Origin of the sequence: Nocardiopsis xinjiangensis YIM 90004 (genome assembly GCF_000341145.1) — a bacterium.
GTDB lineage: Bacteria > Actinomycetota > Actinomycetes > Streptosporangiales > Streptosporangiaceae > Nocardiopsis > Nocardiopsis xinjiangensis.
In genome coordinates, this window is record NZ_ANBE01000006.1 from 1 (window position 1) to 55,553 (window position 55,553).

51 protein-coding genes and 7 pseudogenes (1 of these 58 running past the window's edge) are annotated in these 55,553 nt (G+C 69.2%); 24 read left to right on the plus strand and 34 right to left on the minus strand.

Going from position 1 to position 55,553, the window contains the following annotated elements; genetic code table 11:
* The first annotated feature begins 358 nt into the window (after positions 1-358).
* From D473_RS0103105 to rnhA, 3 genes are all read left to right on the plus strand, one after another.
* Positions 359-802: an SMI1/KNR4 family protein gene (locus D473_RS0103105; protein ID WP_017607636.1), complete on the plus strand. Its 444-nt coding sequence runs from the start codon at positions 359-361 to the stop codon at positions 800-802.
* Between the two features lie 84 nt (positions 803-886).
* A complete protein-coding gene (gene def / locus D473_RS0103110) occupies positions 887-1,558 on the plus strand; it encodes a peptide deformylase (RefSeq protein WP_017607637.1) in 672 nt (223 codons plus the stop codon).
* A gap of 214 nt (positions 1,559-1,772) precedes the next feature.
* Positions 1,773-2,246 (plus strand): ribonuclease HI, encoded by a 474-nt coding sequence (gene rnhA, locus D473_RS0103115; RefSeq protein ID WP_017607638.1) that lies wholly within the window; start codon positions 1,773-1,775, stop codon positions 2,244-2,246.
* Positions 2,247-2,313: 67 nt separating this feature from the next.
* Here rnhA and soxR read toward each other — a convergent pair.
* Together soxR and D473_RS0103125 are read right to left on the minus strand one after the other, a co-directional pair.
* Positions 2,314-2,772 (minus strand): annotated as a pseudogene (gene soxR, locus D473_RS26260) (redox-sensitive transcriptional activator SoxR); the annotation flags it as partial.
* A 10-nt stretch (positions 2,773-2,782) separates the two neighbouring features.
* On the minus strand, positions 2,783-3,241 hold the full coding sequence (locus D473_RS0103125) for a hypothetical protein (RefSeq protein WP_017607640.1): 459 nt from the start codon (positions 3,239-3,241) through the stop codon (positions 2,783-2,785).
* Positions 3,242-3,994: 753 nt separating this feature from the next.
* Between D473_RS0103125 and D473_RS0103130 the strand changes: the two genes are divergently transcribed.
* Complete coding sequence (locus D473_RS0103130; protein WP_241474697.1) at positions 3,995-5,182, plus strand: aminotransferase class V-fold PLP-dependent enzyme; 1,188 nt, start codon at positions 3,995-3,997, stop codon at positions 5,180-5,182.
* Between the two features lie 58 nt (positions 5,183-5,240).
* Here the strand turns inward: D473_RS0103130 and pip are convergent, their stop codons facing one another.
* Entirely contained in the window at positions 5,241-6,176 is a 936-nt protein-coding gene (pip, locus tag D473_RS0103135) for a prolyl aminopeptidase (RefSeq protein ID WP_017607642.1), read from the minus strand.
* A gap of 437 nt (positions 6,177-6,613) precedes the next feature.
* A pseudogene (locus D473_RS27950) lies at positions 6,614-6,986 on the minus strand (MarR family winged helix-turn-helix transcriptional regulator); the annotation flags it as partial.
* Between the two features lie 2 nt (positions 6,987-6,988).
* Between D473_RS27950 and D473_RS0103150 the strand changes: the two are divergent.
* Entirely contained in the window at positions 6,989-7,306 is a 318-nt protein-coding gene (locus tag D473_RS0103150) for a hypothetical protein (protein ID WP_017607645.1), read from the plus strand.
* 15 nt (positions 7,307-7,321) lie between these two features.
* Here the strand turns inward: D473_RS0103150 and D473_RS0103155 are convergent, their stop codons facing one another.
* Together D473_RS0103155 and D473_RS27415 are read right to left on the minus strand one after the other, a co-directional pair.
* Entirely contained in the window at positions 7,322-8,614 is a 1,293-nt protein-coding gene (locus D473_RS0103155; RefSeq protein WP_017607646.1) for a purple acid phosphatase family protein, read from the minus strand.
* 93 nt (positions 8,615-8,707) lie between these two features.
* Entirely contained in the window at positions 8,708-9,874 is a 1,167-nt protein-coding gene (locus tag D473_RS27415; protein WP_017607647.1) for a YoaK family protein, read from the minus strand.
* 197 nt (positions 9,875-10,071) lie between these two features.
* Here D473_RS27415 and D473_RS27820 point away from each other — a divergent pair, with 197 nt between their 5' ends.
* Positions 10,072-10,251: a hypothetical protein gene (locus D473_RS27820; protein WP_206539010.1), complete on the plus strand. Its 180-nt coding sequence runs from the start codon at positions 10,072-10,074 to the stop codon at positions 10,249-10,251.
* 134 nt (positions 10,252-10,385) lie between these two features.
* On the opposite strand, the gene D473_RS0103175 is transcribed toward D473_RS27820, so the two are convergent.
* A complete protein-coding gene (locus D473_RS0103175) occupies positions 10,386-11,015 on the minus strand; it encodes a TetR/AcrR family transcriptional regulator (protein ID WP_017607649.1) in 630 nt (209 codons plus the stop codon).
* A 70-nt stretch (positions 11,016-11,085) separates the two neighbouring features.
* Between D473_RS0103175 and D473_RS0103180 the strand changes: the two genes are divergently transcribed.
* Positions 11,086-11,958, plus strand: coding sequence for a ketopantoate reductase family protein (locus D473_RS0103180; RefSeq protein ID WP_017607650.1), 873 nt, complete (start codon positions 11,086-11,088; stop codon positions 11,956-11,958).
* Positions 11,959-11,994: 36 nt separating this feature from the next.
* Positions 11,995-12,369, plus strand: coding sequence for a hypothetical protein (locus D473_RS27045; protein WP_152436748.1), 375 nt, complete (start codon positions 11,995-11,997; stop codon positions 12,367-12,369).
* Between the two features lie 85 nt (positions 12,370-12,454).
* Here D473_RS27045 and D473_RS0103195 read toward each other — a convergent pair whose 3' ends face one another.
* Positions 12,455-13,096, minus strand: coding sequence for a class I SAM-dependent methyltransferase (locus D473_RS0103195; RefSeq protein WP_017607652.1), 642 nt, complete (start codon positions 13,094-13,096; stop codon positions 12,455-12,457).
* Between the two features lie 119 nt (positions 13,097-13,215).
* On the opposite strand from D473_RS0103195, the gene D473_RS0103200 reads away from it, so the two are divergent.
* On the plus strand, positions 13,216-13,608 hold the full coding sequence (locus D473_RS0103200) for a DUF2267 domain-containing protein (protein WP_017607653.1): 393 nt from the start codon (positions 13,216-13,218) through the stop codon (positions 13,606-13,608).
* Positions 13,609-13,851: 243 nt separating this feature from the next.
* Here the strand turns inward: D473_RS0103200 and D473_RS0103205 are convergent, their stop codons facing one another.
* Genes D473_RS0103205 through D473_RS28330 form a run of 3 tightly spaced genes read right to left on the minus strand, consistent with a single transcriptional unit; the run spans position 13,852 to position 15,862 of the window.
* A complete protein-coding gene (locus D473_RS0103205) occupies positions 13,852-15,054 on the minus strand; it encodes an FAD-dependent oxidoreductase (RefSeq protein WP_017607654.1) in 1,203 nt (400 codons plus the stop codon).
* Positions 15,051-15,623 carry a TetR/AcrR family transcriptional regulator gene (locus D473_RS0103210; protein ID WP_017607655.1) on the minus strand — a complete coding sequence of 191 codons (573 nt, stop codon included), beginning with the start codon at positions 15,621-15,623 and terminating at the stop codon, positions 15,051-15,053. The genes D473_RS0103205 and D473_RS0103210 overlap by 4 nt, the downstream gene beginning before the upstream one ends.
* The gene (locus D473_RS28330; RefSeq protein WP_152436749.1) at positions 15,620-15,862 is read right to left on the minus strand and encodes a MerR family transcriptional regulator; all 243 of its coding nucleotides are present in this window, start codon (positions 15,860-15,862) and stop codon (positions 15,620-15,622) included. Before D473_RS28330 ends, D473_RS0103210 begins: the two co-directional genes overlap by 4 nt.
* Positions 15,863-16,352: 490 nt before the next feature.
* Here D473_RS28330 and D473_RS0103215 point away from each other — a divergent pair, with 490 nt between their 5' ends.
* Positions 16,353-16,607, plus strand: coding sequence for a hypothetical protein (locus D473_RS0103215; protein ID WP_161626403.1), 255 nt, complete (start codon positions 16,353-16,355; stop codon positions 16,605-16,607).
* 549 nt (positions 16,608-17,156) lie between these two features.
* Here D473_RS0103215 and cynS read toward each other — a convergent pair.
* The 3 genes and pseudogenes from cynS to D473_RS28335 form a co-directional block, all read right to left on the minus strand.
* Positions 17,157-17,597, minus strand: coding sequence for a cyanase (gene cynS / locus D473_RS0103220; protein ID WP_017607657.1), 441 nt, complete (start codon positions 17,595-17,597; stop codon positions 17,157-17,159).
* Positions 17,598-18,485: 888 nt separating this feature from the next.
* Positions 18,486-18,860, minus strand: a pseudogene (locus D473_RS28620) (phenolic acid decarboxylase); the annotation flags it as partial.
* A gap of 15 nt (positions 18,861-18,875) precedes the next feature.
* The gene (locus D473_RS28335; protein WP_017607659.1) at positions 18,876-18,980 is read right to left on the minus strand and encodes a phenolic acid decarboxylase; all 105 of its coding nucleotides are present in this window, start codon (positions 18,978-18,980) and stop codon (positions 18,876-18,878) included.
* Between the two features lie 109 nt (positions 18,981-19,089).
* On the opposite strand from D473_RS28335, the gene D473_RS0103235 reads away from it, so the two are divergent.
* A complete protein-coding gene (locus tag D473_RS0103235) occupies positions 19,090-20,643 on the plus strand; it encodes an amidohydrolase (protein WP_449406439.1) in 1,554 nt (517 codons plus the stop codon).
* 93 nt (positions 20,644-20,736) lie between these two features.
* Positions 20,737-20,913, plus strand: coding sequence for a hypothetical protein (locus D473_RS27960; protein ID WP_017607661.1), 177 nt, complete (start codon positions 20,737-20,739; stop codon positions 20,911-20,913).
* A gap of 19 nt (positions 20,914-20,932) precedes the next feature.
* On the opposite strand, the pseudogene D473_RS28625 reads toward D473_RS27960, so the two are convergent.
* From D473_RS28625 to D473_RS24085, 3 genes and pseudogenes are all read right to left on the minus strand, one after another.
* Positions 20,933-21,076, minus strand: a pseudogene (locus D473_RS28625) (Tn3 family transposase); the annotation flags it as partial.
* Positions 21,077-21,264: 188 nt separating this feature from the next.
* Complete coding sequence (locus D473_RS0103245; protein ID WP_017607662.1) at positions 21,265-21,501, minus strand: DUF4158 domain-containing protein; 237 nt, start codon at positions 21,499-21,501, stop codon at positions 21,265-21,267.
* Positions 21,502-22,028: 527 nt separating this feature from the next.
* Positions 22,029-22,787 (minus strand): TetR/AcrR family transcriptional regulator, encoded by a 759-nt coding sequence (locus tag D473_RS24085; protein WP_241474698.1) that lies wholly within the window; start codon positions 22,785-22,787, stop codon positions 22,029-22,031.
* A 394-nt stretch (positions 22,788-23,181) separates the two neighbouring features.
* Here D473_RS24085 and D473_RS0103265 point away from each other — a divergent pair, with 394 nt between their 5' ends.
* On the plus strand, positions 23,182-26,145 hold the full coding sequence (locus D473_RS0103265) for a Tn3 family transposase (protein WP_275040635.1): 2,964 nt from the start codon (positions 23,182-23,184) through the stop codon (positions 26,143-26,145).
* A 974-nt stretch (positions 26,146-27,119) separates the two neighbouring features.
* Here the strand turns inward: D473_RS0103265 and D473_RS26285 are convergent.
* The 7 genes and pseudogenes from D473_RS26285 to D473_RS0103300 form a co-directional block, all read right to left on the minus strand.
* Positions 27,120-27,428: a putative quinol monooxygenase gene (locus D473_RS26285; protein ID WP_083917893.1), complete on the minus strand. Its 309-nt coding sequence runs from the start codon at positions 27,426-27,428 to the stop codon at positions 27,120-27,122.
* Positions 27,429-27,478: 50 nt separating this feature from the next.
* Positions 27,479-27,673 (minus strand): hypothetical protein, encoded by a 195-nt coding sequence (locus tag D473_RS27825; RefSeq protein WP_017607668.1) that lies wholly within the window; start codon positions 27,671-27,673, stop codon positions 27,479-27,481.
* A 125-nt stretch (positions 27,674-27,798) separates the two neighbouring features.
* Positions 27,799-28,005, minus strand: a pseudogene (locus tag D473_RS27965) (DJ-1/PfpI family protein); the annotation flags it as partial.
* Positions 28,006-28,412: 407 nt separating this feature from the next.
* Positions 28,413-29,561 carry a glutathione-independent formaldehyde dehydrogenase gene (locus D473_RS0103285; protein WP_017607669.1) on the minus strand — a complete coding sequence of 383 codons (1,149 nt, stop codon included), beginning with the start codon at positions 29,559-29,561 and terminating at the stop codon, positions 28,413-28,415.
* 212 nt (positions 29,562-29,773) lie between these two features.
* A pseudogene (locus tag D473_RS24090) lies at positions 29,774-30,202 on the minus strand (ISAs1 family transposase); the annotation flags it as partial.
* 132 nt (positions 30,203-30,334) lie between these two features.
* Positions 30,335-31,276 (minus strand): tyrosine-type recombinase/integrase, encoded by a 942-nt coding sequence (locus D473_RS0103295; RefSeq protein ID WP_017607671.1) that lies wholly within the window; start codon positions 31,274-31,276, stop codon positions 30,335-30,337.
* A 149-nt stretch (positions 31,277-31,425) separates the two neighbouring features.
* Positions 31,426-32,772 (minus strand): amidase, encoded by a 1,347-nt coding sequence (locus D473_RS0103300; protein ID WP_017607672.1) that lies wholly within the window; start codon positions 32,770-32,772, stop codon positions 31,426-31,428.
* Positions 32,773-33,110: 338 nt separating this feature from the next.
* Between D473_RS0103300 and D473_RS0103310 the strand changes: the two genes are divergently transcribed.
* A complete protein-coding gene (locus tag D473_RS0103310) occupies positions 33,111-34,391 on the plus strand; it encodes an MFS transporter (RefSeq protein ID WP_152436752.1) in 1,281 nt (426 codons plus the stop codon).
* A gap of 22 nt (positions 34,392-34,413) precedes the next feature.
* On the plus strand, positions 34,414-35,316 hold the full coding sequence (locus tag D473_RS0103315; protein WP_017607674.1) for an MBL fold metallo-hydrolase: 903 nt from the start codon (positions 34,414-34,416) through the stop codon (positions 35,314-35,316).
* Positions 35,317-35,598: 282 nt separating this feature from the next.
* Here D473_RS0103315 and D473_RS0103320 read toward each other — a convergent pair whose 3' ends face one another.
* Complete coding sequence (locus tag D473_RS0103320; protein ID WP_017607675.1) at positions 35,599-36,270, minus strand: enoyl-CoA hydratase-related protein; 672 nt, start codon at positions 36,268-36,270, stop codon at positions 35,599-35,601.
* A 635-nt stretch (positions 36,271-36,905) separates the two neighbouring features.
* Between D473_RS0103320 and D473_RS28630 the strand changes: the two are divergent.
* The 4 genes and pseudogenes from D473_RS28630 to D473_RS0103345 all read left to right on the plus strand — a co-directional run bounded on the left by D473_RS28630 (position 36,906) and on the right by D473_RS0103345 (position 40,698).
* Positions 36,906-37,489 (plus strand): annotated as a pseudogene (locus D473_RS28630) (recombinase family protein).
* Entirely contained in the window at positions 37,486-38,181 is a 696-nt protein-coding gene (locus D473_RS24105) for a TetR/AcrR family transcriptional regulator (protein WP_017607678.1), read from the plus strand. Before D473_RS28630 ends, D473_RS24105 begins: the two are co-directional and overlap by 4 nt.
* Positions 38,174-39,100 (plus strand): ABC transporter ATP-binding protein, encoded by a 927-nt coding sequence (locus D473_RS0103340; RefSeq protein ID WP_026126553.1) that lies wholly within the window; start codon positions 38,174-38,176, stop codon positions 39,098-39,100. The genes D473_RS24105 and D473_RS0103340 overlap by 8 nt, the downstream gene beginning before the upstream one ends.
* A 35-nt stretch (positions 39,101-39,135) precedes the next feature.
* On the plus strand, positions 39,136-40,698 hold the full coding sequence (locus D473_RS0103345) for an ABC transporter permease (protein ID WP_017607680.1): 1,563 nt from the start codon (positions 39,136-39,138) through the stop codon (positions 40,696-40,698).
* Here D473_RS0103345 and D473_RS0103350 read toward each other — a convergent pair.
* Complete coding sequence (locus D473_RS0103350) at positions 40,631-41,002, minus strand: hypothetical protein (protein ID WP_017607681.1); 372 nt, start codon at positions 41,000-41,002, stop codon at positions 40,631-40,633. The two genes, D473_RS0103345 and D473_RS0103350, sit on opposite strands and share 68 nt — an antisense overlap.
* A complete protein-coding gene (locus tag D473_RS0103355; RefSeq protein ID WP_017607682.1) occupies positions 40,999-41,880 on the minus strand; it encodes an alpha/beta fold hydrolase in 882 nt (293 codons plus the stop codon). Before D473_RS0103355 ends, D473_RS0103350 begins: the two co-directional genes overlap by 4 nt.
* 100 nt (positions 41,881-41,980) lie before the next feature.
* Between D473_RS0103355 and D473_RS0103360 the strand changes: the two genes are divergently transcribed.
* The 3 genes from D473_RS0103360 to D473_RS0103370 all read left to right on the plus strand — a co-directional run bounded on the left by D473_RS0103360 (position 41,981) and on the right by D473_RS0103370 (position 47,110).
* Positions 41,981-42,490, plus strand: coding sequence for a CGNR zinc finger domain-containing protein (locus D473_RS0103360; RefSeq protein ID WP_017607683.1), 510 nt, complete (start codon positions 41,981-41,983; stop codon positions 42,488-42,490).
* A 179-nt stretch (positions 42,491-42,669) separates the two neighbouring features.
* The gene (locus D473_RS0103365; protein WP_017607684.1) at positions 42,670-44,499 is read left to right on the plus strand and encodes a C69 family dipeptidase; all 1,830 of its coding nucleotides are present in this window, start codon (positions 42,670-42,672) and stop codon (positions 44,497-44,499) included.
* A gap of 217 nt (positions 44,500-44,716) precedes the next feature.
* Positions 44,717-47,110, plus strand: a complete 2,394-nt coding sequence (locus D473_RS0103370; RefSeq protein WP_017607685.1) for an ATP-binding cassette domain-containing protein — start codon at positions 44,717-44,719, stop codon at positions 47,108-47,110.
* Positions 47,111-47,190: 80 nt separating this feature from the next.
* Here the strand turns inward: D473_RS0103370 and D473_RS0103375 are convergent, their stop codons facing one another.
* From D473_RS0103375 to D473_RS25475, 3 genes are all read right to left on the minus strand, one after another.
* On the minus strand, positions 47,191-48,306 hold the full coding sequence (locus D473_RS0103375) for an NADH:flavin oxidoreductase (protein WP_017607686.1): 1,116 nt from the start codon (positions 48,304-48,306) through the stop codon (positions 47,191-47,193).
* Between the two features lie 147 nt (positions 48,307-48,453).
* The gene (locus D473_RS0103380; RefSeq protein WP_017607687.1) at positions 48,454-49,404 is read right to left on the minus strand and encodes an aminoglycoside phosphotransferase family protein; all 951 of its coding nucleotides are present in this window, start codon (positions 49,402-49,404) and stop codon (positions 48,454-48,456) included.
* Positions 49,405-49,585: 181 nt separating this feature from the next.
* Positions 49,586-50,164, minus strand: coding sequence for a TetR/AcrR family transcriptional regulator (locus tag D473_RS25475; protein ID WP_083917895.1), 579 nt, complete (start codon positions 50,162-50,164; stop codon positions 49,586-49,588).
* 133 nt (positions 50,165-50,297) lie between these two features.
* Between D473_RS25475 and D473_RS0103390 the strand changes: the two genes are divergently transcribed.
* Positions 50,298-51,191, plus strand: coding sequence for an NAD(P)H-binding protein (locus tag D473_RS0103390; RefSeq protein WP_017607689.1), 894 nt, complete (start codon positions 50,298-50,300; stop codon positions 51,189-51,191).
* Positions 51,192-51,609: 418 nt separating this feature from the next.
* Here D473_RS0103390 and D473_RS27420 read toward each other — a convergent pair whose 3' ends face one another.
* Positions 51,610-52,239, minus strand: a complete 630-nt coding sequence (locus D473_RS27420) for a hypothetical protein (protein WP_026126556.1) — start codon at positions 52,237-52,239, stop codon at positions 51,610-51,612.
* The gene (locus D473_RS25960) at positions 52,139-52,867 is read right to left on the minus strand and encodes a glycoside hydrolase family 3 N-terminal domain-containing protein (protein WP_083917896.1); all 729 of its coding nucleotides are present in this window, start codon (positions 52,865-52,867) and stop codon (positions 52,139-52,141) included. Before D473_RS25960 ends, D473_RS27420 begins: the two co-directional genes overlap by 101 nt.
* 8 nt (positions 52,868-52,875) lie before the next feature.
* On the opposite strand from D473_RS25960, the gene D473_RS27425 reads away from it, so the two are divergent.
* Positions 52,876-53,028, plus strand: coding sequence for a hypothetical protein (locus tag D473_RS27425; RefSeq protein ID WP_017607690.1), 153 nt, complete (start codon positions 52,876-52,878; stop codon positions 53,026-53,028).
* Positions 53,029-53,993: 965 nt separating this feature from the next.
* On the opposite strand, the gene D473_RS0103410 is transcribed toward D473_RS27425, so the two are convergent.
* Positions 53,994-55,067 carry a BUD32 family EKC/KEOPS complex subunit gene (locus D473_RS0103410; protein ID WP_017607691.1) on the minus strand — a complete coding sequence of 358 codons (1,074 nt, stop codon included), beginning with the start codon at positions 55,065-55,067 and terminating at the stop codon, positions 53,994-53,996.
* 401 nt (positions 55,068-55,468) lie between these two features.
* On the minus strand, positions 55,469-55,553 hold the 3' end of the coding sequence (locus tag D473_RS0103415; RefSeq protein WP_017607692.1) for a Mut7-C RNAse domain-containing protein. 677 nt of this gene lie beyond the right edge of the window; the window shows 85 of its 762 coding nt (coding positions 678-762); the start codon falls outside the window, past its right edge; its stop codon occupies positions 55,469-55,471.

Genomic DNA, 55,553 nt, shown 5'->3' on the forward strand with positions numbered 1-55,553 from the left:
TGTTGGAGCGGGCTCCTGTGTCGTTGGTGGGGCAGCCGTCGGCTGGGTTGGTGGTGTACGGGGGCGTGTGGGTGGTGTCGGTGTAGGCGTTGAGCCAGTTGTGGGCCCAGGTGGTTGCGGTGGGGCTGCGTCGTTTTCTTGGGTGCAGCCGTTGGTGTGGGCGTGGTCGTTTGTTTGTGGGAGGGGGATGTAGTGGCTGGTGGTGTGGCCGGGGGTAGGTGGCGGTGGGTGTGTGGTGCGTGGGTTCTAGTTGAGCGTGGGGTGGGGCAGGCGTGTGGGGCGTTCGGGGTGGTGGTTTGTTGGGGGTTTCTGGGGCGACTCGCCGTCGTCGATTTCCCGTGTCTTGGTCCGAGCTGTGATGATCGGGGGTGTGTGGCGTGAACTGATCTTGGAGATGTATCCGGAGGCCGTGTTGGCCGATCCGGTCGATGAGGTGACCTTGTCGGAGGTGGAGAAGCGTTTGCAGCTGCCTCTGCCTTTTGAGTTGGCGTCGTTGTTGTGCGAGGTCGATGGGGTGGCCAATGAGTACGGGGACGCGGTGGTGTGGAGTGCGCGTCGTTTGGTGGAGGACAACTTGGGGATGCGGCGGGAGCCGGATTACCAGGAGTTGTATGCACCGTTCGATGAGATGATTTTTTTCGGTGATTCGGACATGGGGCCGCAGTTCGCGTATGTGCATACCGACTATGGGCCGGGGATCGTGGTGTGGGATCATGAGTCGGATCGGCGCCGGTTGGTGGTGGTGTCGTTGCGTGACTACTTGGTGCGGTGTCTGATCCAGGGCAATTCGTGGTTTCGGTGAGGTGGGGGTTGACCTGCCGGTTCGTGCTACTTTTTCGGTGTTGACCGGTGTTGGCCGGCGTTGAGCACGTTTGAGAGTAGGACCATGTCGGAGCAGTCCACGGCCTCGCAGGTGGCCGCTGTGGTGCAGGGCCATGAGGTGTCGGAGTTCGGTGAGTTCGCCCCGGAGGCGCGGCGGGGCCGGGTTCTGGCGGTGACGCAGGTGGGTGAGGAGGTCCTGCACCGTCGTTGTGCGGATGTGGGGCCGGAGTTGGTGGGTTCGGCGGAGTTGGCCGGCTTGGTCGATGACATGTTCCGGACGATGTATGCGGCCGAGGGTGTGGGGTTGGCGGCCAATCAGGTGGGGGTGGATCTGCGCCTGTTCGTCTATGACTGCCCTGATGATGAGGGTGTGCGGCATGTGGGTCATGTAGTCAATCCGGTGCTGGATGAGCGTGATCTGGATGTTGCGGTGGAGGTGGAGTCGGAGGGGTGTTTGTCGGTTCCGGGGCCGCATGCGGATCTGGGGCGGGCCGAGCACGCCACGGTCAGGGGTGTGGACCGTGACGGGCAGCCGGTGGTGGTGGCCGGCAGCGGCTTCTTCGCGCGGTGTCTGCAGCATGAGAGTGACCACACGGTGGGCAAGGTGTATGTGGACCGGTTGTCCAAGCGTGAGCGTAAGCGGGTGCTCAAGCGTATGGAGGAGATGCGCGAGCAGGTGCTGGAGCGGCGTGTGGAGCGTACTGAGGAGCTGGTGCAGGAGCTGGAGGGTTCCTGAGCAGGTCCTGTAGGGCTGTGTGGGGCTTCGACCTGGGGGTCGGGGCCCTTTTTTGTGTTCGGTCCGGATGGGGATGCCTGGGTGCCTTTGTCGGTGTGCTCGGTCCGCTGGCGGGCTCGTGGGGGTGCCGGTGGGGGTGATTGGCCCTTGCATTGGACCGGATGTGGGAGGTTGTGATCCTGCCGTGATGTGTGGGGGCGGTAGATTGCCCCGCATGCACAACGGGGACACAGGCGGCGCTGAGCCGGCACAGCAGGTGGTCATCTACACCGACGGGGCGTGCAGCGGCAATCCCGGCCCGGGCGGGTGGGGTGTGTGGTTGCGCTACGGCGAGCACGAGAGGGAGTTGTTCGGAGGGGAGAGGGAGACCACCAACAACCGGATGGAGCTGATGGCGGCGATCCAGGCGCTGGAGGCGCTGCAGCGGCCGATGCCGGTGGTGGTGCACACCGACTCCTCCTACGTGCGCAACGGCATCACCAGCTGGGTGGCCGGGTGGAAGAAGCGCGGGTGGCAGACCTCGGCCAAGAAGCCGGTCAAGAACGTGGACTTGTGGCAGCGCCTGGATGCTGCCAGGCAGCGCCACGAGGTGGAGTGGCGGTGGGTGCGCGGCCACAGCGGGGACGAGGGCAACGAGCACGCCGATGAGTTGGCGCGGCGGGGCCGGGACGAGGCCGCCGCGGATTGAGCCGGGGTGGCCCCCGCGCTGGTGATTGTGGCCCGTGCNTGTGGTCGGCGGGGTGGGTGTGGTCCTGTTCGTGGCGGAAGCGTTCGACCAGCAGGCGGCGGGGGCCGGTGCCGGTCCGGGAGAGCTCGTCGTCGGGGTTGGACAGGGTGCAGGTGCTCAGGGACAGGCAGCCGCAGCCGATGCAGTCGCTGAGGTCATCGCGTAGTCGGGTGAGTTGGTCGATGCGGGCGTCGAGTTCGGCGTGCCATTGCTGGGACAGGTCGGCCCAGTCGGTGCGGGTGGGGGTGCGGTTGTCGGGCAGTTGGTCCAGGGCCTGGCGGATGCGGGCCAGGGGCATGCCCACGCGTTGGGAGATGCGGATGAAGGAGACCCGGCGCAGGGTGTCGCGGCGGTAGCGGCGTTGGTTTCCGCTGGTGCGGCGGCTGTGGATGAGGCCCTTGCGTTCGTAGAAGTGTAGGGCCGAGATGGCCACTCCGGAGCGTTCGGCGACCTGGCCGACGGTGAGTTCCTTGGTGATGGGTGCCACGGGGCCGATTTTATGTGGCGGTTCGGTGGGGTCCGGTGAGGGCGTAGGCGCGGGCGTAGTTTCCTCCGCGCAGGAGGAGTTGGCGGTGGGTTCCGGTTTCGCTGAGGTGTCCGTGTTCGAAGTAGAGGATGCGGTCGGCGTGGTGGGAGCGGGTGGGGTGGGCTGTGGTGTGGATGTGGGCGTGGTGGTGGGTGGTGGTGATTTGGATGGTGGTGGGGTCCAGGGGGTGGATGTGGGCGTGGTGGGTGTGGAGGTGGCCTGTGGTGGGGCGGGTGTGGCCGGTCAGCAGGCGGGTGAGGACGGTGGGGTCGCTCAGGCCGACCAGGGCCAGGTGTTCGCCGGGGTGCAGGGTCAGGTCCAGGTGGTGCAGGTGCGGGGTCAGGGTGAGGTCGACCAGTTCCACCAGGGGTGGGTTGGTGGACGGGGTGGTGGGGTGGGTGTGGAGCGTGTGTCGGTAGGTCAGCCTCACGGGTGTTCCGTTCTGGTGGTGGTGCTCTTGGGCGCTTGGATCACCGTCGGCTGGTGAGAGTTCTTGTTGTGTGTTCGTGTTGGTGGGGTGGTGGGCCTCACATCGGTGCTGGTCGGTTGATGTGGGTGGGTCTTCTCGCTCTCGGTTGCGGGGTGCGGCGGCGGCCGAGCCGGCCGGTGTGGTGGCCGGTGATCTGGTGCAGGCGTTGCCGGAGTTGGCGGTGCGGGCTCCTCCGTCCAGGCACCCCTGTTTATGGGGGTGGCGGGGTCGTGGGAGGTGTTCCGGTCGGTGGGCAAGGAGCCCGCATCCCTTGGCAGGGGAAAGCTCCTGGTTCACACGGTCGCGGGTGTCGAGGTGATCGCATGGCCAAGAGCAGGGGCACGTCCGCCCGCTTGGCCTTGTAGGGGCCCTTCCGGAATCCGCAGGGCCCGCACGTTCGCCTGCGCCCTGCATGCGCACTCGGTTCTCACTCCCGCCTACCGGCGCGGGGCCTGGGCGAGGGTGGGGCCGGGCACGCCTGTCTGTTCGTGCACGATCCGCTCGGGGCCGCCTTCTCCCGGCTCGCCGGCGGCGCCGAGGGCGAGGGCGTTTGTCCCATGCAGGCCGGGCCAGGAGCTGCCGGGCCGCACTTGCCCGTACCTGTGGGGCGAGACCTCTGGCCCCCGTCCTATTTTTTGGTGTTTCTTTGGGTCTGGGCGGGCCGGGGTAGGTGGGGGCTGGATCTGTGTTGACCGTGTGGATGCGGGGTGTGCTGTGGGTTTTGACGTGGCGGGTGTGCGTGCGGAGACGGCGGGTGTGGGTGAGCGGGTGCACCTGAACAGTGCGGGTGCGGCGTTGATGCCCGATCAGGTGGTGCAGGAGGTGCTCTGGCACGTGCGATCGGAGGCGCGCCTGGGGGGTTATGAGGCCGCGGAGATGGCCGCTGACCGGGTGGAGGGGTTTTATGCCTCGGTGGCCCGGTTGTTGGGGGCGCGTCCGCAGGAGGTGGCCTTTGCCGAGAGTGCCACGCGGGCGTGGGAGTTGGCGTTGGGGTCGGTGCCGCTGGGGGCGGGTGATCGGGTCCTGACCACGGTCAGTGAGTACTCCAGCAACGGCCTGGGGCTGGTCAAGGCGGCCGGGGCGGTGGGGGCGCGGGTGGAAGTGGTGGCCGATGATGCCGATGGTGTGGTGGATGTAGGGGCGTTGGAGCGGGCTTTGGACCAGGGCGGGGTGGTGTTGGTGGCGATCAACCACATGCCCACGCACAACGGGTTGGTGAACCCGGTGGAGCGGGTGGGGCGGGCCTGCCGGGCGCGTGGGGTGTTGTTCTTGGTGGATGCGTGCCAGTCGGTGGGGCAGGTGCAGGTCGATGTGGATCGGGTGGGGTGTGATTTTTTGACGGCCACGGGGCGTAAGTTCTTGCGGGGCCCGCGGGGGACGGGGTTGTTGTATGCGCGTGCGCAGACAGCGGGTTTGGGTGAGCCGGCGGTGGTGGATGTGTCCTCGGCCGAGTGGTTGGGGGAGCGGTCCTATCGGGTGCGTGGGGATGCGCGCCGGTTCGAGTCTTTTGAGCGCAGTGTGGCGGGGCAGTTGGGGTTGGCGGTGGCGGCCGATTATGCCTATGCGTTGGGGATGGATGCGGTGGCTGAGCGTGTGGGGTGGTTGGGGGAGGTGTTGCGTGAGCGTCTGTCGGTGTTGGCGGGGGTGCGTGTGTGGGATCGGGGGCGTGTGGGTGAGAGGTCGGGGATCGTGACGTTCTCGGTTGAGGGTGTGGGGGCGGAGTGGGTGCGGGCGTATTTGGCGCGTGCAGGGGTGAATGTGAGTGTGTCGCGGGTGCACAACCAGGTGTGGGAGGACGCGCGGATGCCTGAGGAGGTGGTGCGTGCGTCGGTGCATTACTACAACACCGAGGAGGAGTTGGCGGTGTTGGTGGCTTTGGTGGCCGAGCGTGTGGGGGCCTGAAGGGGGCACAAACACGGGGGCGGCGCACAGCGCCGCCCCCGTGTTTGTGTTCGAGGGGTCAGGCGAAGTGGTCGGTGGCGGCGCGGGTGGCCTGGAGCATGGAGTCCTGGGGCCCTATGTGGCCGGCATCGCCGCAGATGCTCAGTTGTGCGCGGGGCCAGGCGCGGGCCAGGGTGTGGGCGGTGGAGGCGGGTGAGGAGATGTCCAGGCGTCCGTGGATGAGGGCGCCGGGGACCTGGTGCAGGCGGTGGGCGTTGTCGATGAGTTGGTCGGGGGCCAGGAAGGCGTGGTGGGCCCAGTAGTGGGTGACCAGGCGGGCGAAGGTCATGCGGTAGTGGGGGTCGGTGTAGCGGGGGTTGGGCCGGTGGTGGGGGTGGGTGGCCACGTGGGTGTCTTCCCAGGCGCACCAGGCGCGGGCGGCGCTATCGCGCACGGCGGGGTCGGGGTCGGCGAGCAGGCGGGCGTAGGCGTGGGCCAGGTGGTGGGGGTCGGCGTCGGGGCCGGCGGCGTCGCGGAAGTGTTGCCAGGCTTCGGGGAAGATGTGGCGCATCTGGTGGGTGACCCAGTGCACTTCGTGGGGTGAGGTGGTGGTGACCGAGACCAGGGTCAGGGCGTGTACGCGTTCGGGGTGGGCCTGGGCGTAGGCCAGGGCCAGGGTGGAGCCCCAGGAGGCGCCCAGTACCAGCCAGGTGTCGATGCCCAGGTGGGTGCGTAGGGCTTCGATGTCTTCGATGAGGTGGGCGGTGGTGTTGGTGTGCAGGTCGGTGTGGGGGTGGGCGGCGTCGGGGGTGGAGTTGCCGCAGCCGCGTTGGTCGAACTGGATGAGGTGGTAGCGGGTGGGGTCGAAGAAGGCGGTGTAGCCGGGGGCGGCGCCGGATCCGGGGCCGCCGTGCAGGGCCAGGGCGGGGCGTTGGTGGGGGTTTCCGCTGGTGTAGTAGGCCATGGTGTGGCCGTGGGTCAGGGGCAGGTGTCCGGTGGGGGCGGGCATGGGCATGGGGGGCTCCTGGGTGGTGGTCCTTCTGTGGCGGGGGTGAGGCTAGCAGCGGGTGTGTCGGGTTGCAGGCGCAGCTGCGCGCGGTCATCACCGAGGCGGTGGCCGGTTCCACGGGCGCGACCACCTCCTTCGAGCAGCACCTGTTCGATTCCTTGGGGGAGTTGGAGGCGGATGTGTGCGAGCGGGTCCGGCAGGCCTGTGCTGCTGCGTTTCTGGGGCCGAGGAGTGGGCGTTTGGCCCGTGCGGTGGAGTCGGGCGAGGGGCCGGGCGCGATGCGTGGGTGCTGTGCAATGCCTTCTTCCATCTGGTCCGGGCCGTGGACATGATCGGCCCGTGCCCCGCATCGGGGGGCGCAAGTACAAGAGGGGATCGCGTGCTGTGGGCCCCTCCGTGGTCTCCAAGGCCGGTTCTGGGTGCTGTTGCTGATCAGGGGTCCAGGCGCGGTCGATGGGGGTCAGGACGCGGTGCAGCGGGTGGGCGAGTTGGGCGCGGTCGTCTTGGTTCCATGGGGTGAGGAGGTCGGCTTCGCGGTGGAGTTGGCCGGTGAAGGGTTCCTCGGCCAGTTCGCGGCGGTCGCGGTGGTGGGGTGTGTTCGATGAGGCCGGTTTGTTCCAGGCGGGCCAGGTGTTTGGTGGTGGCTGCGCCGGAGGAGATGGTTTTGCGGGTGGGTTGGCGCGGGCGCAGGCCGTTTCGGGAGCGTCGTAGGGCGGCTAGGTGTAGGACGCGGCCCAGGGCTTTCATTCTGGTCAGGTCCAGGTCGGGGCGCAGGTGGGTCCAGCTGTCGCGGTAGCGGGAGACGGCGTCGCTCATGGGTGGTCCTGGTGGGTGGGTTGTTGGTGGTGGGCCTCAACTGCTTTTACGCGATCGTGTTCGTGACCCCGCTGATGCTGGCTCTGTTCAGCCTGGCCCAGGCGGGCGGGGTGCCCAGGACCTGGCCGGTGAGTGGTTGTGGGCGACCGTGCTGGGGCTCCTGGTGGGGCTGGCGGTGTGTGTTGGTGCTCAACCGCAGCCTGGCCCAGCACTTGGAGCGGGCGCGCGTCGAATGCGAGGGAGCCTTGGAGGCGGTGGCCGGTGCGCGGCGGGTTCTGGAGCGGGCCCGGTGCCCGGCCGGGGCGGGTGCGGCGGTCTGAGTCCGGGCGGTGGGGTCAGCGGGTCCGGACCTGGTCGGTGACTTGTTTGTCTGTGCCTTGGGGGTTCTTGGTGATGGTGAAGGCGTCCACGACCTCGCCGGAGGCGGTGCGGGCGGTGTAGTCCATCCGGCCGCCGTGGACCTGCACGCTCTGGAAGGTCTGGGTGTTTGCTTGCTGCACGCGTGCTTCGGCGTCGTTGTCGGTCCAGTTGTCGGCTTCGGCCTCATACATCTTGGGGCCGCTCACGCTCACGGCGTAGACGGGGCCGGTGTGCACTTGCTGTTCATCGGTGCGGTGTTCGGTGAGGTTGCCGCGGCTGTAGGAGTGGTCGTGGCCTTGCAGGATGAGGTCCACGTCGTGTTTTTCCAGGATGTCCAGCCAGGCTCGGCGCAGGGGGGCCTTGTCGCGGCCGGGGTTGTTGGAAAAGAGCGGGTGGTGGAAGGTGACCACCGTCCAGGGGTGGGGGTTGTCGGACAGGGTCTGTTCCAGCCACTGGGCCTGTTCCTGCAGCCACTGGTCCGGGTTCAGGGGCGCGGCCTCGCGCTGGTTGGAGTTGAGGGTGATGAAGCGTACCCCCTGGTGGTCGGTGTAGCCGAGGGTGGAGGCCAGGTCGGTGCCGCCGGTGCGGGGGCCGTTGGCGGGGCCGGGGAACTGCAGTGTCCAGTACTGGGACAGCTCCAACAGGAGGTATTCGTGGTTGCCGGGGGTGGCCAGGTGGTTCATGGACGTGGTGGAGCCGGCGAAGGCCTCGTGCCACTGCCTCCACTGCTCCTCGTCGTTGGCGTCGTCGACCAGGTCGCCGGCGTGCACGGCCAGGTCCGCGTCGGGTTCGGCCTGCAGGGCGGCGTCGATGACGGGGCCGGCGCCTTCGGTGATGTCGGTCTGTACGTCACCGAAGGCCAGGAAGGTGAAGGGCCGGGCTTCTCGGGTGGCGGTGGTGAAGGTGTACCAGGACCCGGTCCGGCCGGTGCCGCTGCTGAGGCGGTAGCGGTAGGTGGTGTCTGGTTCCAGGCCGGTGGCTGTGGCGGCGTAGAAGGTGCCTCGGGCTTGGCCGGTGGCGGTGGCGGGCACGGTGGTGACCTGCCCGGGGGTGTGCTGGGGGGCGAGGTGCAGCTCGGCGTCGGCTTGGTCGGATGCGCGCCAGGTCACCGTTTGGGAGGTGGCCGGGTCGGCGGTGGGTGAGAGCAGGGTGTGTTCGGGCGGGTCGGTCAGGGCGTGGGGGGTGAGCATGAACAGGGCGGTGGCCATGGCCGTTGCGCTCAGGGCGGCGCCGGTGCGGCTCAGGGCCGTTCTGGTGGGTGCACGCATGGCCGCGGGTGCCTTTCGTGTTCGCGGGCAGGGGTCGTGGGGAACCTAACGTGTGCGGGGTGGGGCACGTGCGGGGCGGGTGGGGGCTGTGGGTCATCGCCACCACAGCAGGGCTGCGCACAGGGCGCAGGCGGCCGGGATCAGGGCTGCGGCGGGGGCCCACCACACCAGGGCCAGGGTGGTGATCGTGGCTCCGGCCAGTAAGCAGCCCAGGCGTGCCAGGGCCCACCGGTGGCGGGTCAGGCCCTGGCCGGTGGCGGCATCGGCTACCGCTGCGGTCAGGGTCCCGGTCAGGTAGGTGGTGTAGGAGCCCTGTGCGCGGGCCCAGGCGCTCTGGGCTCCCATGGACAGGGCGGCCATCCCCAGTAGGGCCGGGCCGGTCAGGGGTGAGGGGTCCCCGCCCGTGGTGATCCAGGCTGTGGCGAAGAGGGCCACCACGCTGGTTTGCAGGGCCAGTTGCAGGCGCATGCGGGCCTGGGTCTGTTCGTGGGCAGGGCCCATGAGGCGGGAGGCCAGGGCTGCCCCGGTGGCGAAGGCGGTCACGGCCCCTGCGGCGGTGGCGGCCAGGGACCAGTGCGCGGTACCCAGGCCGTGGGCGGTGTGGACCAGGTTTCCGGTGGTGATGGCGCTGAAGACCCCGCCCAGCACGGCGACTGAGAGCAGGTCCATGCCTCCGGAGCAGGCGGTCAGCAGTGCCAGGGCGGCCGAGCGCCTCATGGGGCGGGCATGTGCGGGGCGCGGGCGGGTGTGCCTGGCGCCGCTTGTGTCCTGGTGGTGTGCGCTGCGGCGATGGTCATCGTCCTCCCTTTGGAGCGTGTGGGCCTTGGGTCTACCCGGGGGTGTGGGCGGCCATGCTCGGCGGGGTGTTCGGTGGCGCGGGGGCAGGTCGATGCGGTCCAGGTCCCGGGCTGTGGTGATGGGGCCGGTGAAGACCTGGGCGGCCTGGTCGATGAAGTACTGGTCCTCGGGGTGTTCGTAGCGTTCGGAGATGTGCGCCGGCGCGGGTGGCGATGTGTGTGGCTTGGTGCAGGTGCACGGTGGTGCCGTCGGGGCGGTGCAGGTGGCCCCGGGTCTTGAGGCGGTCGGTGTCGGGGCCGTGGGTGTGGTGGCGGGCCGGTTCTTGGGGGCAGGTGCCAGGTGGGGGTCGGCGATGCGGTAGCCGTAGGTGGGCGTATCGAAGGGTGCCCGGCCGTGTCCTCGCCGCCGGGGTGTCCCGCGTGAGGAGTTCGTGTTGGAGGGTGTGTACTGGGACGCGGGCACTGCCCGCCTTCTGCCCTGCCTGGTCAAGGGCCATAACGTGCGGGCCGGTCTTCTTTCTGCGCCGGAATCCGGGGCCCGGCAAGGTCGTCGGTTCGCGCGAGGTCTGCCCCGGCACCGGGTTGGTCCGGCTGTGGTAGGGCCGGTCCCGAGCTCTGCTGACGCCCGCACCTGGCTCGGTGGTGTGTTGGGGACGGGGGGTGCACGAGTACCGTCATTGTGGCCTCACATGCCTTGTTGAAGCCGGCTCCGGCCTGGTGGTGTTCATGGTCGAGTCGCGGCACGAGAGACCCGAGAATGTGAGGAAGTACTTCCATCTCTCGGTGGAGGCGGTCGCCGAGGTCATCAGTTTGCTCGCGTCCGAGGGCAGCAGGCGTTGACCTCGGCACGGCAGGCCCGCGCGATCAACTTCCGTTTGTCTCTGTCTGACAAAGATGTCGAGCAGAGGCCGGCCGCCGGCCCGCCTTCCGGCCGGTCGGCGACATCGCCGATTGGCCGCGGCCGTTCCGAGTTGTCAGGTCTTCGTCGGTGGTGCGCTCATCGCTGCCGTCAGGAACGTGATCGCCCAGTGCCGGGTTGCCTCGCCCGCTACCGGGGACAGGCAGGCCGGGGTGCGCTGCTGGTGGGTCTCGATGCGGTCCACGGCCGTCACGGCGAGGAGCCCCCGCATCCGGAACCACAGTTCCTCCGGGGAAAGGCCGGGCAGTGCGCGTCCGAAGGCCGCCAGGTAGCGCTCGCGGACCGTGTTCTGGGTCGGGCCGGTCCAGCTGCGCACCTCTTCGGCCGGGTCGCTGAGGATCGTCACGATCAGCTGGGATGTTTGGGCACCGTCCTCGTCACCGGTCGGTATCTCGTCGAACAGCGGCCCCGCGAATGCCTCCACCAGTTCGGTGACCGCAGGGTCGGAAGTCCTGGCGAGCAGTCGGTCGAGTCCGGCGTGCTGGGCGGTGTTGATGGGCTCGATCACGCGGCGGGCGACCGCGGCCATCAGTTCTGCCTTCGAGCCGAAGTGATACCCGACGGCGGCCAGGTTCGCTCCGGCGAGGTCGGTGATCGCGCGGACCGAGGTGCCGCGGTAACCGCGCTCGGCGAAGAGGCGTTCGGCCGCGTCGAGGATCTGGGTGCGGGTGTCAGGTGGCGCCATGCCTGCGTACACTACAGACGTTTGATTAAAACGAACGTATGATTGAAGTGAGCGTACGGAGAAGGTGGCCATGAAGCTGCTCGTGTACGGTGCCGGGGTTCTCGGCAGCCTGTTCGCCGCTCGCCTGCATGAGGCCGGGCACGAGGTTGCGCTTCTCGCCCGGGGCAGGCGCCTGGCCGCTCTGCGCCGGGACGGCGTGCAGCTCGCCGAGGCAGAGAGCCCGGACGTCAGGCGGGTGCCGGTGCCGGTGGTCGAGCACTCGGCCGGCGGGTACGACCTGACCGCGGTCTTCGTCCGCACCCATCAGGTGGAGGCGGTGCTGGAGTCACTCGCCGGTCTCGAAGGTGACGTGCTGTTCCTGCACAATTGGGCGGCCGGCCCGGAGCCGCTGGGTTCGGTGATCGGCCACGAGCGGGTGCTGCTCGGCTTCGGCACAGCCGCCGGCACGATGGAGGGCGACGTGGTCCGCTACCGTGCGACCAACTTCATGACCCGCCGGGTCGCGATGCCGATCGGCGAACCCGAGGCCCGGAGCAGCCCGCGGCTCGAACGGATCGTGCGGACGTTTCGCACCACCGGGATCAACGCCAGGACCGAGCCGAAGATGGATGCCTGGCTCAAGACGCACGCCGCGTTCGAGGTGCCACTCGGCCAGGCGGTGCACACGGCGGGCGGCCCGGTGGCGTTGGCCGAGGATCCGGACGCGGTCCGCGGCATGCTCCGCCTCATGCGGCAGAACCTGGCCGCCATGCCGACGCCGCCGGCCCCGGGCGGGTTCGCTGCGTTGCGGATCCTGCCGGAGGGAGTGCTCGTGGCCGCGCTGCGGCGCTTCCTGCGAAGCCCGACGGCCGTACACAGCGGACTCGGCAACGTCTCGCCCGCGACAGCGGCCGAACTGGCGCGGCTGGCCGAACAGATCCGCGCCTGTACGAAAGTCCAGTAGGCGCCAGGCGGCTGCGCCTCCTGGGTCGGATCACACGTGAGTGCTGCTCTGGCCCATTCCGGGTACTCCTGGGCCGGTCGGCCCCGTCTGCTGCACCCGCGTCTTTTCTGGCGCCCTCACCCGCTGACCGGCCCGACCAGCTGCTCGGCCAGATACGCGGCCGCCTTCGCCGGCACCTGCCGCGGCCCGGACAGGAAACGGACCGAGTGGCGCGCGGACCCCGTACCCGAGCCGGTGGTGCGCACGCTGTTTGGCCTGTACCGCCTGCCGGTCCGCCCCGTCCAGGAAGAAGCACCGTTCCGACTCCGAGCGGGAGGGCGTCTCGGCAAACGACCCGTAGCCGGTCTGCTCACCCGACAGGAACTGGACCGCCACAACAACTCTGTGAAGGTCGACGACAGCGGCCCGTGAAGGCTTGGGCACGCAATCACCCCAGGTCAAAGCGCCCATCAACCGTGAGGTCCCTTGCGGTTGTGGAGAAGGTTTCGGGCCGGGTTCATGGCGAGCGCTGCAGGAGCAGGTGGGTCTGGACCCATCCGCGGCGCGTGTCCTGGGAGGGGGCCAGTTCCAGGCGCGCGGTCTCGGTCAACCCGGCGGCGCCGGCGGCCTTGAGCAGGTGCGGGGTGCTGTGGCGGTGGGCCGGGGCGAGGTCGTGGTCGAAGGGTTGGCTGGCCTGGCCGGGTTCTTGGGTCTGGAAGCAGATCAGCGCGGGAGCGTTCGGTGCCAGGGCTCGTGCCCACTCGGTGAAGGTGTCCTGTACTTGTTCGGGTGGGGTGTGGATGAGCGAGTAGTGGGCCAGGATCGCGCCCAGGGTGCGTGGGGCCAGGGGCAGGCGGGCCATGCTTGCGCGTACGAAGGTGGGGCCGGGGTGGGTACGGCGGGCGTGGGTGAGCAGGTTCGCGGACAGGTCCAGGCCCAGTACCGCAAGGCCCAGGGTGTGCAGGTGGGCGGCCACGTGGCCGGGTCCGCATCCCAGGTCGGCGACCGGGTGGTCGGGCAGGGCCAGTTCGGCGAGGGTGGGGATCAGGGCCCGGTGCAGGGGGTGGTGGGTGTAGTGGTGGTCGGCGAAGTGGGCGTAGCGCTGGGCTTGGAGGTCGTAGGCGGTGCCGGTGGTGTTTTCGTGGGCGGGGGTGCTCATGGGTGTGATCGTAGAGCGTGCGCGGTGTGTTGGGGCGGGCGGGAAGGTTTGTGGAGGCTGCTGTCCTGGAAGGGGCGCTTGAACAGCAGTGATCGGTCCGCAGGTGTTCGGGGGAGAGCATGCATCAGGGTGAGTTCTTGGCTCAGGTCCGTGAGCGTGGTGAGTATGCCGACCAGGCTGAGGCCGAGCGTGTGACGCGGGTGGTGCTGGGGGTTCTGGCGAGCAGGATCCAGCCCAGCGGTATCGAGAACCTGGCGGCCCAGTTGCCCGGGGACCTGCCGGGGGCGTTGGACCCGGGTGATCAGGTGGAGGCGGACAACTTCGGGGTGGAGGAGTTCTGTGGGCGTGTGGCGCAGGGGGTGGGCACGGGTGCGCGTATCGCCGAGTGGGATGCGGCTGCGGTGTTGTCGACCTTGGCCGTCAACATCTCGGGGGGTCTGCTCAATCAGGTTCTGAGCGGGTTGCCTTCGGGGTATGCGTCCCTGTTCGGTCATCCTGAGTTGACCGAGTGAGTTCGGTTCTGGCCGAGCGTCGTCCTTCTTGTCCTACGCTGAGGCGGCCGAGGCGCGGTGGGCGGTGCGTTTTGTGGGCCCGCGGGTGGTGCGGCGTGTGCGCGCGTTCCTCGGGGGATGGGTGCAGCGCCGAACGCCTGTTCTTGAGGCCGGTGTGTTGGCGGCTGTGGTGGGCGGCTCGTGTCCGGCCCGGGCGGGCGGGTGGGTGGTCCTGGTTCAGGGGGTTGGGTGTATGCGGTGGGTTCAGGGCACGGGTCGGTCGGCCAGTTCCTGGATGGCGCGGGTGGGCCGGCCCGAGACGGTGGTGGCCACCAGGCGGTCCAGGCCGGGCAGGGCCGACAGTTTCAGTGCCAGGCGCCGCAGCCGTCGTTGTGCTGGGGTGGAGGGCAGGAACCATTGGGTGCCGGTGCGGGCGGCGCGTTGGCGTTCTTCGACCACCGGGCGCCAGCGTTGCTCGTAGTTGTTCAGGGCTTGGGGCAGGCTGTGTGCGCGGGCCAGTTCCTCGCCCAGGACGTAAGCTCCGCCCACGGCCAGTGAGGCGCCTTGGCCGGCCAGTAGGGAGACCGCTTGGCAGGCGTCGCCGACCAGGACGGTGCGGCCGCGGCTCCAGTGGTTCATCCTGATCTGGGCGACCAGGTCGTAGTAGACCTCTTCTGGTGGTGGGCACAGCTCGAGGGCGCGGGGGACGAGCCAGCCCAGGTGGGCGTAGGTACGGCGCAGGGCGGCTCGGGGGTCCTGGGGCAGGTCGGTTTGCTGGGTGCGGTGCACGGCGAAGGTGGCCACGCGGTCCTGGCCCAGCGCGTAGAGGCCCATTTGGGCGTCCAGGGTGTCGGTCAGGCAGAAGCGGCCCCGGGCCAGGGCGTGGATGCGGGCGTCGGTGAAGGTGTAGGCGCCGGTGTGAAAACCCAGGGGGTGCAGGTAGTGCTCCTGGGGGCCGAAGAGGTGGTGGCGCACGGTGGAGTGGATGCCGTCGGCTCCTACCAGGAGGTCGGCGTGCAGGCTCTGGCCTTCTGGCAGGTGCACTTGCACGCCCTCGGGTCCTTCGGTGAAGGCGTGGGGAGCGCATCCGTAGCGCAGGTCCACGTGCTCGGGCAGGGCCTCGCGCAGGGCCCGTTCCAGGTCGGGGCGCAGGAGTGAGACCACCGATCCGCCCAGGGCGTGGGCGAAGCGGTCCAAGCGCAGGCTGGCGCGGGGGTGGCCGTCGGTGTCGAGGAAGTCGGCGCGGGCGAAGGCGTGGCCCAACTCGCGGATGCGGGGCAGGAGGCCCATGGCTTGGGCTGCTTCGTGGCCGGGGCCGAAGAAGTCGATCATGTAGCCCTGCGGGCGCGGGCCCGGGGCGCGTTCGAGGACGTGGACCCTCCATCCGTGGTGGGCCAGGCGTTGGGCGGTGGCCAGGCCGGCGATGCCGGCGCCCACGATGACGGCGGTGTTGGGTGGGGGTGTCATTGTTCCTCCTCGGTGGGTGTGTTCAGGAGCCGGCGCAGGACGGGTGCGGTTTTGTCCGTGCTCAGGTCCGGGTCCAGGGTGCGGTGGAGCATGAGGCCGTCGATGGTGGCGGCCAGTAGGTGGGCGGTGGTTTCGGGTTGGGCGATGCCGCTTTGGTGGAGCCAGGTGCTCAGGTGGGTGCGTAGGCGTTGCAGGAGTTCGGTGATGCCTTGGCGCAGTTCGGCGTCGCGGGTGGCGGCCAGGTAGGCCTCGGTGAACAGCACGGTGTCGGGGCCTTGGGGTGTGTAGGTGTCGATGTGGGCCAGGAGTTGGTCCAGGCCTTGGTGGGGGTCGGTCTCGGGTGGCAGGTGGGTCAGGGGTTGGTCGATGACGGCGGCCATGCCGGTCAGGGCGGCTTCGTTGAGCAGTGCGTTCAGGGAGGGGAAGTGGTAGTGGACCAGGCCGGGGCCCACGCCGGCGCGTTGGGCCAGGGTGCGTGTGCTCACGGCGCTCCAGCCGCGTTCGGCGATCAGGGTGCGTGCTGCGTGTAGGAGGTCGTGGCGGACCTGGTGGCTCTTGGGAGTGCTCATGTGGGCCGGCTCCGGTTTTTGGGCATCTGTCTTGGACACTCGTGTTGGGCGTGTGCCCAATTCTGAGGGTGGCACATGGCAGGGCTTCTGTCCAGGGTCGGCACGGCAGGGGCTGCGGCAGTAGGGCGGCGATGCAGCAGCACACGGTTCACGGCCGCCTCGTCGTAGTGGTGCTGCCCGCGGGCGCTGCGTTCGCTGCAGAGCATGCCCTGCTTCTCGTGGTAGCGCAGAGAACGCACGCCGGCTCCGTTCCGGTTGGCCTCTGATACCGATGTTTCGCCGGCCGGCCGCTGGGCCCCGAGCGAGCCCGGATCGAGCCGAACGGTGGGCAGAGCTGCACTCTGGCCGAGAGGGTGAACGCGCTCTTGGATGAGGGCACCGGGAGATTGAATCCGCAGTTGGAACCGCTACGCCTCCAGCGACCGCTCGCAGTGACCGGTGGGCGGGGATCCACGGGGAATGCGGAGCCCTGGATCAACGGCTTCTTTCGGGCTCGCCCCTTGATGTGGCAGCATGAACGCCGACAGTCTGACGGGACCAGGGGCCGGTATCCCTCCTGTGGAGGGGAGGCGTTCAGTGGGTGCACTTACAAGGGTCCGGCGCATGCTCGCCGACTTTTCCGAGTGGTACTGGTTCGGCTCTCGGGGCACCAGAGTTGACCGGCCACGCAAGAGGCCGGGCATACACGTGGTGTGGCGACGGATCATTCTGGACAGGCTCGCCATCAACGTGAGCTACACCTGCAGCGCATACCAGGAACGCGGCTTCAACCGGCCCGGCCATTCCTTCTCCTCCGAGGAATACAAGGAGTTGGCCGACAAGAAGTCCTACACCGGCAACCTCCTTCTCTCCCTCCAGAGCGATCTGCGCGAACTGACCCTTTACGAGGAGGACCGCGCCGCACTGAAGTTCCCTCGCGTGCCGACCTACGACGAACTCCTCAAGTTGCGCCGGCGTGTGAAGCGCATGCGCGCGGAGGACTAGTGCCACATCAGGCAAGTCCGCCCTGTCGGCCACAACTCGTGCTCCAAGCCCTTGCTCCGGTCATCGCGCGGGCTCTGGGTTTTCACGACAGGACCACCACGCAGGTCCTTGTCGGAGCCGGAGGTGCCTGGGACCGCTACGCCTCCGGCGGCCACTTGCAGTGATCACGGCGGCGGAAGCGGCGGAGAACACAGGCCCCTGGATCAACGGCTCTTATCAGTCTCGACCTCCGGGCCGTGCCGCATGCATACTTCTTCGGGGCCGGAGCGCCCGCTAGGGCCGTTGGCCCGAGGAACTGTCGGTGACCGACCTGGAACAGTGCTTGGCCTCCCCCCCCGCTCGAGCCGGGTGCTTGAGCGTGCAGTCGTCTTCGTTCGGTTCCTCCTCGACCTCGGGCCCTTCCCGACCATCGGACCGGGGCCGCTTATGAGCACACCTGGCAGATTCGCGAAGCCTTCGGCTACCGCGGGTTCGCTGCCGGAAAGGACCTGGTCTCCTACCTCCCGGCCCCGGCCCGACAAGGCCGGCCCCCAGCGGCTCGTCGGCCGGTCACCACTTGTAGGGCAGGAACTTTCCGTCCAGGGTGATCTGCACGCGAGGCCCTTCCTGGGCGTCGACGCGTTGTACGTTCGCGCGGAAGGTGATGGCGCTCATGATGCCGTCGCCGAAGTCCTCGTGGATGAGCTCTTTCAAAGCGGGTCCGTACACCTGCATGGCCTCGTAGAGCCGGTACAGGGTCGGGTCCGTGGGGGGAATCTGCTCGAAGCTGCCGCGGGTGGGGATCTCGCCCAGCACTGCGACGATGTCCTCGGGCAGGTCGAGCAGGGACTGCAGAGCTTGTGCGGTGTCCTGGTCGAAGGGGTGCTGGCCGAGTAGGGCGGCGCTCGTCCACACCCGGTCCGTGCCCAGTTCCTCGGCGATGGCGCTGAAAGACAGCTGCTTGGTTCGCTTGGCCTCCAGGATGGCCTCTGTGGCCTCGGAGCGTCGCATCGCTGCCCTCCTCTTCTTCGGATGTGCGCGGCGCTGCCACGCTGTGGGTCTGTGTCCGGTACGCACTGCCCGCGGGTGGGTGCTGGGACACGCGCTTTGCCGAAGTGTTGCCTGTGGGGTCGCACGGGGGCGTGCTCGTTCCTGGCGCGGCGTACCGGCCCGCCGTGGAGGTTTGCTCGGCGCCTGCGTGAACAGCGCCGCGCGGCGGACCCTGGCGCGGGTGGTGTGTCCGGTGGTGCCGGCTCCTCGGGGAGCGGGGCGTCATCTCTCTTGAGGGTGGTGCCGGGTGCGGGTGTCGTGGTTGCTTCTCTGCGGGGTGGGTTCAGGGGTTGATACAGCTTGGGCTGTATCCGTCTCGTTCTCGGTGGTGCAGGCGGGTTCCTTCATTTCGTTGGTGGGGCCTGCGGGGTGCTCGGGGGCGGCCAGGGGCCTCTGGGGTTCTGGGCTCCGGGAAGGCCCACTTATCGGAGGCCAGGATTTGGGGTCTCGAGTCCGGTTTTTGTTGGCGCATAAGCCTTAACGTTATAGTAAAACGTTAATAGCAAACGAAACTAAAGAGGGGGCTCCAGAGGGCTCGGGCCCGGGTCGGCCACGGGTGCTCCCCATCCCCGGTCCCGCACAGCCGGTTCCGTCACCGCCGGTGCTGATCGCGGGCTCTGGCAGCATCCGGCATCCGGGCCGCTGAAGGCCTCCTCGGTGGGTGGGGCCGGAGCAGGGCGAGCGGGCGATCCGGGGCTGGGCGCCGAGGGCGTGCTGGGAAGTACGCCCGGGTCTTCCTCCGGGCGCTGGCCCGCTGGCAGCAAGCCCGTGCCCCGGCGCCGTTGATCAGCTCTCGTTGCGCCGGCGACCACGAGCAGTAATCCCCTATCTCGAATACAGGTCGCACGATTACACGAGCTCATCAGGCTCAAGCCCTGCCCCGAACACCCACCTGGATTTGGTGCCGGGTCCGCTATTTCCCGCCACCGCACCCTGATCGGTGCGCGGCCTCCGATGGCCAGGAGGGGCGCGGCTCACTTTGCAGGGCTTCGCCGAGCCGGACCGGCGCGGGTGCCGCTTCGGCGAGAACCGCCTGGTCGGAGGGGAGGAGTTCGAGCAGTGCATCCGCCGGTGTTCGGGCCTCACGGTGGCCACAACCGAGGATCCGGTCGGCTCGTTCCAGAACACCTTGTACACCGCGGTGTCGAGCCGGACGACGTCGAGGCTCTGCCCGGTGACCCAGCGACCGCCCACGTGAGCGCTATGGATGCGGTAGTCGATCGTCGTTTCGTTCTTGGCCTACATCTCGTACTGCCAGCCGTTGGCGTAGGTGTAGATGAAGCGGTGTCCGACGATGCCGCTGAGGTCGTTCTCGTCCAGATTCGCACCCGGAAGTATTGTCACGAACAGTTTTGTATCAAACTGTGTCCGATGGGGCGCCCGCCGTCGACAGTGAGGAGTCACGATCATGAGCACGCTCGATGTCTTGGTCCGCAATGCGGTGGTGCACACCATGGACCCGCTGCGCCCGCGGGCGAGGGCGTTCGGGATCCGCGACGGGCGGATCACCGCCGTCGGCGGCGACGTCGAGGTGGGCGGCGACGCCGGTCCGGACACCGAGGTCGTCGATCTGGCCGGGGCTGTGGTGCTGCCGGGGCTGCTGGATGTGCACAACCATCACGCCGCCGCCGGCGAGGCCGACCTGCACACCCTGCAGTTCCCCGTGACGGCGTCGCTGGAGCAGATCCTCGACGCGGTCCGCGAGCGGGTGCGCAGCCGGCCCGACGAGGAGTGGGTCGCAGGTGGTTCCTGGGGTTCGACCCTGTTGGAGCAGCTCTCGGACCCCAGCGCGCTGGCGCGCCTCGACGAGGCCGCCGGCGGGCGGCCGGTGGTGCTCACCGATGACAGCCACCACAACCGGTGGGCCAGTACCGAGGCGATGCGCAGAGCCGGGGTGCTGGGATTTGACGGCGACCCCGCCGGCGGGCGCATCGTGCGCGACAGCAACGGCCATCCGACCGGGGCGCTCTACGAGAGCGCAGGCGCGTTGGTGGAGCGAGCTCGCGCCGAGGCCACCGATCACGACGATGAGTACCGCGCCCGCAGCAGCGAGCGCGGCATCGAGCTGCTGCACCGGGTAGGGGTGACCGGTTTCCAGGACGCGGCTGTCTCGCTCGACCAGCTGGCCGGACTGCGGCGGCTCGACGAACAGGGGCGCCTGCACGCCCGGGTGGTGTCTTCGCTGCTGCTCAACAATTCACTGATGAGCGCCGATGTCGTGGGGGAAGAGCTGGTCGCGGTCGCCGAGCAGTACCGCACCCGCCACCACCGGCCGGACTTCGGCAAGATCTTCCTCGACGGTGTCCCATCCACGCGCACCGGCGCTTTCCTCGAGCCCTATCTGCCCGACGACGTGCACGGTTGCCACCACACCGGCCACACCACCATGTCGGTCGAGGAGCTCGCCAGCTGGCTGCGCCGGGCCGCGATCGCCGGGATCGGGCTGAAAATCCACTGCACCGGGGACGCGTCGGCCCGGATGGTACTCGACGTCGTTGAGGCCGCCCACCGGGCGGGCGAACAGGTGCCGCCGGTGCAGATCGCGCACGGCCAGTTCCTGCACCCCGACGACATCGGCCGGTTCGCGCCGCTGGGCGTGATCAACGACATGTCGCCCGCGCTGTGGTTTCCCGGCGTCATCGTCGATGCGCTGCGTGAGGTGCTGCCCGCGCACCGGGCTACCCGCATTCAGCCAGTGCGGGGCCTCCTGGACACCGGCGCGCTGGTGGCGGGTGGCTCGGACTGGCCGGTGGCGGGGTCGCCGAACCCGTGGCCGGGGATTGCCGGGCTCNAGCAAGCGATCTCAGTGCCCGAGGCCGTCACGGCCTACACCACCGGCGCGGCCCGTGCGATGGGGCTTCAGGACCAGGCCGGCTCCTTGGCCCCAGGGCTTTCGGCCGACTTCGTCGTACTGGACCGCGACCCCTTTGCCGTGCCACACGAGGAGCTGGCAGGCACGACGACCGAACAAACCTGGTTCGCCGGCCGACCCCGCTACTTCCGCTGAACCGCAAACCCCGGTACCCATAGCGCGTAGTGCGAGACCGATCCCCTTGCCGACAAGCAGCCACGCCCCTCTCCGGCCGGCCCGCATGCCACGGTGATCACGACACCGCACAGGAGCAGTGCGGGTGTCAGGACCACCGGGTACGACCAGAGGCTGTTCCTGGCCCGGGCGAGCTGGACCCAGTTCGCGGGGATGCGTGCACCGACCAGGACGCCGAGCAACGTGCCGCTCCTCCACGACGGCCAGTACGCCGCGTGGATGCCGTGGTAGCACCAGATTCCCTTTGCAGCAGCAGGGTGTTGGCGTGCACCAATGCCGTCTGGAGTAGATGCAGGGCGAGTATGCAGACTTCGGTGGAGTCGCGGTGGGGGCCGGTGAGCTCGCTGTTTTTTCCGTGGAAGATCACGCCGTTGCCGGAGTTCCAGTTCTCCATGGCTTGTAGAGCCCCTCGGCGCGGGAGCGCACCGATACCGCTTGTCGCAGCCGGTCCTCACCCAGCTCGACCGGGCAGACCTCCTCGGCCAGCCATCCAGCCAGCTTGTCCTCATCGTCCCGGGAGAACTCGCGGAAACCGAACGCGGCCCGAATCTGCGCTCGATGATCTTTGATCGAGCGGGAGCGCTACGAGTAGTGGCCGAACTCCTCGGTTTCCACACCGACCTGCTCCGCCGCGTAGCCAACCGCCTGCGGTGGAATCTCCTCGGCACGCTGCGGGAACCGCGCCTCGGCCTCGAAGAACTTCAGCAACAGAGCGAACCCCGGCCGCGTGGCCCCGGACTTGTTACCCACCGAACGCCAGTCGTCACCAGCCAGTGTCCACGACTCCACCAGCTCATCCGGCTGCCACTCGCGTTGCACACGCGCACGCTATCGAGCCTCCAAGCCAGCATCTCACTGGGATCGCTCTGCTCTGCCCCTCAGGACAGTTTCAGGGGTATGGGGCCCGCTAGGGGTGTCGGAGGAGCCATGCGCCGGGGTGTCGGAGAAGGCCGTGGTCGCCTGGTGCTCCTGGGCGGGGGGGGGGAAGGGGCTGCGCCGGCTCGCGCGGGAGCTGATGGCCCCTCGTGGCCGGTGCTCTGGCCATCGCCAACAGCCGGGCCAGGGCGGGAAAGAGCCGGCGTCTACAGCTGGCGCAGTGCCGCCGGCCGTGCCGTGGTCCTCTCGGGAAACACCCTCTCCCTTATCCTGAGAGCTCCGTCCTCGGGCGGCCGTGGAGGCCGGACCGGTCGGCAAGGTCTGGGTGAGCAGGGCGTTTCGCGGGCTCACCGCGACGCTCGAACGACTGCGGATGGACCGGCAGCTCGACCAGGTGCTGGCCCGCGGCCCGGATCCGCTGCACCCGGCGAACGTGTGCGGCCTCGACGACAAGACCGCCATCCGCTATGTCACCGCTGCCCAACAGCTCCTGGAAGGCCCCTCCGAACAGCATGCCTCGCGCGTTGGAGCCGGACCCAAGGGTCAGAATCGTTCATGAATCCCGAAGCCTTTCGGGTTGGCGCTGATGATCCTTCAGTTCCCACGAACTCCGGGGAATCTGCCGAGTAACCTGCGGGTAGACCCGGTTCTTGCAAAGCCACGGCGGTCTTCGCGGCGGGCCGTGCGGCGGGGATCGGACCCCGCCNGTAGGCGGCGTCGAGCCCGCCCGGGCGGAAGAGGATGCGGTACATCATGGGGGCGACCACGCGGTCCATCGCCGTCTCGACGTCGGGGGTGTTCTCCATGCGGCCGATCGCGCGGGCGAGAATGACGTCGACCTGTTCGGCCGCGTAGGCCGAGCACTGGCCGGCGTTGCTGCCGTCCGGGTCGCCGAGCAGAGCGTCGCGGATGTAGGCACGGCCCGAGGGGGACGACATCTCGTCGAGGAACTGCTCGGCCCAGGCCGTCAGGTCGGACAGCAGGTCGCCGTGCTCCTCCGGTGCGGTGTCGGGCCGCAGGCGCTCCACCGCCACGTCCGACAGCAGCTCCTGCAGGTCGCCCCAGCGGCGGTAGATCGTCGAGGGGGTGACCCCGGCGCGCTGGGCGACCAGCGGGACGGTCAGCGCGTCGCGGCCCTGCTCCGACAGGATTTCCCGTACAGCGATGTGCACCGAAGCCTGGACCCGGGCACTGCGCCCGCCGGGGCGCACCATCGGCTTGCGACTCATGGCACCACCTTAAAGCACATTCCTTGTGTTTAAGAAGAGCACTCCGGTTCGACGGCCGCGCCGGGCCCCTGGTCGGCCTCCTGGTCGAGGGCATCCGGGCCTGGTCCCGACCGGGGCCGGACGGTATCCGGGCCGGGCCGGATGCCGTGCGGCCCGCGCGCTGCTCTCAGGCGGCCGGCGCGAGCGGTCGGGCGGATTGCGTGCGCTCGTGGGCGTGGCCGACCCGCAGCAGCTCCCGCTCCCCGAAGGGCCGCCCGAGCAACTGCATGCCGGCCCAGTTCTCCCGAAGGCCCGGCAACAGGACAAGTAACCCGTAAGTAACTTAAAGTCCAGTTCGAGATCACGGATCAGACGAACTCCCCGGTAACCCAGCACCTGTCCGCCATCGTGTGCGCTGTCGACTGACCGCACACGATCGCGGAGCACCTTCATGCGCCAGGACTGGACCCCTGAACAGCTCGTCGATGAGTGGACCCTGGAAGAGGGCGACCGCAAGCTGCTGAGCAACAAGAGCGGCGCTACCCGGCTCGGGTTCGCGCTCAAGCTCAAGTTCTTTCAGATCGAGGGCCGCTTCCCCTCCTACGCCGAGGAGATCCCGGCGGCGGCGGTACCCTTCGTCGCCGACCAGGTGGGCGTGGAGCCGACCCTGTTCGGCAAGTACCCCTGGAACACGCGAGTTCCAGGGCGGCACCGCCGCCAGATCCGTGACACCTACGGCACCCACGCGGCCACCGAGGACGAAGAGAACCAACTCGCCGACTGGTTGGCCGACCAGGTGTGCCCGGTGGAAGCCGGCCGTGATGAACTCGCCCAAGCCGTTCAGCGCCGGTGCCTCACCCTGAAGATCGAACCCCCGCGCCCCGGGCAGATCGAGCGGATCGTGGCCTCGGGGGTGCGCCGGTTCGAGGAGGCCTTCACCACCAGCGTGATGACCCGCCTGGGCCCGGGGATCTGCGATCGGCTGGAGTCCAAGGTGCTGGGTACCGAGGGCGTGCTGGGGGCTGTGAAGTCCGACCCGGGGCCGCTGGGGTTAGAGACCCTGCTGGAGGAGGTCGACAAGCTCAAGACCGTGCAGGCCCTGGGCCTACCGGACGAGCCGTTCGGGGGCGTGTCGGAGAAGATCGTGGCCGCCTGGCGCTCGCGTGCGGCGCGGATGTACCCCTCCGACTTCGCCGAATGCGCCCCGGCGGTGCGCTACACCCTGCTGGCCGCGTTGTGCTGGACCCGTCAGGCCGAGCTGATCGACTCCCTGGTAGAGCTGCTGATCCGGCTCATCCACCGGATCAACGCCCGCGCGGAGAAGCGGGTGGAGAAGGAGCTGATCGGGGAGTTGAGCGCGGTGCCGGGCAAGAAGGGCATCTTGCGCCGGATGGTGGACGCCTCCCTGGCCGAGCCGGGCGGGACGGTGGCCGAGGTGATCTTCGGCGCGGTTCCGGGTGGGGAGAAGACGCTGCGCAAGCTCGCGCGGGAGTTGATGGCCACGGAGAAGGCGATGGCTGAGCGGGTGCGCTACCAGCTGCGTGGCTCCTACTCCCACCACTATCGGCGTATGCTCTCCCCCTTGTTGGCCGCGTTGTCGTTTGCCTGCAACAACACCGCCTACCGGCCGGTGATGGAGGCCATCGAGCTACTGGGCCGCTACACCGACGTCGACCGCTCCGAGAAGTTCTACGGGACCGCCGAGCACGTGCCGATCGAGGGCGTGGTGCCCAAGGCCTGGCACGAAGCGGTCACCGACCAGGCTTCGGGGCGGGTGGAGCGCATCCCCTATGAGCTGTGCGTGCTCATCGCGCTGCGCGAGGCCCTGCGCCGCCGCGAGATCTACGTTCAGGGCGCGGGGAAGTGGCGCGATCCTGACACCGATCTGCCCGGCGACTTCGCCGACAACCGGGACGTGCACTACGCCGCGTTGAACAAGCCCCTGGAGCCGAACGCGTTCGTGGACGGGGTACGCACCCGGGTGCGAGCGGCCCTGGACCGGCTGAACACCGCGATGTCGGAGGGCACTACCGGCGGGGTGCGGATCGTGACCCGCAAAGGCCAGCCCTGGATCAGTGTCCCGAAGCTGGAACCACTGCCCGAGCCGCAGAACCTGGGAGCGCTCAAGGCTGAGGTGCTCAGGCGGTGGGGCACCATCGACCTGCTCGACATCCTCAAGGACACCGCCCTGCTCACCGGGTTCTGCTCCGAGTTCGCCTCGGTGGCCACCCGCGAGGCCATCCCGAAAGCGACGTTGCACCGCCGGTTGTTGCTGTGCCTGTTCGCGCTGGGTACCAACATGGGCATCAAGCAGATGATCGCCACCGGCGACCACGGCGAGGACGAGGGGGCGCTGCGCCGTACCCGCGCCAGCCACATCACCCGCGACAACCTGCGCCGCGCCATCGCGACCGTGGTGAATGAGACCTTCGCCGCCCGCGATGCCACCTGGTGGGGCACCGCGACCACGACCGCGTCGGACTCCAAACGGTTCGGGTCCTGGGAGTCGAACCTGATGACGGAGTTCCACGCCCGCTACGGCGGGCATGGGGTGATGATCTACTGGCACGTCGACAAGGGCCGGGCCTGCATCTACTCCCAGCTCAAGTCGTGCTCCTCCTCCGAGGTCGCGGCGATGATCGAAGGGGTCCTGCGCCACTGCACCGACGCCGACGTTCAGGCCAACTACACCGACACCCACGGCGCCAGCATTGTGGGGTTCGCCTTCACCGAGCTGCTCGGGTTCAAGCTACTGCCGCGGTTGAAGAACATCGGCGCGGTGCGCCTGTACAGCCCCGACACCGGCCCGGCCACCTGGCCGCGCCTGGAGCGGGTGGTCAAGAACCGGCCCATCGACTGGGCGCTGATCGAGCGCAACTACGACCAGATGGTCGCCTACGCCACCGCCCTGAGGTTGGGCACGGCCGACACCGAGCAGGTCTTGCGCCGCTTCACCAAGGGCGGCGGCCCCAAGAACCCCGTCTATCAGGCCATCGAAGAACTCGGCCGGGCGGTGCGCACCATCTTCGCCTGCGACTACCTGGCCGACGAGGCACTGCGCAGGGAGATCCACGGCGGCCTGGAGGTGGTGGAGAACTGGAACGGCGCCAACGACAAGTTCTTCTATGGCAAGGAGGGCGTGCTCACCGGAGGCGATCGCGAGCACGCCGAGATCTCCATGCTGTGCCTGCACCTGCTCCAGTCCGCGCTGGTCTACGTCAACACCCTGCTCCTGCAACGGGTGTTGGAAGACCCGGCCTGGGCGGGGCGGCTCACTCCCGAGGACCGGCGGGCGCTCAACCCGCTGTTCTGGACCCACATTAACCCCTACGGCCGGTTCGACCTAGACATGGACAAACGCCTGGACCTGGCCGTGTGAGGATCTGGCATTGACACCGACAAGCAGGAAAATGGCACAACGTCTGGTTTTTACGTGTGCGGTTGGCGGTCTTCCCGGGCGCTCTGGTATGCCATTTTCCCAGCTCAAGCGGCAATACTCCTTTCATGAGCGAGGTCACCAGGACATCAAAGGGCTTTAACAGATGAGTTGATGCCAAGGAAGAGGATCATGGCCCTCATCCGTTCGATACCAAGCCTTAGGATCTTTGAGCAGGGGCAGCTGTGTTTGCTGTGGCCAAATGTGGCCCCGGGTGGTTGCTGTGCAGCATGACGGTAAAGGTGAGTATCGTCCGATCATTCCCCCTTGTGTAGAGGATGCTTTTTGATGCGCGTCACCTCCCGTGTCATCGCCACGACCGGAGCCGCCGCTCTGGCCTTCAGCCTCGCTCCCTCCGCCTCGGCCCTGGCCGCTGAGGTCCCGGAGCCGCAGGCCTCATAGGTGGCCGACGTGGAGACCGCCGGCGACACCACGACGCTCACCTATGAGGACGGCTCCACCTTCTCGAGCCAGCTCATGACGGGATACTTCTCCTGGGATGCTGAGTTTGACGGCGTCGTGTTCTCCCGCAACTACACCGCGACCGACTCTGGCACGCACACCATCACGGTCGACTCAATCACCAACTGCGACCCCGGCCTCGGGACCTTCTACATCCGCCTGGAGCAGGACGTCTGGTACGGGTGGGATGAGGTAGGCAGCGTCTACGGCTTGGACTGCGACGGCGAAGCCGCCACCTTCACCGGCGTCGAGTCCGGAACCTTCCGCTGGTACCTGGGCGTCAACGGCGGCTCCAGCGGGGACCTGTTCGGCTCTGACGAAGGCCACCGCGTCACTGTCCATGCCGGTAGCGTGGCGCGCCCCGCCACGGGTGTCAACAGATGTGACAGTTGCCGGTACTCACCGTTCCGTTCCTACTCGGACCCCACCATCACCCCGAGTCGCCCGTTCGGTGATCAGCTCGGTGGTTTCTCGGCGATTACGTCCACCGGTTCGATGGTGGGCTGGGCGAACAGGGTGCCGGTGTTGTCGGCGAGGGCTTGGGCGACCTGGCCCGAGAGGTGGGCTTGGCGGCCGGAGTCGTCGGGAAAGGCGTCGTAGATCCCGAACGACGAGGGCCCGAAGCGGATGGCGAACCACCGCACCGTGTTGGGCTCCTGCTCCACGATGCCGAGCCCCTGCTGCAGGAAGTCTTCGACCTCTTTCTCGTGGCCCGGTAGCGCCTCGATCCGGACGAGGAGCCCGACGGTCACCGATTCAGCCATGCTCTGGCCTCCTACTCAAACGGGTGCTGTTCAAAGCCGCGGCGGACAAGTCAGGCCGCCGTGCCGGGGTTGAGGACGACCTTGGTCCAGCCGTCTTCGCGGGCGTCGAAGTGCTTGTAGGCGTCCGGGGCTTTCTCCAGCGGCAGGTTGTGGGACACGATCCAGGAGGGGGTGACCTTGTCGGCGGCGATGAGGTTGCGCAGGTGGCGGTTGTAGCGCTTGATCGGGGCCTGCCCGGTGCCCATCTGCTGACCCTTGAACCAGAAGTTGCCGAAGTCGAAGCGGACCTTGCCCTGCTGGGACAGCTCGTCCGGCCCGCCCGGGTCCTGGGGGATAACACCCCGACGGTGCCGATGCCGCCGGTGAACCGAACGGAGGAGACCAGCCGGTCGACAGTGAAGGTATCGCCCTTGTCGATGTCAGCGTTCATCGACTGGATCTCTCCGGTGTGGATCGACAGCAGCGTCACCTGCGCCCCGGCCTGCTCCACCGCCTCGCGGGGCTGGGTCAGTTCGACCTGCTCGACACCGTCAGTGGCCAAGATCGCGACCCGTCGGCCGCGCAGCTCTTCTGCCATGGGAATCGCGCCTCCTCATAGTGTGGGATAACCACAGAGTTGCCCGGTCAGGCCGGGTCGAAACCACCCGCCGAGGGCGGTTAGCGCGGATCGACGGGCCGTGCAGGCGTGGCCGCGTGCCCACGGTGTTCACCCCATCGAGCACGAGCCCAAGGCGGGTGGGGTCAAGGGCTGTGCGGCCGGACGAGGGGGACTCTGACCGCTGTCGGTGAGCCGGGCCGACGCTGCGTCTCGGGCGATCACCGCCACACGGTCGCGCCGCGAGTGCCGTAAGCCGATCCCCAGCTGAGACGGCTACCACCGTTAGAACCTAAGCTCCTTCGGGCCCGCGTGGTGTCGGCTCCGTGGTTGACGGGCCCTGACGGACCCACCGACCCACGGACCCACGGGCCGGCCAGCGGCGCCGCTCACGTCATGGCGGGCTTGAGTACCACCTTGGTCCAGCCGTCCTCGCGGTTGTCGAAGTGCTCGTAGGCCTCCGGTGCCCTCTGCAACGGCAGGTCGTGGGAGACGATGAAGGACGGCTTCGCGCGGTCCTGGTGGATCATGTCGCGCAGCTGCCGGTTGTAGGCCTTCACCGGCGCCTGGCCGGTACCGATCCTCTGCCCCTGGAACCAGAACGTCCCCATCTCGAAGTCGAGCCGGCCGTTGCGGGACATCTCGTCCGAGGCCCCGGGATCGGAGGGCAGGAAGATGCCTACGACACCGATGCCGCCGGTGAACTTCACCGACTTCACCAGGTTGTTCATGGTCAGCTCAGGGTGCTCGACACCGACATGGTCATGGGCCTGGTAGCCGACGCACTCACATCCGCAGTCGGCACGGCGGCCGTCGGTGAGGTTGAGGATCTGCTCGACCGGGTCTCCCTTGGAGTCGTCGACGGGTATCGCCCCCATCCTCTCCACCAGGCGCAGCCGGTCGGGATGGCGGTCGACCACCATCACCTGGGACGCCCCTTGAAGCAGCGCGGAATAGCCCGCCATCAGTCCGACCGGACCCGCGCCGTAGACCACGCAGGACTCACCCGGCTTGAGCCCGGCCAGGCGGGTGGCGTGCCAGCCGGTGGGGAAGATGTCGGCGACCATGACGTAGTCGTCCTCCTTCTCCTGTGCGTCCTCGGGCAGCCGCAGGCAGTTGAAGTCCCCGAACGGCACGCGCAGGTACTCGGCCTGCCCGCCGGGGTAGGGGCCCATCCCGGCGAAGCCGTAGGCGGCCCCGGCCATGTCGGGGTCGGGGTTGACGGTCAGGCAGTAGGAAGGCATGCCGGTCTCGCAGTTGCGGCAGAATCCGCAGCCGATGTTGAAGGGCAGGCACACGTGGTCGCCGACCCGGATGCGCTCGACGCCGCTGCCGATCTCGGTGACCACGCCCAGGTTCTCGTGTCCGAGGACCTTGCCGGGCTCCAGGTCGGTGCGTCCTTCGTACATGTGCAGGTCGGAACCGCAGATGTTGGTGGCGGTGATGCGCACGAGCACATCGGTGGGACGCTCGATCCGGGCGTCCGGCAGTTCCTTGACGGAGACGTCGCGGGATCCGTTGTACACAAGGGCCTTCATGACCTTCTCCAATACGGGAGCGAGTTGGACTCGGTCAGGCGGCTCCTGGCCTTACCCGGGCCCTGTCCCCACAGCTCAGCGCTGAAACGAACCCTCGCGCATAGTCGGGACAACGAAAGCCAAGGTTTCGTGACTGGCCCGCCACGAGAGCCCGGACACCGGGTCCACCACAGGGCTGTTGCAAAGTCGGATGAGGGCTGCACCCGTGCTGGTCAGGGGATCTGGAGAAGCTCGAGAGGGCGCGTGAAGGTCTCGTAGGACACCCACCGCGTGGCCTCGGGGATGCCGCTCATCCCCAACTCGCTCAGCAGCGGGATCGCCAGATTGCGCAGCATCGCCATGTTCTGCGGTCCGTGCCCGCACCGCACCCGCGAGGCGTCCTCACCAAAGCTCACGTCCCGCACATGGTGCAGCACCTCGATCCGCCAATGGCCCCGCACCAGGCCCGCCAACCGGGCAGCATCGGCCCGCTCAGCGGGCAAACTCGTCACGACATAGGCGTAGGTGCGCCGCACATCACCGGTGGCCAACTCTTTGACCCACCGGTGTACCCGCAGCACCTGCGCCACGTGCGGGAAAGTGATCCGGGGTGCGGTAACGACCTTGACCGTGCGCCTTTCGGCCCGTCCGTGCCCGCGCTCGGTCTCGGCCCGGTTCTCCCGAAGCTACGGCGAGGGGCAAAGTAACCCGTGAGTAGCTTCGGGAGCGGTCTGAGGTCGCAGATGGGGGTCGAGGAGGATTACTACAGGATTTAGCGGTAGGCCTCCGGCCGCTCACCGGTCGATGGTGAGCGCCTCCAGGGCTGTGGCTTTGTCGGCTTCGGTGGGTAGGGCATAGCGGCGGGTGGTGTTGATGTCGGCGTGCCCCATCAGTTCGGCGACCGTCACCAGGTCCACCGGATCGCGCGCCAGATCGCCGCGGCCGCGCACCAGGTCGGCGCCGAAGGTGTGGCGCAGCACGTGCGGTCCGAACGCCTCGCCGTCATCGTCCGGCCCGATCCCCGCCGCCGCGCCCAGCGCGGTGACCGCCGCGGCGGCCGCCCGGGTCGACAACCGCCCCCCGTCGCGGTTGCGCACCAGCGGCCCCGCGCCGGGGCGGCCGAGCTCGTCCAACAGCCGCTCCAGCGAGGAGCGCACCTCGGAGTGCAGCGGCACCGTGCGGTCCTTGCCGCGCACCCGCACCGTGCCCTTGCGCGCCGACAGCCGCAGATCGGCCACGTCCAGGGCGACGATCTCGGCGACCCGCAGCCCGGCGTAGTAGGCCAGGTGGCAGATCACCCGGTCGCGCACCGAGGCGTCCCGGGCCACGGTGCGCAGGAACCGCAGCTTGGCCCGCCCATCCAGAGCCCGTGGGGCGCTGGGACGGGCCAGGTGCTCGCGGACCACGTCGGGGCGTCCTGAACCGCGCAGGGCGAAGAAGGCGTCCAACGCGGCCAGGCGGTTGTTGATCGTGGCCGCCGACAGGCGAGCGCCCGCGCGGGTGCGGGTGTTCTTCAGGGTGCGTCGGTAGTCGCGCACCGCCCAGTCCCGCGCGTTCGGATCGGTGAGTGGGTCGCCGTCCAGCGCGCCGGCCTCGCGCGCGTCGGCGAGCCAGGCCAGGAAGTAGCCGACGTTGCGCAGGTACTTGTCGCGGGTGGCCGCGCCCAGGTCGGTTGCCGAGGCCAGTCTCTCGGCGAAGGCCGCGCGTTCGGCGTCCAGGTCGCCGGGCAGCGCCACGGTTCGGCGCGGCCGCCCGGTGTGTGTGTTTCCAGAAGTCGAATCAGTAGCCTGTTCAGCGGAGGAAGCTGTGTTTCCAGAAGTCACCCGGCCAGTCTAATTCCGGGAACACTAGTTTCCAGAAGTACGACACCCGCTGCGAACGTCGACTAAGTTACTCGCGGGTTACTTGTCCTGTTGCCGGGCCTTCGGGAGAACTGGGCCATGCCGATCGGCATGCCTGCCGTGTCGTGGCCCACCGGGACGGACAGAGCGGGCACTCCGGTGATGTTGGCCGGGGAGGAAAGACGCACGTAAGCGTCGGAGACGGCCTCGGTCGAGCCGTCGGACCAGGTGATGCTCTCCTGGCCGGCCTCCACCGCGGTCAGCGGGACCGCCGGGGCGGCGATCACGTCGACCTTCTCCAGAAGGCGGGCCCATTCCTCCTGCATGAGTGTCCGGGAGCGCTGGGCACGCAGATAGTCGCCCGCGCCCATCAGCTCACCGGCCTCCAGGAGGATGCGGACGTCCTCCTGGTACAGCTCGGGGACCGTGCGCAGCGTGCCCTCGTGGTAGGCGGTGGCCTCCGGCGCCATCAGCCCCCATTGAGTGGCCTGGATGTACCGGGTCATCGGGATGTCGATCTCGACGGTCCGGGCGCCGAGCACCTCCAGTTGCGCGATGCCCCCGCGGACGGCGGCCTCCACCTCCGGGTCGACATGGTCGAAGTAGTAGTTGCGCGGTACCCCGACGCGCACGCCCGCCAGGTCCGGTTCCTGTTCCGGCCGGTGGTCGAGGGCGGGGGTGTTCAGCGAGGCGGGGTCACGCGGGTCGTGCCCGTCGAGGACGGTCAGGACCAGGGCCGCGTCCTCGACGGTGCGGGTGATGGGGCCGACGTGGTCCAGCGACCAGGACAGTGACGTGACGCCGTGGCGCGGCACCAGCCCGTAGGTCGGTTTGAAGCCGACGGCCCCGTTCAGCGCGGCGGGCACCCGGATCGATCCGCCGGTGTCGGTGCCGAGGGCGAAGGGCGCCGCCCCGGCCGCCCCCGCCACGCCCCCCCCGCCGCTGGATCCTCCCGCGACCCGGCCGCGGTCCCAGGCGTTGCCGGTCTGCGGGGTGGTCAGGCCGTAGGCGAACTCGTGGGTGTGGGTCTTGCCGACCAGGACGGAGCCTGCGGCCCGCAGTCGGGCGGCGACCGTGCTGTCGGCGGCTGCGCGGTGGCCGGCCCGGACCCGGGAACTGGCGCTGGTGGGAGAACCGGCGACGTCGATCAGGTCCTTGAGTCCGGCCGGGACGCCGTGCAGCGGCCCTCGGAACATGCCGCGGGCCGCTTCCTGCTCGGCCTCCCGCGCTGCGCCGCGGGCCTGCTCCGCGGTGACCGCGACGTATGCCTCGACGTGCGGGTCCACCTGGTCGATGCGCTCGAGGACGGAGTCGACCAGTTCGACGGGGGACAGTCGGCGGGCCCGGATCTGCTGCGCGGCGTGGGCGAGGGTCAGTTCATACGGCTGCATCGTGCTTCTCCTCTCCGGCGCGGTAGGCGCCGGCGGGCGGGGGGGCTNTCTCCGAAGTCCAGCTCACGCAGGACCGTGACGACGGAGTGGATGTGGTTGGCGGTGGCGGCGGCCGCGGTGTGGCGGTCATCGGACAGCGGAAGTCCGGCGCGGGCGGCCCAGCGGGCGGCCTCGGGTGGTGTGAGTTCAGCGGAGGGCACGGGTTTCTCCTGATCGGGGGTGTGGCAGCGAAGCGCCTCACACCAAAAGCTAATGGTTTGCGTTAATCCGACTGTAGGCCCTACTGTTCCTTAAGGCAAATACATTGCATTTATGGAAGGGGTTCCATGCCCGGTGTCATGTCCGAGGCACCCGTGATGTCCGAGGCACCCGCGCACGTCGCCCACCGGGCCGCCCGCGCCCGCAGGAAGGGCCGCACAGCTTCTTTCGCCCTTTCTTTCGCCCTCGAGGTGTCGATACTCGCGGCCCTGCTGGCCGCGTCCAGTGCTCCGACCCCGATCTACCCCCTCTACCAAGACCAGTGGGGCCTCTCCGCGCTCGCCGTCACCGTGGTCTTCAGCGCCTACGCCCTGGCCCTGCTGCTGGCCCTGCTCACCACCGGAGCGCTCTCCGACCACCTGGGGCGACGCCCCGTCCTGGTAGGCGCCCTGCTCATGGCGGCCGCCTCCATGGGCCTCCTGGCCTCAGCGGACAGCGCGGGCTCCCTGACCATCGCCCGGGTTCTACAAGGAGCGGCCACCGGCGCGGCCACCAGCGCCGCGGGCGCGGCGCTCCTCGACCTGGAAAACCCCCGGCGCCCGGGCCGGTCCGCCCTGGCCAACAGCATCACCCCGGTCGCCGGGATGGCCACCGGCGTGCTCGTGTCCACCTTGCTCGTCCGTTTCGTCCCCGCACCCACCGTCACCGTCTACGTACTGCTGGCGGCGTTGTTGCTCACCCAGGCGATCGCGACCGTCTTCACCACGGAGACGGCCCACCGCCGCGCGGGAGCGCTGCGGTCGCTGCGCCCGCGGGTCGGCGTCCCGCCACCGGCACGCCGCACCCTGCTGGCCGCGGGCGCCGCTGTCGGCACTGTCTGGGCACTGGGCGGCTTCTACTCCTCCCTCGGCCCGGCCCTCGTACGCTTGGCGGCCCCCGAGGCCCCGCAAGCAGCCCTTGGCATGGTCTTCTTCGCCCTCAGCGCCACCGCCGCGCTCACCGTATGGGCGCTGCGGCGCAGGCCGCCCCGAGCCACGGCGATCGGCGGCTGCCTGTGCGTCCTGCCCGCTGCGGCCCTGACCCTGAGCGCTCTGCACGGCGCCGGGCTACCCGCCGTCTACGGCGGAGCGGCGCTGGCCGGCATCGCTTTCGGCGCCGTTACCCAGGGGGTGCTGCGTATGCTCCTGGCCTCGCTCGAGGAGCGGGACCGCGGTGCGACGCTGGCCGCCTACTACATCCTCAGCTATCTGTCCATGAGCCTGCCCGCCGTCGCCGCGGGCGCCGCCACCCAGCACTACGGGCTGGGGGCCACCTCACACGCCTACGCGATCACCGCCGCTCTCCTCGCCCTGGCGGCCCTGGCGGCACTCACCGCCTCACGAGGCGGGGCGGCCCGCCCCGAAGCCGACCGATTCCACTGAAGAGAACAAAGGAAACGAGACCATGCACACCTCTTGCTCTGCCACCCCCATCCCCTCCTGGACCGTGGGCGGCCTCACCGTCCACCGCGTCGACGAAGTGGCCCTGCCGCCCGCGACCGGACCCTGGCTGCTGCCCGAGGCCGCCCCTGAGGTGGTGAGCGCCCAGGGCTGGCTGCACCCCCACTTCGCCGGCCAGGACGGGATCGTGCACATCGACAGCCACAGCTTCGCGTTCGTGGTGAACGGGCTGCGCGTTCTCGTCGACACCGGCATCGGCAACGGCAAAGAGCGGGCCAACCCGGCCTGGCACAATCTGCGTACCGACTTCCTGGAGCGCCTCACCGCCTCCGGGTTCCCCCCGCACTCCGTCGACCTGGTGATCCTCACCCACCTGCACGCCGATCACGTCGGCTGGAACACACAGCAGGTGAACGGCGCGTGGGTTCCCACCTTCCCCAACGCCCGCTACCTCACCTCTCGCACCGAGCGGGAGTTCTGGGCCACCTATGACATGGAGGAAGCACGCGAGCAGATGTTTCGCGACTCCGTGATCCCGATCGAACAGGCGGGTCTGCTGAGCACGGTCGACGTCCCGGACTCCGGCGCCGAGATCGCCCCCGGCCTGCGCTTGATCCCAACCCCCGGCCACACCCCCGGCCACGTCGCCGTGGAACTGACCAGCCAGGGTGAGACGGCGCTGATCTCCGGCGACTGCGTCCACCATCCCGTCCAGCTTGCCCACCCCGTCATCGGCGCCTGCGTCGACATCGCCCCGCGGCAGTCCGAGGCCACCCGCCGCAAGCTGCTCGGCTCCCTGGCCGGCACGGACACCCTCCTCCTGGGCACCCACTTCGCACCGCCCACCGCCGGCCGTGTGGTCGCCCACGGGGACGCCTACCGGCTAGAGCCCGTCCCCGCTTCCTGATGCTGTTGCCACGCCCTCCTGCAACACCTGTTCGCCAGCAGTCCACCGGCCGAGTTCCGTTCGTTGCGTGCTCTCAACGGCCCCGACGAGGAGTGCTGTGCCCCTCACCCGGTGCGGGTGAGGGGCACCTGGAGGAGGCAGCGGCCCGTCCTCGGTCTTGACCTGGGGCAGCCCCGCTCGGTGGCCGGGGCCCTTCGGTGTTGGGGCGGGTGGTCAGGCGGTGGTGTGGGCCCTCATCCGCTCCTGCCGCTGCCCGCGAGCGCCGGCGGCCGGTCCGCCGGCTCAGCTGAAGGGGCCCTCCTCATCACGCAGTGCGTCCAGGGCGGGGGCGTACATGCGGGCCTTGATGGTGCCCAGGGTGGCGGCGTCCTTGCCGGCCAGGGAGCGGGCCAGCTCGATGGCGGTGGGGCGCACCTCCTGCTCGGCCACGGCCCTGTCCACGATGTGGGCTGCTGCGGCGTCGTGGCCGCCGTAGCGGCGGGCGGTCACCATGGCCTCGTGCGCGGTCTGCGGGCTCAGGCGCGCCTGGATGAGTGCTGCCATGGCCGGGGTGAAGGGGATGTTGATGTCGGCCTCGGGCAGGCACCAGAAACCGCGGTCGGCGCGCATCACGCGCTGGTCGTGGGCCAGGGAGAACATGGCCCCGGCGGCGAAGGTGTGGCCCTGCAGGGCCGCCACTGTGGGCATCGGTAGTGCCAGCATGCGCGCGAACAGCTGGTGGACTTCGGCGACGTAGTCCTGGTAGCGGCCGGCGTTGGCCATGAGCCAGTCCAGGTCCAGGCCGTTGGAGTAGAACTTTCCGGTGGCGGCGGTGACCAGGGCCCGTGGGCCTGGGGCCTGTTCGGCCTCGTCCAGGGCTGCGTTGACCGAGGCGAGCCAGTGGGGGTGGAAGCGGTTCTCGTCCTCGCCCAGGTCCAGAACGAGGATCTCGTCGTGGTGTTGGAGTGTGGGCATGGTGCTCCTTGTCGTGGTGGGTGGGGGCTCAGGGGCCGGTCGGTCCCTGGATGCTGGTGTGCGGGTGCAGAACGTGGGTCAGCAGGTCGTGGGGCCTCTGGCCCGCGGGGCTTCCCGTGGCTCGGGGCGGTGCTGCGGTGGGCGCGGTGCATGCGCGCCGTGTCTTGGACCGTGCTGAGGATGCAGGCAGTCCGATGTTGGGGGCGGGCCGGCCGTGGTTCGCGGCTGTGGCGGTGAGTGCCTGCTGCCAGAGGTGAGGGCCACGCGCTGCTGGCATGCGTCGGCCCCCTGCGCTCTACTAGCGAGTAACTTATGTTGGGGAGCATAGATCATAAGACCGATCTGAGGCCACGGGAGCGTCGAGGACCGAGCCCCGCAGGCCGGGCCAGGAATTTCCCGCCCGCACCTGCCCGCACCTGTGCGGGCGCCGTTAACGACCGCGGCACCAGCCGCAAACGGCGGTGAAGCCCTCATTCGGCCGAGGTGAGCGGGCCGAGCCCACGCCATGATCGTGAGTGTCGGCAAAGGACCCTCTGTCGGCACTTCGCCGGTGATCGTGAACCCGCAGGTGCGCGGTGTCGATAACCGGTGTTGGAAAACAACGGTGGCAAAGGCTGTTCGCGATAGCTTCCGATATGCCCATCGGCTACGCGCGGGTCTCCACCGCCGAGCAGAACCCTGACCACCAGATCGCCGCGCTCCTTCGGGCCGGGGTCGACCGGGAGAACATCCACCTCGACACCGCCAGCGGCGCGAAGGCCTCCCGGGCCAAGCTCGACTTGGTCCTCAGCTCCTGCGCGGGGGCGGGATCGGGATGCACGTGCTCGAGCAGAGCATCGACACCTCCGCCATGCAGGGCCGTGCCATGTTCGGCATGCTCAGCGTGCTGGCCGAGCTCCAGCGCGAGCTGATCGTGACCAACACCAACGACGGCCTGGCCTCCGCGCGGGCGCGGGGCCGGGACGGCGTTGGGCCTCAGGTAACGCTCCGTTGCCAGCGTTTCGCTTGCCGATGGTGCACAGGGCGCAACAGCCGCAGATCAGCTATCGCGCACGGTCCGCTCCCACGTGTCTCCGTGGTCGCTCAGCAGGAGCCCGGCCTCGAATGGGTGCTGCTCGGATACGCGAGCATGCCGGTCCGGGCCCCTGGTTACGCGGTGAGACAGCCACATGCTGTACCGTTGTACAGCCAGCTGTTTCCTTGTACAGTCACGTCATGACTGCTGCACCCCACCCCTCCGACCTCACGGGCCGTGCCCGTATCCGCAACACCGCTTTACGGCAGTTCGCCGAGCGTGGCTTCGCCGCGACCACCATGCGCGATGTCGCGACTGCGGCGGGCGTGTCGCCGGCCCTTGTACAGCACCACTTCGGCACCAAGGACGGGCTACGGGAGGCCTGCGACTCCTACGCCCTGGCCGCCTACATCGACATCGCCGAACGCAGTGTGATGAGAGGCGAGCTACCCGACCGCCACCAGATCGCCCAGGAGGCTTCCTGGTTGGTGCGCTACCTCGCGCTCGCTCTGGTCGAGGACTCACCCGCCGCCACCGCCATCTTCGACGCACTGGTGGCGGCGACCGAGGACTACCTGCGAACACGCGAGGGCGGCACCACCGACCTACACGCGCGGGCTGTCGTACTCACCGCCATGCGGCTGGGCGTCACCGTGCTGCACCGCCACGTCGGCCACGCGCTCGATACCGACGTGTTCTCCGAGGAAGGCGTGGCCCGGGTCAACCTGGCCTCCCTCGACCTGCTGGCGCCAGGGCTCGTTGACACCGACCTGGCCGAGAGCTGGCGCGCGGACCTGAGCGAGGTCCCCCGACGATCGGAACCGCCCGGGGCCCCTGGCGAGGCGGCACGCAGCACACCTCGATCAACACAGGAGGTTCGGTCCGAGGATGACTGAGGCGATATCGGTATCGGCCCTGGTGAAGACCTTCGGCCGAACGCGCGCACTCGACGGTCTGGATCTGTCCGTGGCCGCGGGCGAGGTGCACGGTTTCCTGGGCCCCAACGGCGCCGGGAAGTCGACCACGCTGCGCATCCTGCTGGGGCTCCTGCGGAACGACTCCGGCACCGCCCGCGTGCTGGGCGGAGACCCGTGGGCGCAGGCCACCGAGCTGCACCGGCGGCTGGCCTACGTCCCGGGCGACGTCACGCTGTGGCCCAACCTCTCCGGAGGGGAAGTGGTGGACCTGCTGGGAGGGCTGCGGGGCGGGCTGAACCCGGCGAGGAAGGCAGAACTTCTCGAGCGCTTCGAACTCGACCCCACAAAGCGGGCGCGCACCTACTCCAAGGGCAACCGCCAGAAGGTTGCCCTGGTTGCTGCGCTCGCCTCCGACGTGGAGCTGCTTTTGCTCGATGAGCCCACCTCCGGGCTCGACCCGCTGATGGAAGCCGCCTTCAACGACTGCATCAAGGCAGAGAGCGAGCGAGGCAGGACGGTGCTTCTGTCCAGCCACATCCTCGCCGAGGTCGAGGCCCTGTGTGACCGGGTCTCGATCATCCGCGACGGCAAGACGGTCGAGAGCGGGACCCTGGCCGAGCTCCGCCACCTCACCCGCACCTCCGTCCGGGCGGAGCTCGCCGAGCCTGTCTCGGGCCTCGGCGTCCTCGCCGGGGTCCACGATCTCACCGTCGAGGGCAGGCGGGTGAGTTTGCAGGTGGACACCGAGGAGCTGGACGGGGTGTTGCGTCACCTCTCCTCCTTCGGGCTGCGCAGCCTCACGAGCCAACCCCCGACCATGGAGGAGCTGTTCCTGCGCCACTACCGAACGGAGAAGACGCCGAACGGTGGGGCCCCACGAGGGGAAGGGACGGCCTGAGGGCCTCCCTCACCGGGACCGGGACGCTGATCCGGTTGATCCTCAGACGGGACCGGCTCCTGCTCGCGCTCTTCATCGCCCTGCCCGTGCTCATCGTCGCCAGCCAGACGAACGCTTTCCAGGAGCTCTACCCCACCGCCGAGGCACGCCGGACTTTCACTCAGCAGAGCAACGCCAACCCGGCGACCCTGGGCATGCTCGGCCCCATCTTCGCCTCGAGTCTGGGAAGCTTGGTCGCGTGGCGGGTCGGTGTCATGGGCATGCTCTTCGCCGGGATTCCGAGCCTGCTCCTGGTGATCCGCCACACCCGCGCCGAGGAGGAATCGGGCAGACGCGAACTGCTCAGCTCCACCACCGCAGGCCGCAACGCCCCGCTCACCGCAGCCTTGGCCGCGGTGTTCGGCGCCAACCTCGCCCTGGCCGCCGCCGTCGCGATCGTCCTTGCGGCCTTCGGGCTTCCCGTCGCCGGCTCCCTCGCGCTGGGGCTCTCCTTCGCGGGCGCCGGATGGATGTGCGCCGCCATCGGGGGCGTGGCCGCCCAGGTGAGCGAGAGCGTCGGCACGGCCAGAGGCATCTCTCTGATGGCCTTCACCGTCCTTTTCCTGCCGCGCATCGCCGCAGACGCGGCCGGTCAAGAGGGCGGGTTCGCGTGGCTCTCGTGGCTCTCGCCGCTCAACTGGACCCGCCTGAGCAGCCCCTTCGCCGGCGAGAAGTGGTGGGTCCTCGCCCTGGTCGTGGGCTTCACCGCCGTGCTGGCCGCTGCGGCCTACGCGCTCTGCGCGGGTCGCGACCTGGGCGCCGGCTTCCTGCGGCCACGGCCCGGACCGGCGCAGGCCGCCCCGGGGCTGGCCAGCCCGCTCGCCCTGGCATGGCGCCTGCACAGGAGCACGCTGCTGTCCTGCACCGTCGGGTTCGCGCTCGTCGGCGGCTTGGCGGGCTCGGTCGCCCCGATCTCCACGGAGCTTCTGGGCGACGCGCAGCCGGAGGGCGGCTTCCTGGCCTTCGCGGGCGCCGACGACGTCGGTGAAGCCTTCGTCTCGCTCATCGTCTACGCCCTCTCCGTCAGTTTGGTCTCGGCCTACGCCATCATGGCCGTGTTCAGGCTGCGCGCGGAGGAATCCAGCGGGCACGCCGACTCCTTGCTCAGCGGCCCCGTCCCCCGGCTGCGTTGGGCCTGGAGCCACCTGCTGATCGCCGCCCTCGGCCCGCTCGTGCTGCTGGCCGCCCTCGGTCTGAGCGCGGGGTTGACCTACAGCCTCGTGAGCGGTGACGTCGCCGGGGAATTGCCGCGCATTCTCGGTTCCACGATGGCGGCCTTGCCTGCCGTGTGGGTGATGGCCGCTCTGGCCACGGCCGCCTACGGTCTGCTGCCCAGGTTCGCCGCGATCGTCGGCTGGGGCGCGCTGGGGGTGTTCTTGTTCATCGAGCTGGGTTGGGAGGCCCAGCAAATCAGCGACGCCGTCTTCGCCCTCTCCCCCTTCGCCCACGTCCACCCATCCACCGAGGTGGGCCTGGTCACCCTGCTCTCACTCACCGCCGTCGCCGCGCTCCTCGCCGCCGGCGGCCTGCTGGGGTTGCGGGGAAGAAACTTCGGCTGATGTTGCCCGGCATCGCCTTGACCTGGTCCAGTACCGATTCGGCGTCCTCCTCCTCGGCGCCGCTCTCCGGACTGTGCTCGACCAGGCCCAGCACCCGTTCGCGCAGCTCAGGGTTCAGGCGGGCCTCGATGGTGGTGAAGCGGGCCTGCTCGGCCCTGCTCAGGGCCGAGCGCACCATCCGGGTGAGGCGGTCGGCGGTGGGAGGTTCGATGCGCTCGGCGAAGCAGTGCTTGAGCAGTTCGGTGCGTACCCGGTCGGTGCTGCGCTCGGGGTGGGCGGCCCCGGCCCACCCCGGCCGTCTCATGCCCGAGTGTTCGCCAGGGTGCGTCTCAGGAAGTCGCCGATGAGGCCGGTCGTGGTCTGCAGGTGGCTCTCGAGCAGGAAGTGGGCGCCTCCGGGCACCAGATGGATCTGGGCCTCGGGCAGGTCCTGGGCGAAGGCCCGCGCGCCCTCGGGGCCGAAGATGCGGTCGCCGGCTCCCCATACGGCCAGGAGCGGTACGCGGCTGCGCCGGAAATAGGTGTGTACCTGTGGGTACAGGGGCGGGTTGGTGGCGTAGTCGCGCAACAGGGCCAGTTGTGCGAGGTCGTTGCCGGGGCGGCTGAGGTCGCGGTGGTCGGTGGTCCAGGTGTCGGGGTCGACCAGTTCGGGGCGGTCCACGCCGTGCAGGTACTGCCAGCGGATGGCGTCCAGGTCCAGAGCAGTGCGCACTGCCGGTTCCGTTTCGGGGCCGGGGTCGGCGGCGTAGGCCCACACGGGTTCCCAGAACTGGGGGAGGAAGCCTTCTTCGTAGGCGTTGCCGTTCTGGGTGATGATCGCGGTGATGGCCTCCGGGGTGCGTAGGGCGAGCCGCCATCCGATGGGGGCGCCGTAGTCGTGCACGTAGAGGGCGTAGTGGTCGATGCCGAGTTCGGTCAGAAGTGTCTGGGTGAGGTCGGTGAGTGCGTCGAAGGTGTAGGTGAAGGTGTGGGCGGGCGGGGTGTCGGAGTGGCCGAAGCCGAGGTGGTCGGGGGCGATGAGGTGGAACCGGTCGGCCAGGTGGGGGATCAAGTGGCGGAACATGCGTGAGCTGGTGGGGAAGCCGTGCAGGAGCAGCAGGGTCGGTGCGTGGCGGGGGCCGGCCTCCCTGTAGAAGATGCGGTGTCCTTGCACGGTGGCGTATTGGTGGCGAACCTCGACCATGGGTAACCTGCTCGATCTTTTTTGGTGGTTATGTGAGGTCTCAGTGGACCCGAAGTGAGGTAACCTGTCAAGTCTGCCAATGGGGTTAGTCAGGAGGTGGGTGGACGTGATCGACGAACAGGCGCTGCTCGAGGCGCTGAACAGCACCCCGGTGGTGCAGGGTCGAGCGCAGGACCTGTGGGCGGAGGAGGCCGTGCTGCGGCAGTGGGCGCGAGAGCACGGCGGCCCGGATGGGCAACCGGCCCTGGACTGGCTGCGCAGGGTCAGAGACGTGCTCCAAGCCGCCACGCACGGTCCCGTGCCCGAGGCTGACCTGCAGCAGATACTGGCCGGCGTGCACCGGTTTCCCCAGGTCAGCACCCGGGGGCTGCGGTGGCCTCTGGGCGGGCCGCCCGAGAGGATGCTCGCGGTGGAGCTGGTGCTCACCTGGTACCGGGTCCAGGAACACAGGCCCGGCCGGCTGCGCCCCTGCGGCAACGAGGAGTGCCGCCTGTTCCTGCTGGACCGCTCCCGCGCCAACACCGCCCGCTGGTGCTCGATGAAGGCCTGCGGCAACCGCTTGAAGGCCCGTCGCCACCAGGAGCGTGCCCGCCGGGAACCGGGGGCCTGACCGGGCCGCCTCGGGCCCTTGCGGGGCACAGGGCAGGGGGCCCGGGCAAGAACCATGGGGCGGAGTTCCTGCGCGATTGAGCCATTTGTTAGGTTGTGTCGCTTATGAGGCTTTTTACCTTTTTCGCCCCTGTCCGCGGCCCCGCCGGGCAGGGACCATCCCCCGCATGCACCAGGACGATGGCCGCTGGCCTGGCGTTGCTGATCGCGCTGGCTCCGCTCACACCGGCCCAGGCCCACAGCTCCGGCGAACAGGGCCAGGACCCCTCCGTTCCGGTGGGCAGCGCACCTGAACCCCGGGACGGCCCGGCCAACTCCGACAAGAGCATCGGCTTCTACGTCGGCAAGGACCTGACCGATGACGGATCGGTGCTGCTCGGCGGTTTCGGGCACGAACCTTCCAGTCACTGGTTGGAGGTCGTCCAGGCCCAGGAGCACCCCTCCGATGCCACTGTGCAGGTCGGTGCCACCGAGGACGCCGACATCCCCGGCGAGCTCACCGAGATTCCGCAGGTCGAGCAGACCGCCAAGTACCTGACCATGAACTATTCGGAGTTCGCCGGCTTTCCTGCGCCGCTGACCAACGGCGGCCTCAACGAACACCAGGTGGCCGTGCGCGACATCTGGTCCGACTCCCGCGAAGAGCTCGTGGAGATGACCCCCACCCCGCAGGAGGGTCCCCAGTACAGCGACCTGGCGCGCCTGATGATGGAGCGGGCCACCACGGCCCGTGAGGCGGTGGAGCTCGCCGGCGAGCTCATCGACGAGCACGGCTACACCACCTACGGCGGCAACTCCCACCTGATCGCCGACGAGAACGAAGGGTGGGTGATGGTGGAGTTCGCCGGCGGCCAGGGCCTGTGGGCGGCCGAACGCCTGGGCTCCGACGACGTGCGGGTGTCCTACCCCGGCTACATCCAGGACTTTCCCGTCGACCGCGACGACGACAGCGACTTCATGGGCTCGGACAACGTGGTGAGTTTCGCCCAGGAGCAGGACTGGTTCGACGCCGAGGGCGAGCAGACCATCGACCTGCAGCAGGCCTACGGCACTGCCTTCCCCGGGCCTCCCGGTGACGACGAGGAGGCGCCCTTCCGCTACCCGCCGCGGCTGGAGGAGGAACTGCAGGAGATGGCGCCCATGTCCTTGCAGGACATGCAGCGCATGGTGCGCGATCCGCGCTGGTCCGATGACCGTTCCGGCTACGGACAGGTCGCCCACCTGCAGGAGGATCTGGCCCACCCGGACCTGGCGAGGCTGTGGGTGGCCCCCACCGCTGCGGTCACCGCGCCCTACATTCCCTGGCACATCGGTGCCGAGCAGATCCCGCCCGAGTACAGCCAGCACCGCTACCTCACCTCAGGGGCGGCCGCCAACTACCTGGACCCCGACTACGCCCACCTGGAGGCCACCCAGTATCCGGTGCGTACCTTCAAGCGGCTGATGTATTACACCTGCGAGCATCCCGGGGCCTTCCTGGGCGAGGTCACCGACACCTTGGAGGGGTTCGAGGCCCAGATGCTGCAGGACATCGGCGAGGTGGAGACCGAGGCTCTGGAGGCCCTCGAGGCCGGCGAGCAGGACGAGGGCCGCGCCGCACTCACCCGCTTCAGCAACGAGTGGGCGATGGACGCGCTGGACCTGGGTACCTTCATGGTCGAGGACGTGCAGGAACGCACCAAGGACGAGTGGGGCATCCGCATGCCCGAGCAGGAGCGGTCCGAGGACGTGACCGCCAATGCCGAGAGCCTGGACATGAGCTTGGGCGGGCAGGACGTGGTCACCTCCCGCGACCGGGTCAACTGCGACATGGGAGGCGGCTGGCAGGACGGTTCGACCGTCGACCGCCAGGGCACCTACGGCGACCCCGACGCAGTCCCCGACTTCCGGGCCCAGGAGGACGGGGCCCGGGCTTCGGCCTCCTGGGGCTGGGCCCTGGCCGGTACGGCTCTGGGCCTGCTCCTGGGAGCGGCGGGCATGTACCTGCTCGGGCGCCGGAACCGCGCTTGATCGGCGCCGTGGCGCCAGGCCGCTGACCGTGGCCGGCCGGTTGGCCGTGCAAAGGTCCCGTTCCCGATGTCGGGGGCGGGACCTTGTTGTGTTGCGCGCGGCCGCGGGGCGGGTGATGGGTCGTGGCATGGGTGCTCCTGTCGTGTCCGGGTGGTTGGCTCGGGCTGGTGAGCGAAGCGGCGCGTACCGGCAGGGACGCGGGGAAGAGAGGGCGACGATGCAGCAGGAGACGGCGGCACAGGCGAGCGGGGCGGTGCACGTGGCCGACAGTCACGAGCAGATCCGGGTGCTGGGGGCGCGGGAGAACAACCTGCAGGGGCTGGACGTGGTGCTGCCCAAGCGGCGGTTGACCGTCTTCACCGGTGTGTCCGGCTCCGGCAAGAGTTCGCTGGTTTTCGACACGGTCGCCGCGGAGTCGCAGCGGTTGGTGAACGAGACCTACAGCGCGTTCCTGCAGACCTTCATGCCTACCTCGGCGCGCCCGCAGGTGGATGTGTTGGAAGGGCTGACCACCGCGATCATCGTCGACCAGAAACCGATGGGCGCCGACCCCCGCTCGACGGTGGGCACGGCCACCGACGTCAACGCGATGCTGCGGATCCTGTTCAGTCGGCTGGGCGAGCCGCACATCGGTTCGCCCAACGCGTTCTCCTTCAACGTGGCCTCGGTGCGTGCGAGCGGGTCTTTCACGGTCGAGCGCGCCTCGGCCGCCCCGCGCGAACACGTGACCTTCACCCGGGCCGGGGGCATGTGCCCCTTCTGTGAGGGGCGCGGGCAGGTCGCGGACGTGGACGCCTCGCGGCTGTACGAGGCGGACAAGTCCCTGAACGAAGGGGCGATCACGGTGCCCGGGTACAAGGCGGGCGGGGTGTCGGTGCGCATGTTCGCCGAGTCGGGTCTGGTGGACGCCGACAAGCCGGTGCGGGAGTTCTCCGAGGAGGAGTTGCACGACTTTTTGTACCGCGAGCCGGTCAAGCGGCGCATCAACGGGGTCAACATGACCTACGAGGGTCTGGTGCTGCGGGTGCGCAAGTCGTTCCTGGCCAAGGAGCGCGAGGCGATGCAGCCGCACATCCGGGCGTTCGTGGACCGGGCGGTGACCTTCACCGAGTGCGGTGAGTGCGGCGGTACACGGTTGAGCGAGGCGGCACGTTCGGCGCGGATCGGCGGGCTCAACATTGCCGAGGTGTGTGCGATGCAGGTCAGCGATCTGGCCGAGTGGGTGCGGGGGCTGGGTGGGCGCGAGCCGTCGGTGGGCTCTCTGGTGGGGGCGCTGGTGCACACGTTGGACTCGTTCGCGCAGATCGGGTTGGGGTATCTGTCGTTGGACCGTGCCGCGGGCACGTTGTCGGGTGGTGAGGCCCAGCGGGCGAAGATGATCCGGCACCTGGGTTCGTCCCTGACCGATGTCACCTATGTCTTCGACGAGCCCACGGCGGGGTTGCACCCGCACGACGTGGCGCGGATGAACGAGCTGTTGCTGCGGTTGCGGGACAAGGGCAACACGGTGCTGGTGGTCGAGCACGAGCCGGAGACGATCGCGGTCGCCGACCACGTGGTGGATCTGGGTCCGGGTGCGGGCAGTGACGGGGGCCGGGTGTGTTTCGAGGGCACGGTCGGCCGGCTGCGTGGCAGTGGGACGGTGACGGGTCGGCACCTGGACGACCGTGCCCGGGTCAAGGAGCAGGTGCGTACGCCCGCTGGGGTGTTGGAGGTGCGCGGGGCCTCGGCGCACAACCTGCGGTCGGTGGACGTGGACATCCCGTTGGGGGTGTTGGTGGTGGTCACCGGTGTGGCGGGTTCGGGCAAGAGTTCGCTGGTGCACGCCTCGATCCCGGCGGGTGAGGGTGTGGTCTCCATCGATCAGAGCCCGATCCGGGGGTCGCGGCGTTCCAGTCCGGCCACGTACACGGGGTTGTCGGAGCCGATCCGCAAGGCTTTCGCCAAGGCCAACGGGGTCAAGGCGTCGTTGTTCAGTGCGAACTCCGAGGGTGCCTGCCCCAACTGCAAGGGTGCGGGGGTGGTCCAGACCGACTTGGGGATGATGGCGGGGGCGACCACCACGTGTGAGGAGTGCGGGGGCCGCCGGTTCGAGGCCTCGGTGCTCGAGCACCGTCTGGGCGGGTTCGACATCAGCCAGGTGTTGGAGATGTCGGTGGATCGTGCCCTGGAGTTCTTCTCCCAGGGTGAGGCCCGGGTCCCGGCGGCGGCGCGGGTCCTGGGGCGCCTGCGCGAGGTGGGCCTGGGGTATGTGGGTCTGGGCCAGCCGATGAGCACGCTTTCGGGTGGTGAGTTGCAGCGGGTGAAGCTGGCTGCGCACATGGCCGACCCGGGTGGGGTGTACGTGCTGGATGAGCCGACCAACGGGCTGCATCCGGCCGACGTGGAGCAGTTGACGGCGATGCTGGACCGGTTGGTGGATTCGGATACCTCGGTGGTGGTCGTGGAGCACCACCTGGCGGTGATGGCGCGGGCCGACCACCTGATCGACCTGGGTCCGGGCGCGGGTCACGAGGGCGGGCGTGTGGTCTTCGAGGGCAGCCCGGCCCGGCTGGTGGCCGAGGCGTCGACGTTGACGGGTGAGTACCTGGCCGAGTTCGTGCAGGCCTGATCCCCGCAGGCGAGCAGCGCGCGGGAACGAATCCCGCGGGCCCGCGGGGCGGGCCCGCCGAGCTCGCCCCGCGGGGATGCTCAGTGCAGGGTGCGCACGGCGTCCTTGGTGTAGGGCACCAGGTCGTCGCCGCGGCCGGACAGGACCTTCTCGGCCCAGGCGGGGTCGGCCAGCAGGGCGCGGCCCACGGCCACCATGTCGAACTCCTCGGCCTCCAGGCGGTCCAGGAGCGCGTCGATGCCGGTGACCTCGGCGCTGCGGCCCAGCCGGTCGGGGGCGAAGACGCCGTCCAGGCCCACCGAGCCGACGGTGATGGCGGGCAGGCCGGTGACCTTCTTGGCCCACCCGGCGATGTTGAGGCCCGGGTCGGATTCGGGGAAGGCGGGCTCCCAGTAGCGGCGGCCGGAGGCGTGGAAGGCGGTGACGCCCGCCCGGGCCAGGGGGGCCAGGACGGTGTCCAGGTCCTGCGGGGTGGGTGCGATCTGCGCGTCGTAGTGGTCGGCCTTCCACTGGGAGAAGCGCAGCAGGACGGGGAAGTCGGGGCAGACCTTCTCGCGCACGGCCTCGACGATGTCGGCGGCGAAGCGGGTACGGGAGAGGGGGTCGCCGCCGTAGGTGTCGGTGCGCTGGTTGGTGCGCTTCCACAGGAACTGGTCGATGAGGTAGCCGTGGGCGCCGTGCAGTTCCACCCCGTCGAAGCCCAGGTGTTCGGCCTGGGCGGCGGCCTGGGCGAAGGAGGCGATGAGGTCGTCGATGTCGGCGAGGGTGAGCGCGGTTCCGGCGCCGGCGGTGCCGTCCAGGGCGATGCCGGAGGGGCCGACGGAGGGTGCGTCGGTAAAGGGCGGGGCTCCGGCGGTGCGCTGGATGCCGATGTGCCAGAGCTGGGGCATGATCGCGGCGCCGGCGGCGTGCACCTCCTGTACGACGTGGCCCCACCCTTGGAGCTGCTCGGTGCCGGCGAAGCGGGGGACGCTGTCGCTCTCACCGGCGGTGGGGTGGCCGATGTAGGTGCCCTCGGTGATGATCAGGCCGGTCCCGGCGGCGGCGCGGCGGGCGTAGTAGGCGGCCACGTCGGGGCCGGGGATGCCGCCGGGGGAGTGCATGCGGGTCATGGGGGCCATGGCCAGGCGGTTGGGGATCTTGGCCGATCCCAGGGTCAGGGGCCGGTCGAGGAGCTGGGCGGCGCGGGTGGGCAACGGTTCTCCTGGCGTCACATCGGGGCGGGGGTGTGCACCGCGAACGTACCCGGGTGCCAGGGGTGTGCGGTGCACGGCGGGGTGTGGTGCGCACCGGTGTGCACGGGTGCGGTCCCGGCGCGGTGGCCGGGGCGCGGTCGGTGCGGGTCACAGGTGCAGGCCGCCGGCGAAGGGGCCTTGTTTCCACTGCTGCACGGCCGGGGTGAGGTGGTCGCTCAGTTCGGGCAGTTGGGGGATCAGGGCCAGGGTGGCGATGACGCGTAGTTTGCCGACGGTGTTGACGAAGGCCAACACGTCGGGGTCGGCCTCGCGCATGTCTTGGTCGCGGGCGCTGTGGTCGTAGGCCTGGACGAGTTCCTCGGGCAGGCCGGCCAGGTCCCATTCGATGGGGCCCAGGCAGATGAGCTCGAAGTCGGAGTAGAGGGGCCCGTGGGTGCTGGGGAAGATGTTGGCGGGCGGGGAGTCGCCGTGGACGGGTTGCAGTTCGATGTCGGGGAAGGTCTTTTCGAAGGCGGCGCGCGAGCGCACCAGGGGCTCGATGAGCTGCCACTCGCGTTGGGCACGGTCCAGGTCGGCCGCCTCGAGGAGGTCGGGGTGGTGTTGCAGGCGCGTGAGTTCTGCGGTCATCGATTGCGGGTCGGCGGCTGAGAGGAAGGGCAGTTCGCCGGGGTAGTGGCGCAGGGCCCGGTGCAGAGCGGGGGTGAGTTCGGCGTTGGCGGCGTAGTCGGGCTCGGCGTCCTGGTCCTGGGGCACGTGGGTCCAGAAGGTCAGGGAGAATCCGTCGCGTTGGAGGGGCCGGCGGGGGGTCAGGGGGCTGGGTGCGATGACGGGGACGGCCTGTTCGTGCAGCCACTGGGTGGTGTCGAGTTCGTGCTGTTGGCGCGTGGCCAGGTCGTGGGGGCTGGTTGCCGGGGGCAGGACGGTGGGGACGCGGGCCACCACGGGGGCCGGTGCCAGGTGCACGACGACGGAGAACAGGTCGTGCAGGATGAGGGGGTCGGTGACGGTCAGGCCCAGTTCGCGTGCTGTGGCCACGGCGGCGTCGCGGGCGCGGTCGGTGCGTTGGGCGCGTTGGGCCTGGGTCAGGTGCTGGGTCATGGGTTCATGGTGGCACGCCCACAGAGCCAAACGCGACGGTACGTCTCGTCTTTTTTGAGGGTGTGCTCGACCTCCTTCCGCGCCCGCGTTCGAGCCCTCGGTGGTGGAGGGCCAGGAGTGGGCGTCGGTGGGGCGGCCCTGTCCCGGCAGGTCCGGCTCGCGCCGCATCCGTGTCAGCGGGTCACTGCTCTGTCCGCGGCAGGCGGGGCTGGGCTCTGTGGATTCCGTCGAGAAGGAAGGCGGTGCGGCGGTCGTAGTCCTTGCGGTGCGGGCGGTCCCCGTGTTTGAGGGCGAGCGCGTTGTCGTGGACCAGTGCTTGCAGGTCGCCTGCTGTGAAGTCGGGCCGCAGCGCGCCGGCGGTACGGCCCGCCGCGATGAGTTCGTCGTGGAACTGGCCCGCGGTCCGGCAGATCTCCATGAGCTGTTGCGAGTGGGGGAATTCTTGCAACATGACGTCGTTGGTGGCGGGTCGGCGGTACTGGAGGTCGCGGATCTCGGTGATGTAGTTCCTCATCCGTTCCGCGGCGTCGGCGGTGGAGCGGGCGCGGTCGATGATGGCGTACAGCTCGGCCGCGACGAGCTCTTCGATGACGGCTTCGATGAGGCCGATTCGGCCGCCGAACCGGTTGAAGACGGTGGCTTTGCTCACCCCGGCCGCCTGGGCGACCTCTTGCAGGGGCACGCCCAGGCCCCGGTCCCGGAAGGCGCCGATCGCGGCGCTGCGGATGTGCTCGGCGTTGCGCTGGGCATCGGCGCGCAGGCGGGGNAGTTGACTTGCCGGGTCAGGTTACCTAGTGTCGGCGGCGCACTCGAAATTGACCATAGGGGTCAACTTAAGGCAGGGGCTGACCGCCGGTTCCCTCCCACCGGAAGTTCCAGGAAAGGACACGGGCATGATCGTCGTCACCGGAGCAACCGGCGCCCTCAACGGCGCCACGGTCGAACGCCTTCTCGAGCGCGTTCCGGCACATCGCATCGGTCTCAGCGTGCGCAGCGTCGACCGGGCGCAGCACTTCGCCGACCGCGGTGTACGCGTGCGCTACGGCACCTATGACGACCCGGCCGCCCTACGCGACTCCTTCGCCGGCGCCGAGCAGGTCCTGCTCGTCTCCTCGAGTGATTTCGGTGCCGACGTGCTCGGCCAGCACCGCACGGCGATCGAGGCCGCGGCCGAGGCGGGCGCCGAGCGGATCCTGTACACGAGTGCGCAGGGCGCCGCGGCCGACAGCCCCTACCCGCCCTTGGCCATCCACGCCGCCACCGAGGCGATCCTGGCCGGGTCGGGGGTCGCCTGGACCGCCCTGCGCAACAGCTTCTTCGGTGACCTCGGCCGGTTGCTCGGCCCGTGGCAGCAGACCGGAGTCATGGCGCACCCGGCCGATGGCCCCGTCGCGTGGATCGATCGCGCAGATGCCGCCGAGGCCGCCGCGCGCATCCTCGCCGGTGAGCGGTCCTTCGAGGGTCCTGTCACTCTCACTCCGAGCGAGGCCGTCACCATCGGCGATTTCGCCGCCATCGCCTCCGACCTCACCGGCCGCACCATCGAGCGCGTCCTGGTCGAGGACGAACAGTGGGTCGCCGACCAGGTCGCGGGCGGCACCCCGGAGCAGGTGGCCCGGTTCACGCTCGCCCTGTTCCAAGGCACCCGCGCAGGCCATTTCGCGCGGGTCGATCCACTGCTGGCCGAACTTCTCGGCCGCGAGCCACGCAGTGCCGCCGAACAACTCACGGACCACGTCGCCGCCCCGAGCGCTCCTTCGTCCTCGCCCGGCCGGCTGCCGGGTTGACTCCCGCGCCCAGCCGGACGGGCAGCTGTCCTACGTGGAGGGCTGGGAGCTCTACGGGCCCCGGGACCATGAGTGCTGGCCGTTGCCGGACGGGGGCGCACCCGTGCGGGCAGGCCCACGAGGCCATCGGTGATCGTTTCGCCGAGCGTTTCCTGGCTGGTGGGAACGGGTCCGGGATCGTGTGAGGTGGCTTCGGTCCGGTACGCGGCCCGGGCGGGGAGGTTCTGCTGTTGGCTACTTCCCGCACACGCTGTGCCGGGCAGCGCTGGGGCGAGCGCGCCGCTTCGTGGCCGAGGCAGGGGCGATGGCCTCGATCGGCCGGATGCGTGGTGCGCGTGTCCGGCTGGTGTGGCGGGTCGGGTGACCCGACCGCCCCGCCCGATTCTGCTCCGCTCGGGCGCGGAGGCCGGCTACACGATCAGTCCTCGTAGCCGAGACCGTGGCGCAGGTCCCAGGTGTTGGCCTCGGAATCGACGTAGGCGCAGTCGGGGTCCTCGGCGTAGCCGGGGACGTCGGAGGCGTTCTGCTCCACGCTCTCCTGGGAGGCCGGGACCGTGAACGGCATCTGCCCGGTCGAGGCGTACTCGCCGCGGATGAGGCCGATGACGGCCTCGGGGGTGGTGTTGAACGTCGACAGGACAGCATCGGCGCCCGGCTCGATCTCGTTCACCAGCCAGGGGTTGGTGAAGTTGATGCTGAGGATGTTGGTGTCGATCTGCTCCTGCAGCTCCATGATGCGCTCGTGGTCGATGCCGGTGTCCTGGTCCTTGCGCAGCAGCACCGAGGGCGGGTCGCCCCCGGTGTCGTCCTGGCTCCAGCTGAGGCTCGGGATCACCCAGAGGTAGGAGTGCGTGGCCTCGGCCTGGTCCTGGACGATCTCGATCGAGTCGTCGAGCCGGCGGAAGGTCTCCTGGAGGCCCCCGGTGGACTCGGCCGACTCCTCGGCCTCACCGGTGAAGACCTCGACGTAGAGCTTGACGTGCCCGGCCTGGTCCTCGGTGATCGGCAGCGCCTTCTCGCCGTCCTGCTCGCTGTTCCTCAGCAGCACGACCGAGTCCTGGTGCGCCTTGTCGGCCTTGGCCCGGGACTGGGCGCTGTCGCCGATCTCCTGGGCGCTCCGGGTCGACGTAGGGGTCCTCGAACAGGCCCAGGTCGAACATCTCGGCCAACGTGAAGGACAGCGACTCCTCGATCTCGGCCACGGTCACCAGACCCTGCTCGAGGGCCTGGCGCAGCGCAGCCGTGTCGCCGTCGCCGGAGAACAGGTTCGTGCCGGCCGCCATGGCGGCCGCGTACCGCTCCGGCAGCGTCAGGTCCTCCACGCCCCAGATCCGGTCCTTGATGATGCCGGTGTCGGAGTTGACGTAGCCTTCGAAGCCCCTCTCCTCGCGCAGGATGTCCTGCAGCATGTGCTCGTTGTAGGCGAAGGCGACCTCCTCGAACTGCTGATCCTCGGTGTGCCAGAGGTCCTCGGGCAGTTGCCGGGCGCTGGGCCCGTTCACCGGCGTGGCGTAGTACGGCATGATCGAGGAGGTACCGGCGGCCACTGCTGCCTCGAACGGCGGCAGGTGGTACTCTGCCAGGCTTCCTTCGGTCGGGTACTCGTTGGTCGAGCCCCACTCGTGGTGGGGGCCGGTGCCCTCGACGCGAGGCCTGCCGCCGGCGAAGTGCTTGATGGTCCACGATGAAGTGGCGCTGGCGGCCCTCGGTGATCGCGCTCCGGCTCTCCTCCTCGTTGAAGGTGGAGATGACCATCATCCCGGTTTTCTGGTCCGTGCTCATGCGCTCGAGCAGGTCCTCGACGCGTCTGTCGGTAGGCTTGCGCCAGTCCTCGTAGGTGTCCAGCTCGCCGTTCTCGTTGAGGTCGCGGAATTCTTTGTCGCCGTGCTCGATGATGGGTTTGGTGCGGGACTCGGCCTCGAGGGCGTTGCCGCCGTCGGCGTGATCAGGCGGTGGGGCGATGGCTCCGTCCACCAAAAGGAACGAGAGTGGGACCGCGGCCGCGGTGATTGTGAGTCCGCGCCGCCGATGGGGCGAGCTCGGTTTCTGAACCTTCATGGGGCTCCTCGACTCGTGTGGTTGGTGCGTTCCTCAGCCCCCCGTTCAGGGACGGTCATGGCCCTGAACACCGCGGACTTCGTTCCCCCGACGGTCATCCCACGTGATCCAGATCATAAGAAGCGCTTCTGTTGCGCGAGAATGAGTTGCCATCAGTTGTCGTGGCATTTTTCGGTGCGGGGGAGCGGCGGGTGAATCCCATGAAATGGGTATCCGTTCGGCTCTGGTCCCTACGCGGGCGTGGGCCAGGCCCTTCCGCGATGGTCTGTTGAGGCGGCAGGGGCTCGTGAGCTGTTCCAAGACCCAGCAGGTGCTCTCCACCGGCCGCTGAACAGCGCGAGAACAACGCCGATCATCGGGGCTTGGAACCTTTCGTAGGGCGGTGCCAGGCAGGTTTTCCGGGCACGCCGTGAGGCGGTCGGGGTTCGGTCTCCCGTCGGGGTTCGGTCTCCCCGGACGGAAGAAGCTCGCAGGTCTTCGTGATCATGGTTGTTGTCTACGCAACCGGAAACGAGAACCCGCGGGCTCGAACACACCGCCGACCGGGACCTGGAACCGTTCTGCCGCCCTCAGCACGCAGGCGTTCGCGTTGAGAAGAGGAGCGGCGCAGGAGGGGTCTCTTGCTCGGCCCGTTCGTGTCGGCAGGGCCCACCTTCGACCGGAGCAGAGAGGTCGGGGAGAGCTTTGCCGTCCCGGAGGTTTTCGTGGAGGGCGGTGGTGGCGATGTCCACACCACCGCCTTCTTCAACCGTGTGCTTCCTGGGCGGCCGCGGCGCGGTCGAGCTCGGCGGCCGGAAAGGGCGTCCGTTTGCTCTGCGTGAGCAGCCGGCGGTGGAAGGCGTCCAGGACCAGGGTGGTGCGGGCATGGCGTTCGATGAGCGCCGCGAGCTCCGGTCCAACAGCGCCGGGCCTTCGGCCTGCGCTCCATTCCTGCAGGAACACTTCTCTTTCCGTGCCGCCCCGAAGGCCCTCGAGCAGGTGGTGGAGCAGATGGCTCGCGGTGTAGTGGCCGTCGTAGGTGAGATGGCGTGAAAGGAATTGTTCCTCGGCCGCTGAGAGCTCAAAGCCTGAGCTCAGGGCCAGGCCGAAGTCCGTGAAGTAGATCATCCGGCCCTCGGTCAGGAGGTTGTCGAAATGGGCGTCGAAGTGCACGAACCCGCGAGAGCCCATGAATGCCGTTGCCCGCGCCAGAGCCTCCTCCGCCCACAGGTAGGCAGAGCCGGTACCGGCCGGCGCCGTATTCTCCCGGTGCTGGCTCAGCCACCTACCGAGGGTGTGCGGCACGTGCTCGAGCAGGAGCACCAGGCTGTGACGGGAGCGGCCGATGGCCTCCAGCCGCTTGCGCACGGCCGGTGAGCCCTGCCAGTGGGCGACCGCGCCGTCGATGCTACCGAATTCGTCCACGAAGCCCTCGGGGGCGGAATCGGCCAGCACACGCCAGTGGTACATCAGGGGAAAACCCTCGTGTTGCCTTCCCAGGACCCAGTTGTTGGCCATGGTGTGGGCCGCCAGCTCCCGCCAGGCGCCGAACCCGGCCGAGCCCGCTCCGTACTGGTAGGACATCGGCAGGCCGAAGAGGTTGGCCGTGGAGCGGATGTTTTCCGGCCGGGCCTCGAGATCGGTCAACGGCACCCTCTTGAGGAAGGCCCGCGTCCCCTCGACGTCCACTTCCGCGGATCTGCCGCCGAGGCCGGATCCGAGCGCAGGGGCCGACCGGAGGAGGTCGCCCAGGCGCCGATCGCTCATCGACGACAGGCGAGCGGCCATGCTCTCGTAGGTGGCCACACGTGCGGCGTAGGCGGTTTCGAAGCGGCACATCGACGGCTCCTGGGTGCACCGACCCCAGCACGTCGGTGATCGCTGTCCTCTTGCGGAGGAGGCTCGGCCTTCAGGCCGGGCAGGGATCCGGAAACAGCTCTGATCACACCGTACCCTGACCCGAACCGTGTGTAGGGGGCGGCGGAGCAGGAAAGCGGGTCTGTGAGAGCCGGCGCTGCGGCACGCTCGCCGTCGCGGCGCTCGGTACGGCACCTTGCTGTGTTGGACGCGGGAACCACGGTGCGGGCTCTCCTCCGGGACGGCGCGCAGCTCCTGGGCCGGCGCCGCAGGGCCCAGGCCGATCTCGAGGCCACCCGCCGCTACGGTCTACCCGCCGGATCCTGCAAGCGGCGTCCTGGACGCGCCGGCCACCGCCCGGTGAGCCGGTCAGGGCCTGCCGCTCAAGCCTGCGGTCCTTCTCCCCACCCGTGTTCCTGCTCAGGGGGCGGGGTGTGGTGGCGGGCCTGGCGGAGGATCTCGCGCAGG

Excerpts from the sequence above, each read along its gene's own strand:
- D473_RS0103105 (WP_017607636.1), top strand. The coding sequence starts at position 359 with ATGATCGGGGGTGTGTGGCGTGAACTGATCTTGGAGATGTATCCGGAG.
- def (WP_017607637.1), top strand. The coding sequence starts at position 887 with ATGTCGGAGCAGTCCACGGCCTCGCAGGTGGCCGCTGTGGTGCAGGGC.
- rnhA (WP_017607638.1), top strand. The coding sequence starts at position 1,773 with ATGCACAACGGGGACACAGGCGGCGCTGAGCCGGCACAGCAGGTGGTC.
- pip (WP_017607642.1), bottom strand. The coding sequence starts at position 6,176 with ATGCCCATGCCCGCCCCCACCGGACACCTGCCCCTGACCCACGGCCAC.
- D473_RS0103155 (WP_017607646.1), bottom strand. The coding sequence starts at position 8,614 with ATGCGTGCACCCACCAGAACGGCCCTGAGCCGCACCGGCGCCGCCCTG.
- D473_RS0103175 (WP_017607649.1), bottom strand. The coding sequence starts at position 11,015 with ATGGCGCCACCTGACACCCGCACCCAGATCCTCGACGCGGCCGAACGC.
- D473_RS0103180 (WP_017607650.1), top strand. The coding sequence starts at position 11,086 with ATGAAGCTGCTCGTGTACGGTGCCGGGGTTCTCGGCAGCCTGTTCGCC.
- D473_RS0103195 (WP_017607652.1), bottom strand. The coding sequence starts at position 13,096 with ATGAGCACCCCCGCCCACGAAAACACCACCGGCACCGCCTACGACCTC.
- D473_RS0103200 (WP_017607653.1), top strand. The coding sequence starts at position 13,216 with ATGCATCAGGGTGAGTTCTTGGCTCAGGTCCGTGAGCGTGGTGAGTAT.
- D473_RS0103205 (WP_017607654.1), bottom strand. The coding sequence starts at position 15,054 with ATGACACCCCCACCCAACACCGCCGTCATCGTGGGCGCCGGCATCGCC.
- D473_RS0103210 (WP_017607655.1), bottom strand. The coding sequence starts at position 15,623 with ATGAGCACTCCCAAGAGCCACCAGGTCCGCCACGACCTCCTACACGCA.
- cynS (WP_017607657.1), bottom strand. The coding sequence starts at position 17,597 with ATGCGACGCTCCGAGGCCACAGAGGCCATCCTGGAGGCCAAGCGAACC.
- D473_RS26285 (WP_083917893.1), bottom strand. The coding sequence starts at position 27,428 with ATGGCTGAATCGGTGACCGTCGGGCTCCTCGTCCGGATCGAGGCGCTA.
- D473_RS27825 (WP_017607668.1), bottom strand. The coding sequence starts at position 27,673 with ATGGGCACCGGGCAGGCCCCGATCAAGCGCTACAACCGCCACCTGCGC.
- D473_RS0103285 (WP_017607669.1), bottom strand. The coding sequence starts at position 29,561 with ATGAAGGCCCTTGTGTACAACGGATCCCGCGACGTCTCCGTCAAGGAA.
- D473_RS0103300 (WP_017607672.1), bottom strand. The coding sequence starts at position 32,772 with ATGCAGCCGTATGAACTGACCCTCGCCCACGCCGCGCAGCAGATCCGG.
- D473_RS0103310 (WP_152436752.1), top strand. The coding sequence starts at position 33,111 with ATGTCCGAGGCACCCGTGATGTCCGAGGCACCCGCGCACGTCGCCCAC.
- D473_RS0103315 (WP_017607674.1), top strand. The coding sequence starts at position 34,414 with ATGCACACCTCTTGCTCTGCCACCCCCATCCCCTCCTGGACCGTGGGC.
- D473_RS0103320 (WP_017607675.1), bottom strand. The coding sequence starts at position 36,270 with ATGCCCACACTCCAACACCACGACGAGATCCTCGTTCTGGACCTGGGC.
- D473_RS24105 (WP_017607678.1), top strand. The coding sequence starts at position 37,486 with ATGACTGCTGCACCCCACCCCTCCGACCTCACGGGCCGTGCCCGTATC.
- D473_RS0103340 (WP_026126553.1), top strand. The coding sequence starts at position 38,174 with ATGACTGAGGCGATATCGGTATCGGCCCTGGTGAAGACCTTCGGCCGA.
- D473_RS0103350 (WP_017607681.1), bottom strand. The coding sequence starts at position 41,002 with ATGAGACGGCCGGGGTGGGCCGGGGCCGCCCACCCCGAGCGCAGCACC.
- D473_RS0103355 (WP_017607682.1), bottom strand. The coding sequence starts at position 41,880 with ATGGTCGAGGTTCGCCACCAATACGCCACCGTGCAAGGACACCGCATC.
- D473_RS0103365 (WP_017607684.1), top strand. The coding sequence starts at position 42,670 with ATGGCCGCTGGCCTGGCGTTGCTGATCGCGCTGGCTCCGCTCACACCG.
- D473_RS0103370 (WP_017607685.1), top strand. The coding sequence starts at position 44,717 with ATGCAGCAGGAGACGGCGGCACAGGCGAGCGGGGCGGTGCACGTGGCC.
- D473_RS0103380 (WP_017607687.1), bottom strand. The coding sequence starts at position 49,404 with ATGACCCAGCACCTGACCCAGGCCCAACGCGCCCAACGCACCGACCGC.
- D473_RS0103390 (WP_017607689.1), top strand. The coding sequence starts at position 50,298 with ATGATCGTCGTCACCGGAGCAACCGGCGCCCTCAACGGCGCCACGGTC.
- D473_RS27425 (WP_017607690.1), top strand. The coding sequence starts at position 52,876 with ATGAAGTGGCGCTGGCGGCCCTCGGTGATCGCGCTCCGGCTCTCCTCC.
- D473_RS0103410 (WP_017607691.1), bottom strand. The coding sequence starts at position 55,067 with ATGTGCCGCTTCGAAACCGCCTACGCCGCACGTGTGGCCACCTACGAG.